This window comes from Geojedonia litorea (assembly GCF_042654525.1).
Lineage (GTDB): Bacteria > Bacteroidota > Bacteroidia > Flavobacteriales > Flavobacteriaceae > Geojedonia > Geojedonia litorea.
In genome coordinates this window covers 115,343-173,013 of sequence record NZ_JBHSGP010000005.1, presented here as the reverse complement: position 1 = coordinate 173,013, position 57,671 = coordinate 115,343, and the positions used below count along the sequence as shown (strand labels likewise).

General features: G+C 37.7%; 52 protein-coding genes (2 of these 52 running past the window's edge). 9 read left to right on the top strand and 43 right to left on the bottom strand.

Features of this window, described 5'->3' with window-relative positions; translation table 11 throughout:
* A protein-coding gene (locus ACFO5O_RS02750; RefSeq protein WP_387960729.1) for a tetratricopeptide repeat protein crosses the window boundary here: on the bottom strand, window positions 1-320 show its 5' portion. 301 nt of this gene lie to the left of the window's left edge; 320 of the gene's 621 nt are visible here — the first part of the coding sequence; its start codon is at window positions 318-320; its stop codon lies off the left edge, out of view.
* Between the two features lie 240 nt (window positions 321-560).
* Here ACFO5O_RS02750 and ACFO5O_RS02745 point away from each other — a divergent pair, with 240 nt between their 5' ends.
* Complete coding sequence (locus ACFO5O_RS02745; RefSeq protein WP_387960727.1) at window positions 561-2,597, top strand: thioredoxin domain-containing protein; 2,037 nt, start codon at window positions 561-563, stop codon at window positions 2,595-2,597.
* Here the strand turns inward: ACFO5O_RS02745 and ACFO5O_RS02740 are convergent.
* From ACFO5O_RS02740 to ACFO5O_RS02725, 4 genes are all read right to left on the bottom strand, one after another.
* The gene (locus ACFO5O_RS02740; RefSeq protein ID WP_387960725.1) at window positions 2,594-3,319 is read right to left on the bottom strand and encodes a tetratricopeptide repeat protein; all 726 of its coding nucleotides are present in this window, start codon (window positions 3,317-3,319) and stop codon (window positions 2,594-2,596) included. The genes ACFO5O_RS02745 and ACFO5O_RS02740 overlap by 4 nt on opposite strands.
* A 118-nt stretch (window positions 3,320-3,437) precedes the next feature.
* Entirely contained in the window at window positions 3,438-4,370 is a 933-nt protein-coding gene (locus ACFO5O_RS02735) for a peptidylprolyl isomerase (protein ID WP_387960723.1), read from the bottom strand.
* Window positions 4,371-4,429: 59 nt separating this feature from the next.
* On the bottom strand, window positions 4,430-5,686 hold the full coding sequence (locus ACFO5O_RS02730; RefSeq protein ID WP_387960721.1) for a carboxypeptidase-like regulatory domain-containing protein: 1,257 nt from the start codon (window positions 5,684-5,686) through the stop codon (window positions 4,430-4,432).
* 11 nt (window positions 5,687-5,697) lie between these two features.
* Window positions 5,698-7,899 (bottom strand): RecQ family ATP-dependent DNA helicase, encoded by a 2,202-nt coding sequence (locus ACFO5O_RS02725; protein ID WP_387960719.1) that lies wholly within the window; start codon window positions 7,897-7,899, stop codon window positions 5,698-5,700.
* An 87-nt stretch (window positions 7,900-7,986) separates the two neighbouring features.
* Here ACFO5O_RS02725 and ACFO5O_RS02720 point away from each other — a divergent pair, with 87 nt between their 5' ends.
* The 4 genes from ACFO5O_RS02720 to lptB all read left to right on the top strand — a co-directional run bounded on the left by ACFO5O_RS02720 (window position 7,987) and on the right by lptB (window position 10,931).
* The gene (locus ACFO5O_RS02720) at window positions 7,987-8,952 is read left to right on the top strand and encodes a KpsF/GutQ family sugar-phosphate isomerase (RefSeq protein ID WP_387960717.1); all 966 of its coding nucleotides are present in this window, start codon (window positions 7,987-7,989) and stop codon (window positions 8,950-8,952) included.
* Window positions 8,952-9,785, top strand: a complete 834-nt coding sequence (gene tatC / locus ACFO5O_RS02715) for a twin-arginine translocase subunit TatC (RefSeq protein WP_387960715.1) — start codon at window positions 8,952-8,954, stop codon at window positions 9,783-9,785. The genes ACFO5O_RS02720 and tatC overlap by 1 nt, the downstream gene beginning before the upstream one ends.
* Window positions 9,769-10,119 (top strand): carboxymuconolactone decarboxylase family protein, encoded by a 351-nt coding sequence (locus ACFO5O_RS02710; RefSeq protein WP_387960713.1) that lies wholly within the window; start codon window positions 9,769-9,771, stop codon window positions 10,117-10,119. The genes tatC and ACFO5O_RS02710 overlap by 17 nt, the downstream gene beginning before the upstream one ends.
* Before the next feature lie 71 nt (window positions 10,120-10,190).
* A complete protein-coding gene (lptB, locus tag ACFO5O_RS02705) occupies window positions 10,191-10,931 on the top strand; it encodes an LPS export ABC transporter ATP-binding protein (RefSeq protein WP_387960711.1) in 741 nt (246 codons plus the stop codon).
* A gap of 75 nt (window positions 10,932-11,006) precedes the next feature.
* Here lptB and ACFO5O_RS02700 read toward each other — a convergent pair whose 3' ends face one another.
* Complete coding sequence (locus ACFO5O_RS02700; RefSeq protein ID WP_387960709.1) at window positions 11,007-11,759, bottom strand: CDP-alcohol phosphatidyltransferase family protein; 753 nt, start codon at window positions 11,757-11,759, stop codon at window positions 11,007-11,009.
* 123 nt (window positions 11,760-11,882) lie between these two features.
* On the opposite strand from ACFO5O_RS02700, the gene ACFO5O_RS02695 reads away from it, so the two are divergent.
* Both ACFO5O_RS02695 and ACFO5O_RS02690 read left to right on the top strand, forming a co-directional pair.
* Window positions 11,883-12,950 (top strand): putative type IX sorting system protein PorV2, encoded by a 1,068-nt coding sequence (locus tag ACFO5O_RS02695; protein WP_465253848.1) that lies wholly within the window; start codon window positions 11,883-11,885, stop codon window positions 12,948-12,950.
* Window positions 12,951-12,959: 9 nt separating this feature from the next.
* Window positions 12,960-14,120, top strand: coding sequence for a lipoprotein N-acyltransferase Lnb domain-containing protein (locus tag ACFO5O_RS02690; protein WP_387960707.1), 1,161 nt, complete (start codon window positions 12,960-12,962; stop codon window positions 14,118-14,120).
* A gap of 56 nt (window positions 14,121-14,176) precedes the next feature.
* On the opposite strand, the gene ACFO5O_RS02685 is transcribed toward ACFO5O_RS02690, so the two are convergent.
* The 37 genes from ACFO5O_RS02685 to ACFO5O_RS02505 all read right to left on the bottom strand — a co-directional run bounded on the left by ACFO5O_RS02685 (window position 14,177) and on the right by ACFO5O_RS02505 (window position 54,994).
* On the bottom strand, window positions 14,177-15,571 hold the full coding sequence (locus ACFO5O_RS02685) for a sugar transferase (protein ID WP_387960705.1): 1,395 nt from the start codon (window positions 15,569-15,571) through the stop codon (window positions 14,177-14,179).
* A 58-nt stretch (window positions 15,572-15,629) separates the two neighbouring features.
* Window positions 15,630-16,640, bottom strand: coding sequence for a glycosyltransferase family 4 protein (locus ACFO5O_RS02680; RefSeq protein ID WP_387960703.1), 1,011 nt, complete (start codon window positions 16,638-16,640; stop codon window positions 15,630-15,632).
* The gene (locus ACFO5O_RS02675) at window positions 16,600-17,964 is read right to left on the bottom strand and encodes an O-antigen ligase family protein (RefSeq protein WP_387960701.1); all 1,365 of its coding nucleotides are present in this window, start codon (window positions 17,962-17,964) and stop codon (window positions 16,600-16,602) included. Before ACFO5O_RS02675 ends, ACFO5O_RS02680 begins: the two co-directional genes overlap by 41 nt.
* Entirely contained in the window at window positions 17,964-18,941 is a 978-nt protein-coding gene (locus tag ACFO5O_RS02670; RefSeq protein ID WP_387960699.1) for a glycosyltransferase, read from the bottom strand. The genes ACFO5O_RS02675 and ACFO5O_RS02670 overlap by 1 nt, the downstream gene beginning before the upstream one ends.
* Before the next feature lie 794 nt (window positions 18,942-19,735).
* On the bottom strand, window positions 19,736-20,845 hold the full coding sequence (locus ACFO5O_RS02665) for a glycosyltransferase family 4 protein (protein ID WP_387960697.1): 1,110 nt from the start codon (window positions 20,843-20,845) through the stop codon (window positions 19,736-19,738).
* Window positions 20,842-21,861, bottom strand: a complete 1,020-nt coding sequence (locus ACFO5O_RS02660; protein WP_387960695.1) for a glycosyltransferase family 2 protein — start codon at window positions 21,859-21,861, stop codon at window positions 20,842-20,844. Before ACFO5O_RS02660 ends, ACFO5O_RS02665 begins: the two co-directional genes overlap by 4 nt.
* Window positions 21,862-22,176: 315 nt before the next feature.
* Window positions 22,177-22,911, bottom strand: a complete 735-nt coding sequence (locus tag ACFO5O_RS02655) for a class I SAM-dependent methyltransferase (RefSeq protein WP_387960693.1) — start codon at window positions 22,909-22,911, stop codon at window positions 22,177-22,179.
* The gene (locus ACFO5O_RS02650) at window positions 22,908-24,101 is read right to left on the bottom strand and encodes a glycosyltransferase family 4 protein (protein ID WP_387960692.1); all 1,194 of its coding nucleotides are present in this window, start codon (window positions 24,099-24,101) and stop codon (window positions 22,908-22,910) included. The genes ACFO5O_RS02655 and ACFO5O_RS02650 overlap by 4 nt, the downstream gene beginning before the upstream one ends.
* Window positions 24,098-25,198 (bottom strand): glycosyltransferase, encoded by a 1,101-nt coding sequence (locus tag ACFO5O_RS02645; RefSeq protein WP_387960690.1) that lies wholly within the window; start codon window positions 25,196-25,198, stop codon window positions 24,098-24,100. Before ACFO5O_RS02645 ends, ACFO5O_RS02650 begins: the two co-directional genes overlap by 4 nt.
* A gap of 334 nt (window positions 25,199-25,532) precedes the next feature.
* Window positions 25,533-26,927, bottom strand: coding sequence for an asparagine synthase-related protein (locus tag ACFO5O_RS02640; protein ID WP_387960688.1), 1,395 nt, complete (start codon window positions 26,925-26,927; stop codon window positions 25,533-25,535).
* 1 nt (window position 26,928) lies between these two features.
* Window positions 26,929-28,440, bottom strand: a complete 1,512-nt coding sequence (locus ACFO5O_RS02635; RefSeq protein WP_387960686.1) for a hypothetical protein — start codon at window positions 28,438-28,440, stop codon at window positions 26,929-26,931.
* Window positions 28,441-28,473: 33 nt separating this feature from the next.
* Window positions 28,474-29,424, bottom strand: coding sequence for a glycosyltransferase (locus ACFO5O_RS02630; RefSeq protein WP_387960684.1), 951 nt, complete (start codon window positions 29,422-29,424; stop codon window positions 28,474-28,476).
* A gap of 417 nt (window positions 29,425-29,841) precedes the next feature.
* Window positions 29,842-30,873 carry an acyltransferase family protein gene (locus ACFO5O_RS02625; RefSeq protein WP_387960682.1) on the bottom strand — a complete coding sequence of 344 codons (1,032 nt, stop codon included), beginning with the start codon at window positions 30,871-30,873 and terminating at the stop codon, window positions 29,842-29,844.
* Window positions 30,874-31,076: 203 nt separating this feature from the next.
* Complete coding sequence (locus ACFO5O_RS02620) at window positions 31,077-32,255, bottom strand: glycosyltransferase family 4 protein (protein WP_387960680.1); 1,179 nt, start codon at window positions 32,253-32,255, stop codon at window positions 31,077-31,079.
* Entirely contained in the window at window positions 32,252-34,099 is a 1,848-nt protein-coding gene (gene asnB / locus ACFO5O_RS02615; RefSeq protein ID WP_387960678.1) for an asparagine synthase (glutamine-hydrolyzing), read from the bottom strand. Before asnB ends, ACFO5O_RS02620 begins: the two co-directional genes overlap by 4 nt.
* Window positions 34,099-35,217, bottom strand: coding sequence for a glycosyltransferase family 4 protein (locus ACFO5O_RS02610; RefSeq protein WP_387960677.1), 1,119 nt, complete (start codon window positions 35,215-35,217; stop codon window positions 34,099-34,101). Before ACFO5O_RS02610 ends, asnB begins: the two co-directional genes overlap by 1 nt.
* 5 nt (window positions 35,218-35,222) lie before the next feature.
* Window positions 35,223-35,963, bottom strand: a complete 741-nt coding sequence (locus tag ACFO5O_RS02605; RefSeq protein ID WP_387960675.1) for a class I SAM-dependent methyltransferase — start codon at window positions 35,961-35,963, stop codon at window positions 35,223-35,225.
* A 2-nt stretch (window positions 35,964-35,965) separates the two neighbouring features.
* Window positions 35,966-36,886 (bottom strand): glycosyltransferase family 2 protein, encoded by a 921-nt coding sequence (locus tag ACFO5O_RS02600; RefSeq protein ID WP_387960673.1) that lies wholly within the window; start codon window positions 36,884-36,886, stop codon window positions 35,966-35,968.
* 11 nt (window positions 36,887-36,897) lie between these two features.
* Complete coding sequence (locus ACFO5O_RS02595; protein WP_387960671.1) at window positions 36,898-37,827, bottom strand: glycosyltransferase family 2 protein; 930 nt, start codon at window positions 37,825-37,827, stop codon at window positions 36,898-36,900.
* A gap of 20 nt (window positions 37,828-37,847) precedes the next feature.
* Entirely contained in the window at window positions 37,848-38,591 is a 744-nt protein-coding gene (locus ACFO5O_RS02590) for a class I SAM-dependent methyltransferase (protein WP_387960669.1), read from the bottom strand.
* 81 nt (window positions 38,592-38,672) lie between these two features.
* The gene (locus tag ACFO5O_RS02585) at window positions 38,673-39,602 is read right to left on the bottom strand and encodes a hypothetical protein (RefSeq protein WP_387960667.1); all 930 of its coding nucleotides are present in this window, start codon (window positions 39,600-39,602) and stop codon (window positions 38,673-38,675) included.
* A 66-nt stretch (window positions 39,603-39,668) separates the two neighbouring features.
* Window positions 39,669-40,598: a glycosyltransferase family 2 protein gene (locus tag ACFO5O_RS02580; protein ID WP_387960665.1), complete on the bottom strand. Its 930-nt coding sequence runs from the start codon at window positions 40,596-40,598 to the stop codon at window positions 39,669-39,671.
* A complete protein-coding gene (locus ACFO5O_RS02575) occupies window positions 40,588-41,469 on the bottom strand; it encodes a glycosyltransferase family 2 protein (protein WP_387960664.1) in 882 nt (293 codons plus the stop codon). The genes ACFO5O_RS02580 and ACFO5O_RS02575 overlap by 11 nt, the downstream gene beginning before the upstream one ends.
* Window positions 41,462-42,304, bottom strand: coding sequence for a glycosyltransferase (locus tag ACFO5O_RS02570; RefSeq protein WP_387960662.1), 843 nt, complete (start codon window positions 42,302-42,304; stop codon window positions 41,462-41,464). Before ACFO5O_RS02570 ends, ACFO5O_RS02575 begins: the two co-directional genes overlap by 8 nt.
* Window positions 42,305-42,315: 11 nt before the next feature.
* Window positions 42,316-43,263 carry a glycosyltransferase family 2 protein gene (locus ACFO5O_RS02565; protein ID WP_387960660.1) on the bottom strand — a complete coding sequence of 316 codons (948 nt, stop codon included), beginning with the start codon at window positions 43,261-43,263 and terminating at the stop codon, window positions 42,316-42,318.
* A 58-nt stretch (window positions 43,264-43,321) separates the two neighbouring features.
* Window positions 43,322-44,266, bottom strand: coding sequence for a glycosyltransferase family 2 protein (locus tag ACFO5O_RS02560; RefSeq protein WP_387960658.1), 945 nt, complete (start codon window positions 44,264-44,266; stop codon window positions 43,322-43,324).
* A gap of 116 nt (window positions 44,267-44,382) precedes the next feature.
* Window positions 44,383-45,087 carry a sulfotransferase family 2 domain-containing protein gene (locus tag ACFO5O_RS02555; RefSeq protein WP_387960656.1) on the bottom strand — a complete coding sequence of 235 codons (705 nt, stop codon included), beginning with the start codon at window positions 45,085-45,087 and terminating at the stop codon, window positions 44,383-44,385.
* A gap of 93 nt (window positions 45,088-45,180) precedes the next feature.
* Window positions 45,181-46,401 (bottom strand): glycosyltransferase family 4 protein, encoded by a 1,221-nt coding sequence (locus ACFO5O_RS02550; protein ID WP_387960654.1) that lies wholly within the window; start codon window positions 46,399-46,401, stop codon window positions 45,181-45,183.
* Window positions 46,394-47,422, bottom strand: a complete 1,029-nt coding sequence (locus ACFO5O_RS02545) for a glycosyltransferase (RefSeq protein ID WP_387960652.1) — start codon at window positions 47,420-47,422, stop codon at window positions 46,394-46,396. Before ACFO5O_RS02545 ends, ACFO5O_RS02550 begins: the two co-directional genes overlap by 8 nt.
* Window positions 47,419-48,327, bottom strand: coding sequence for a glycosyltransferase family 2 protein (locus tag ACFO5O_RS02540; RefSeq protein ID WP_387960650.1), 909 nt, complete (start codon window positions 48,325-48,327; stop codon window positions 47,419-47,421). Before ACFO5O_RS02540 ends, ACFO5O_RS02545 begins: the two co-directional genes overlap by 4 nt.
* The gene (locus tag ACFO5O_RS02535; protein ID WP_387960648.1) at window positions 48,320-49,129 is read right to left on the bottom strand and encodes a sulfotransferase domain-containing protein; all 810 of its coding nucleotides are present in this window, start codon (window positions 49,127-49,129) and stop codon (window positions 48,320-48,322) included. Before ACFO5O_RS02535 ends, ACFO5O_RS02540 begins: the two co-directional genes overlap by 8 nt.
* Window positions 49,129-49,833 carry a WbqC family protein gene (locus tag ACFO5O_RS02530; protein ID WP_387960646.1) on the bottom strand — a complete coding sequence of 235 codons (705 nt, stop codon included), beginning with the start codon at window positions 49,831-49,833 and terminating at the stop codon, window positions 49,129-49,131. Before ACFO5O_RS02530 ends, ACFO5O_RS02535 begins: the two co-directional genes overlap by 1 nt.
* Complete coding sequence (locus ACFO5O_RS02525) at window positions 49,830-50,903, bottom strand: DegT/DnrJ/EryC1/StrS family aminotransferase (protein WP_387960990.1); 1,074 nt, start codon at window positions 50,901-50,903, stop codon at window positions 49,830-49,832. Before ACFO5O_RS02525 ends, ACFO5O_RS02530 begins: the two co-directional genes overlap by 4 nt.
* On the bottom strand, window positions 50,900-52,180 hold the full coding sequence (locus tag ACFO5O_RS02520) for an ABC transporter ATP-binding protein (RefSeq protein WP_387960644.1): 1,281 nt from the start codon (window positions 52,178-52,180) through the stop codon (window positions 50,900-50,902). The genes ACFO5O_RS02525 and ACFO5O_RS02520 overlap by 4 nt, the downstream gene beginning before the upstream one ends.
* A 4-nt stretch (window positions 52,181-52,184) precedes the next feature.
* Window positions 52,185-53,048: an ABC transporter permease gene (locus tag ACFO5O_RS02515; RefSeq protein WP_387960642.1), complete on the bottom strand. Its 864-nt coding sequence runs from the start codon at window positions 53,046-53,048 to the stop codon at window positions 52,185-52,187.
* Window positions 53,049-53,219: 171 nt separating this feature from the next.
* Window positions 53,220-54,224, bottom strand: a complete 1,005-nt coding sequence (locus tag ACFO5O_RS02510; RefSeq protein WP_387960640.1) for an STELLO glycosyltransferase family protein — start codon at window positions 54,222-54,224, stop codon at window positions 53,220-53,222.
* Window positions 54,225-54,262: 38 nt separating this feature from the next.
* Entirely contained in the window at window positions 54,263-54,994 is a 732-nt protein-coding gene (locus tag ACFO5O_RS02505) for a glycosyltransferase (RefSeq protein ID WP_387960638.1), read from the bottom strand.
* 304 nt (window positions 54,995-55,298) lie between these two features.
* Between ACFO5O_RS02505 and ACFO5O_RS02500 the strand changes: the two genes are divergently transcribed.
* Together ACFO5O_RS02500 and ACFO5O_RS02495 are read left to right on the top strand one after the other, a co-directional pair.
* Window positions 55,299-56,843 carry a glycosyltransferase family 39 protein gene (locus tag ACFO5O_RS02500; protein ID WP_387960636.1) on the top strand — a complete coding sequence of 515 codons (1,545 nt, stop codon included), beginning with the start codon at window positions 55,299-55,301 and terminating at the stop codon, window positions 56,841-56,843.
* A gap of 164 nt (window positions 56,844-57,007) precedes the next feature.
* A protein-coding gene (locus tag ACFO5O_RS02495) for a hypothetical protein (protein ID WP_387960634.1) crosses the window boundary here: on the top strand, window positions 57,008-57,671 show its 5' end (the start). It continues 785 nt past the right edge of the window; only the first 664 of its 1,449 coding nucleotides appear in the window; its start codon is at window positions 57,008-57,010; the stop codon falls past the right edge of the window.

Below are 57,671 nucleotides of genomic sequence, written 5' to 3'. Positions count from 1 at the left end.
TGCAGGATTAGCAACTCTGCATTGTTAGGGCTAACCGCCATGGCTTTATCCAGATGCGCCTGCGCTTTGTCCAACTGTGCTTTTAAAACTGTGGCATCCTTTTGATTCCAACTTTTTAGACTGTTGATTTGAGCTACATAATAATGAGGCAACCATTGATTGGTTTCGGCATTGGAGATGCGCTCAAATACATTTTCGGCATCATCCATTTGTTTGCTGCCCCATAATTCAAAGGCTTTTTGCATGCCTTTTTCAAAATTCGACTGTGCTTGTGTTACGGTAGCAACTAATAGCACGGCAATTAAAATTAAATGTTTCATAGGTTGTAAAGTTTAAATTTGAAACAAATATCATATGGCATCCTCGTTTTTAAAAAACTGAATGACCGAAGTGTAAAAAACCTAGGATGAACTGTAATTACCCTAAAATAAGTTTAGAAATAGTCTTGCCCTTTATATCGCATAGATATCCAAACAATTGATTAAATTTGAACTATGCGCTATTATCTTATTCTTACACTTGCCCTTTTAATGAATTGTTCTGGGCAAAACAAAAACACTATGGAACACAAATTCACAAATGATCTCATCAATGAAACCAGCCCATACTTGTTACAGCATGCGCACAACCCTGTGAATTGGATGCCATGGAACACCAAAGCATTGGAAAAAGCCAAAAACGAAAATAAATTAATTATTATCAGCGTAGGCTATTCTGCCTGTCACTGGTGCCATGTAATGGAAGAGGAAAGTTTTGAAGATGAAGAGGTGGCTAAAATCATGAATACTCATTTTGTAAACATAAAAGTAGATCGCGAGGAACGCCCTGATGTGGATCAAGTCTATATGACTGCTGTTCAACTCTTAACAGGAAGCGGTGGCTGGCCACTAAATGTGATTGCACTACCTGATAGTCGACCGGTTTGGGGTGGGACGTATTTTAAAAAGGAGCAGTGGACTAAAGCCCTCAACCAAATCGCCCAATTATATAAAGACGACCCCGAAAAACTGGAAGCCCATGCCGACCAACTGGAACAAGGCATTAAAAATGCGGATTTGGTAACCCTGAATACAGATGAAGCCTCTTTTAGCAACGCTTTCATTGAGAAAACCATAGACAAATGGTCTAGACAGTTTGATCATCGCGAAGGCGGACTCCAACGTTCCCCTAAATTTATGATGCCCAATAATTACCAGTTTTTGTTGCGCTATGCCTATCAATTGAACGATGAGAAACTTCAGGAATTCGTCAACCTCACCCTAACGCAAATGGCCTATGGTGGTGTCTATGATCATATAGGCGGTGGATTTTCAAGATATGCCACCGATGTGAATTGGCATGTCCCCCATTTTGAAAAAATGCTATATGATAACGGCCAACTGGTAAGTTTATATGCAGATGCCTATTTAATTACTAAAAACGAACTCTATAAAGAGGTCATAGTAGAAACTTTAGAATTTGTAAAGCGCGAACTGACCAATGAAGAAGGCGGATTTTATTCCTCATTAGATGCCGATAGCAAAACCCCAGAAAACGAATTAGAAGAAGGTGCCTTTTATGTTTGGAAAAAGGACGAGCTAAAAACTTTATTGGCAATCGATTTTGAGTTGTTTGCAGACTACTACAACATTAACAACTACGGACTCTGGGAGCATGGAAACTATGTTCTAATCAGAAAAACTGATGATGCCACCTTTTTAAAAAAACACAAACTCACCAGTACAGAGTTTAATGACAAAAAAAACCAATGGAAACAACTACTCTTTAAACAGCGAGAGAAACGTCAAAAACCGCGACTGGACGACAAGACTTTAACCTCTTGGAATGCCATTATGCTCAAAGGTTATGTAGATGCCTATCGTGTTTTGGGAGATTCAACCTATCTGCAAACGGCAATAAACAATGCCAATTTTATAGAAAAGCAACAATTGCGGGATGATGGAGGACTTAACCACAGCTATAAAAATGGCCAAAGCACCATTAACGGCTATCTGGAAGATTACGCGGCAACTATTGATGCGTTTTTAAATCTTTATGAAGCAACTTTAAATGACAAATGGCTCCACCTCTCACGCGATTTAACCCTCTATAGTTTTGATCATTTTTTTGATGCACAAAGCAAAATGTTCTATTTCACTTCCAATGAAGATGATCCTTTAGTGGCCAGAACCATTGAGTATCGTGACAATGTGATTCCTGCAAGCAATTCTATCATGGCGAAAAATCTATTCAAATTAGCGCATTATTTCGATAACGACCATTTTAGACAAACGGCAACAACACTTTTGAATAATGTTAAACCCGAAATGCAAGACTATGGTCCTGCCTATTCCAATTGGCTCGATTTGATGCTCAATTTCACACAACCTTATTATGAAGTCGCCATATCGGGCGAAGAAGCCCTGGTTAAAAAAGAACAATTGAACCGATCTTACATACCCAATAAACTCATTGTAGGAAGTACTTCCGAGAGTCATTTACCCTTATTAGAAAATCGCTATGTAGATGGTGAAACCTATATTTACGTGTGTGTGAATAAAGCTTGCAAGTTACCTGTCAAGAGTGTAGAGCAAGCTGTTTCGATTTTAAAAAATTAATTCGAATCTTGGTTTTTATTATAGGCATCCATATAACGTTTAGCACGCTCATTGCCCGTGTTCAACTCGTAAGCTTTAGAGTAATTGGTAAAGGCTTGTAAACTATCACCAGACCGCAAATAGGCATCGGCCAAACTATCATAAACATTGTCACTTTCTGGGTAAAACGCCACGTTCATCTTAAAAACGGCAATGGCACTCGTGTAATCTTCTTTGCGTAAATAGTTATAGCCTAAACGGTTAAACTCACGCTCATCAACTAAAGTCGTAGTTGAATCTTGTTGCTTAATATTTATAAAGCCTTCAAGAGCCTTGTCGAAGTTCTTTTCTTTAAGGTACATACTAGGCGTTTTAAAAGAGTCGGCTACTTTTAAGTAGGTATAGGTGACTTGAGATTCGTCATCCTCATTAACCACTCCCAAATAACGTTCCTTGGTTTGAGGATGCTGAACAAAACGCAACTTTTTGTACATATCGGGTACAAAAAAGGTGTGTTCATCTAAAGCAACGGGCTTCATATTATCGGCACCTCTCCATTTTAAAAACAAGGTATTGTTGTCATAATACACATCCATAACTTCATCTAAACTGTACAAATAACGTCCAGAAGTTTGGACGATATGTTCTTCTGAATAGTCTACGCGTTTGGCACAACTTAATATATGAAGTGTCACACATAGTAATAAAAGTATTGACTTGATATGGCTTCTGTGAAATGTCATGAAGAATTAGATGTGATGTGATGAATTACTCTATAAATTTAAATAAAAAAAAAGTCCCACTATTAATGAGACTTTTTTAACTATGATTTGTTACCAAATCGAATATAATATCTTGAATTTATTTAACATTCATCAATTCCACATCAAATACTAAAGTCGCATGGGGAGGAATAACACCTCCAGCACCTTGAGATCCGTAGCCCAAATCACTTGGAATAACCAATCGTGCCTTATCACCAACATGAAGCAAACAAATACCTTCATCCCAACCTGGAATAACCTGCCCTACTCCAACTTGAAAATCAAGAGGTTGGTTACGCTTATATGAAGAATCAAATACAGTACCGTCAGCCAATTGCCCTTTATAGTGAACAGACACCATTTGACCTGCTTCTGCTTTCTTACCAGATCCTTTTTGAATGATTTGGTAACGCAGTCCGCTTTTAGTTTCTTCAAACCCGGCAGACAATTTATCCATTTCTGCACGTTTTGCTTCACGTTCTGCAACAATACGCTTTTCGCGAGCGCCTTCAAAAGTTCTAAAGGCCTCAACAGCATTAAACTTCTCCGCAGCTGCACCTACTCTAATAATTTCTAAAGTATCTATTTGGTCTCCCTGTGCAATGGCATCTACCACATCCTGACCTTCAGTTACCTTACCAAAAACCGTATGTTTATTATCTAACCAAGGCGTCTCAATATGTGTAATGAAAAACTGACTTCCATTAGTTCCTGGGCCAGCATTAGCCATTGAAAGTACCCCTGGACCATCATGTTTAAGGTCGGGGTGAAACTCATCATCAAACTTATAACCTGGGTTACCTGTTCCTGTACCTTGAGGGCAACCTCCTTGAATCATAAAGTCTGGAATGACCCTATGAAATTTTAAGCCATCATAATACGGTGTGCCTTGCGATTTTACAGCATTTTCTATATTCCCTTCGGCCAAGGCCACAAAGTTACCTACCGTTCCAGGCGTTTTTTCATATTCTAAAGCTACTAAAATGTCACCTTTACTGGTGTTGAATTTGGCGTATAATCCGTCTTGCATTGTCAATTATTTTTATGAAATGCAAAGGTATTATTTTAAAAATAAAAGGAAGAATAAAATTAGTTTGTTTTCTTTTTTAGCTTCCGCATGGATCTGTTAAGTTCAAAGTCTTGGCGCGTACGCTCGTTAGACCTTACGGTCACGGTAACTTCTGGAGGTGCTAAGATTGTACGGTTGGTATACACTTTTAAGGTATAATCTCCTGGAGGTAATTCACCTATTTCGTAATTACCGTCCTGATCGATTTCACTATAACAGGAGTTTGGTGCTATAAAAAGAGTCATATCTGCTCGTTTATTCCAACGGTTAATAATAGCGTAGTCTCTAGGGATATCGTTAAACTCGAAATATTCTTTTGCTATAAAGCTTTTAGGTTTATCAAATTTTACTACATCATCAAAATTAGTTTCATCACTGAATTTTGTAACTTGATAAGCTGCAAAATCGCAACCATCTTTGGAGCTTTTGAGAACAACTGTAGCACCTTTTGGGGCTATGACCCATGAAGGTTCTATTTTTTCACAGTTATAGGTTATTGTTACAGAATCTATGGCTTTAGCTGGCGGACACAAATCACATTCACTTTTTACAAAAACAACAATATGCTGAAATTTTAGCCCCATGTTGTTTTCAACCTTACCATAAATAGAACCACAAGCAATTTTTTCTTCTTCCTCTTCCGCTTCAGTGTTTTCAGATAGGGTTTCATTATTAATAAAGGGATTAACTTTTACAATTTTTGTTTCGACATCCTTTAAGCTCACATTCAAATTAAAATTACCAGGCTTTATTCCTCTTATTCTAAAATTTTTAGACGCTTCATTTTTTTTATTCAGAGCTGGCAACTTCCAAATTTGATCTTCACCACCATCAAGAGTTATTAAATTTGGCGTTTTATTGGTAAGTTGAATTTGTATAGCGTCTTGGCTATCGTTCACACCTTCAACCTTAAGTTCCAAAACAGTTCGTGATCCTCGCTTTAAATTAGATTTTGAGAGTATTGTATTCAGTTTAAGCAGTTGTAATTGAAGAGGCACTGAAAAATTGTGTTCAGTGAGCATGCCATCTACATGGCCCAATCTGGAATTTAAAAACAAAAATGAACTTTGGGACGATGTTTCTGAAATGGCGCTGAATTTTTGACCGTCAATCTCAATAGTTGTATTTTCAGGATGTCCGTCAAAATAACCTTTTATGGTAAGCGTATCTGAAATAAATAGTTGTGTAGGGTATTCAATAACGAGCTCGGTTTCCTGTGAAAATAGCCATGCAGGAAACATGCAAATACACAATATTACTAATACTTTAGTTTTCACATAACCTCAACTTAATTAGCCACTTCACTAATAAATTTTATTCGGTATAAACGCAACTCTTCATCATCATAATCACCATCAAACTCTTCAATGGCATCATCAATTTTATCGGATTCAGAATCCATAAAATAATCATGGATTTCTTCCTGCTGGTCTTCATCCAAAATATCGTCAAGCCAATAATTTATATTCAATTTTGTACCTGAATACACAATGGCTTCCATTTCCTTGATAAAATCACTCATACTCATGCCTTTTGAAGCGGCTATATCATCTAAAGGGAGCTTGCGATCAATATTTTGAATGATAAAGAGTTTTAAGGACGAATTAGAGCCTGTGCTTTTTACCACCATATCGTCAGGTCTGGTGATCTCATTTTCTTCTACATAATTGGCGATTAGTTCTATAAAGTCTTTGCCATATTTTTTTGCTTTACCATCACCAACCCCATGTACATTGCTTAATTCTTCTAATGTGATGGGATATTTTAAAGCCATATCTTCTAACGAAGGGTCTTGAAAAATTACGAACGGCGGAACACCCAATCGCTTGGCATTTCGCTTTCTTAAGTCTTTAAGCATGCTCATTAATTGCTCATCTGCAACCGCACCACCACCTTTTGATGCTGTAATCACATTGTCGTCACCATCTTCATCGAACACATGATCTTCGGTCATCATAAACGATTGTGGTGATTCTAAATAATCGCGCCCTTCTGGGGATAGTCGGAGTACGCCATAGGTTTCAATATCCTTTTTCAGTAATCCAGCCACCAGCACCTGACGAATAAGCGCCATCCAATACCGTTTATCCTTATCATCACCAATACCAAAAAAATCTTGAGCATCAGTTTTATGAGAGGCGATCAAGGCATTTGATTTGCCAGTCAAAACATGTACGAGGTCCTTCGATTTATATTTTTCATTGGTTTTAGATACCGTATCCAAAAGAGTGATTACATCTTCTTGAGCCTCATGCCGTTTTTTAGGATGCCTCACATTATCATCCATTTCACCACCTTCACCCGTAGCGTTATCAAATTCTTCTCCAAAATAGTGAAGGATGAATTTACGTCTTGAAATAGAACTCTCGGCAAACGCCACCACTTCCTGCAGTAAGGCCTGACCAATTTCCTGCTCGGCAACGGGCTTACCCGACATGAACTTTTCTAATTTTTCAATATCCTTATAGGCGTAATAAGCCAAACAATGGCCTTCACCCCCATCGCGACCGGCACGCCCGGTTTCTTGATAATAGCTCTCGATACTTTTGGGCATATCGTGATGAATCACAAAACGCACATCGGGCTTGTCAATGCCCATACCAAAGGCAATGGTTGCCACAACAACATCGGCATCTTCCATTAAAAACATATCCTGATGTTTCACCCGTGTTTTAGGATCCAAGCCAGCATGATAAGGCACTGCATTAATACCATTCACCTGTAGCACTTGTGCGAGTTCTTCCACACGTTTGCGACTTAAACAATATACAATACCAGATTTTCCCGGATGCTGTTTGATAAATCGAATGATATCGGCGTCCACCTGCTTGGTCTTTGGACGTATTTCATAATAGAGATTGGGACGGTTAAACGAAGCTTTGAACGTCTTGGCATCTGCAATATCTAAACTTTTTAAAATATCCTCCTGCACTTTAGGCGTAGCCGTAGCAGTTAAGCCTATAATTGGTATATGATCACCAATACGCTTGATGATATGTCTTAAGTTGCGGTATTCGGGTCTAAAATCATGCCCCCATTCACTTATACAGTGCGCTTCATCCACTGCCATAAAAGAGATAGGCACCGATCTCAAAAAATCTACATACTCTTCTTTGGTTAAAGATTCAGGTGCTACATAAAGCAACTTGGTCACACCACTAACAATATCTTCTTTAACCCGCTTAACTTCCGTTTTATTCAACGATGAATTTAAAACATGGGCCACACCTTCATTGTTGGAAACACCACGTATGGCATCTACCTGATTCTTCATCAAGGCAATAAGCGGTGAAACAATAATAGCCGTCCCGTCTTTAATTAATGCCGGTAATTGGTAACATAAGGATTTACCACCTCCCGTAGGCATGATCACGAACGTATGATTCCCTGCGACTATGCTTTTAATAACTGCTTCTTGAAGACCTTTAAACTTTGAAAAACCAAAGTACTGTTTTAGTGCACCATGTAAGTCAATTTCTTTGCTACTCATTAATCCCTATTAGTATTTTATATACATTTGCATAAGACTAAAGGTAACAATTTCTTTAGCGACATCAAACCCAAAAATTAATAAATTTTGAATCGTAAACATTCAATTCTTGATACTGCCAAAAAAACCATTGATTTAGAGCGTGATGCCATAGCCAACTTAAGTAATTTACTTGACGACGATTTTTCAAATGCCGTAGAATTAATATACAATTCTAAGGGCCGTGTCATCATTACAGGTATAGGCAAAAGCGCCATTATCGCCAATAAAATTGTAGCGACACTAAATTCTACTGGCACACCAGCCATTTTTATGCATGCCGCCGACGCCATTCATGGTGATTTAGGTCTAATATTAAAGGATGATGTGGTCATCTGCATTTCTAAAAGTGGGAATACACCAGAAATAAAAGTGTTGGTGCCCTTAATTAAAAGTGCAAAAAATAAGATGATTGCCATAACCGGCAATTTGCAATCCTTTTTGGCACAGCAGGCAGATTATGTGTTGAACACTTATGTTGAGCAAGAAGCCTGCCCAAATAATTTGGCGCCAACTACTAGCACAACAGCCCAATTGGTGATGGGTGATGCGCTAGCGGTTTGTTTGCTGGAACTGCGTGGCTTTTCAAGTAAGGATTTTGCCAAATATCATCCGGGTGGCGCTTTAGGAAAGCGTTTATACTTAAGGGTTAGTGATTTATCTTCACTAAATCAAAAACCCCAGGTGAGTTTAGATACAAACTTGAAAGATGTTATAGTTGAGATTTCTGAAAAGATGCTTGGTGTAACTGCGGTTGTAAAAGAGAATAAGATCGTGGGTATAATAACCGATGGTGACTTAAGACGAATGCTGTCTAAAAGTGAAAACTTTTTAGGATTGACTGCCAAAGACATCATGAGTGCCAACCCAAAGCGCATTGATGAAGATGCCATGGCTGTTGATGCTATGGAAATGATGGAAACAAACGGAATTTCACAGCTATTGGTAGAGCATAACGGCAACTATGCAGGAGTAATTCATCTACATGATCTCATAAAAGAAGGTATTATATAATGGCTAAAAAGAATATAAATGAGATGTCGTTTTTAGACCATCTCGAAGATTTACGCTGGCATTTAATACGGGCAACGCTTGCTATTATGTTAGTGGCAACGGTGGCCTTTATTTTTAGTAGGGCCATATTTAGGGACATTATTTTTGCGCCCATTTATATGAACTTCCCTACCTATACTTTTTTATGTAAATGTGCAACATTCATTAATGTTGATACCACCTTTTGTGGTGAAGAACTGCCAATGATCATTCAAAACAGAACCATGGCCGGACAGTTTTCGGCCGATATCTGGACCTCTATTTTTGCGGGTTTTGTAATTGCATTTCCTTATGTGATATACCAATTTTGGAAATTCATCAGCCCCGGATTACATGAAAATGAGCGCAAACATTCTAGAGGATTTATAATCATTTCCTCATTACTATTCCTGTTGGGCGTTTTGTTTGGTTATTACATTGTGACACCACTATCTATAAATTTCTTAGCCAATTATAACATTTCTGACATTGTAGAAAATCAAATTGATATCAGTTCGTATATTAGTTTGGTGCGTTCGTCGGCCTTGGCGTCTGGCCTGGTATTTGAACTGCCAATCATCATCTATTTTCTAACAAAAGTAGGATTAGTAACCCCGCAATTCCTCAAAAAATATCGAAAATATGCGCTGGTTTTGGTATTGATACTGTCGGCCATTATCACGCCACCAGATATCGCCAGCCAGATTATTGTAGCTATTCCCATTTTAATTTTATACCAAGTGAGTATATATATTTCGGCTATTGTCGTTAGAAATCAAAAACGTAAAGAAAAAAAGCATGTCAGACCTAGTTAACGAATTTAATGCCTACCGTTCTAAAATGAACGAGAAGATTTTGGCAGACAATAATAAAATCATCAAACGCATCTTTAATTTAGATACGAATGCGTATGCCGAAGGCGGAGCATTAGATGTCAAAACCAAAGAACTCTTAGGTCTTGTGGCCTCTGCCGTACTGCGCTGCGATGACTGTATAAAATACCATTTGGAAACTTCTTATAAATTAGGATTGAGTAAAGAAGAAGTTACCGAAGCATTAGGTATTGCAACTTTGGTAGGTGGGACGATTGTAGTACCGCACCTACGTCGCGCCTATGAATTTTGGGAAGCTTTGGAAAGCCAAGGTTAAATTCCTATTAAAATCCCCAACTAAATTTATATTGTATATGAATTTAGTATTTTTGACGTTTTATAAGCCAAATGAAATTACGAGCCGAAAATTTAATGAAGTCCTATAGTGGACGTAAAGTGGTAAAAGATGTTTCGCTTGAAGTAAATCAAGGAGAGATCGTGGGTTTACTAGGGCCTAATGGTGCCGGTAAAACCACCTCCTTTTATATGATTGTAGGCCTCATCAAACCTAATGGCGGAACAATTTTTCTAGATAAGACCAACATCACCAAATACCCCATGTACAAACGTGCCCAAAACGGCATTGGCTATTTGGCTCAAGAAGCCTCTGTATTTCGAAAATTAAGTGTAGAGGACAATATTTTAAGCGTCTTGCAACTTACCAAATTGAGTAAAAAAGAACAGGTTGCTAAAATGGAGTCGCTGATTGAAGAATTTGGATTAGGACACATTCGCAAGAATCGCGGTGATTTATTATCGGGTGGTGAACGTCGCCGTACCGAAATTGCCCGTGCTTTAGCTACCGACCCTGATTTCATCTTATTGGACGAGCCTTTTGCTGGTGTCGATCCTGTTGCGGTTGAGGACATTCAACGAATAGTTGCCCAACTCACCAAAAAAAATATTGGCATTTTAATCACCGATCACAACGTACAAGAGACTTTGGCAATTACTGACAGGACTTATTTGATGTTTGAAGGGAGTATCCTCAAAGCCGGTATCCCTGAAGAACTGGCTGAAGATGAAATGGTACGTAAAGTCTACCTAGGTCAAAATTTCGAACTCCGTAAAAAGAAGCTTAATTTTTAATTATTCCTTAATCATTCATCATTAATCATTTATCACTAATCAATTATAGTACTCCCCCAAACCAACTCCTAACCCCTAACTCCTCAAAACATAAGAATCAACAAGTGATAGAAGAATATAAAGTAAAATCACCAGTGGAATCGCTACAAACTGCAGCGTAATTAAAAGTAGCAAACTTAAAAGGATAAAGGTATAACGCATGCTATTCGGTTTAAAACCCCAGGTCTTAAACTTCAGTGCAAAGAGCTTGATATTTGAGTTTAACAAATAACAACTCAATAAGGTCAAAGCAATTAAAAACCAAGGATTGAGAATCACTTGACTTATAAGTTCACTCTTCTGAAACTCCAAAATAACCGGCAAGGACACAATCATCAAGGTGTTGGCGGGCGTGGGCAAACCCTTAAAAAAACTCTGCTGCTCATCATCTATATTGAATTTGGCCAGTCTATAGGCCGAGGCTAATGTAATCAACAAACCAAGTAATGGTAGCAACGAATATTCCAAATGCTGAAAATCGAGCATGGTATTCCAGGCATCATCATTAGCATGCGTATTAGTAATGGTGGTCAAAGCCAATAATTTGATCATCACAATTCCTGGCACCAAACCACTTGTCACCATATCAGCTAAGGAATCCAACTGTAGCCCCAACTCACTTTGCACCTTCAACAATCGCGCAGCAAAACCGTCAAAAAAATCGAAGAAAATGCCTAAAAACACAAATAGTGCTGTAGCAGCAAACTGATTTTGAACGGCAAAGATAACGGCAATCGCTCCACAGAAAAGATTCAATAGTGTAAGGGCGTTAGGAAGATGTTTTAACATGAATTGGTAATTTTAGTAAAAATAACAAACAATTTCCGTCTAATACAACACTTGCGCAATAAGTCCATTGTTTTGAAGTTAATAAAATTAAAATATTGTGCATCTTTGTAAAAATTATTGCGATTGAGAACACCATTACTCATCATGGCGCTACTTGTTAGCGCACTAATCACTGCCCAAACCACACGTAAATACTCTAATGAGTTTATGAATATTGGTGTTGATGCAGCGGCCTTGGGTATGAGTAATTCGGTGGTGTCTCACACTGGCGACGTGAATTCAGGCTATTGGAATCCCGCCGGCTTGGTAAAAATCGAAGACAATCAATTGGCACTCATGCATTCCAGCTATTTTGCGAACATTGCCAACTACAACTATATAGGCTATGCCATGCCATTGGATGACCGCAGTGCTGTTGGTATCTCCCTTATCCGGTTTGGGGTTGATGACATTTTAGACACCACCCAGCTCATTGATGATCAAGGCAATATCAATTACGATCGCATCAGTCTCTTTTCAACAGCCGATTACGGACTAACGGTTTCTTATGCCAGAAGCCTCCCCATTGACGGCCTTAGTTATGGCGTCAATGCAAAAATTATAAGACGGATAATAGGCGATTTCGCCACCTCATGGGGTTTTGGTCTAGATCTTGGTGTTCAGTATGAAGCCAATGATTGGAAATTTGGGGTTATGGCTCGAGACATCACCACCACCTTCAATGCCTGGGCTTTTGATGACGAAAAATTAGCCACCATTAGAGATGCCGTAGAAGGTCAAAACCAAACCGTCCCTGATAAAACCGAAATCACTATTCCTAAATTACAACTTGGGCTCTCAAAAGCCTTCGAGTTTCATTACGATTATACCTTACTGGCTTCCTTTGATCTCAATATGCGTTTCGAAGAAAATAATGATATCATCTCTTCTTCGGTGGTGAGTATGAATCCAGCATTAGGTTTTGAGTTTGGCTATACCGATCTTGTGTTTTTAAGAGCGGGTGTAGGAAATTTTCAAAATGAATTACAAATAGACAACTCCGAAGACCTGAGCTTTCAACCCAGTTTTGGTCTAGGTTTTAAATATAACGGTATTCAAATTGATTATGCCTTTACCGATATCGGCGATCAAAGCGCAGCCTTATATTCCAACGTGTTTTCCTTAAAAATCGATTTTAGCATCTTTAGATAGCCACTACCCATGAAACTAAAACTACTGTTCGCTCTTTTGTTTGTATGTGTAACCTCTAGTTTTGCGCAGTTTAACTTATCCCCTAATGCAGAGATTAGTGTATTGACTATTGGTCCGGGCACTGAACTCAACGATGCCTTCGGTCATAATGCTTTCAGAATAAAAGATACTGCACAAGGTTTGGACATCACCTATGGTTATGGCGAATACGACTTTGATGCACCCAACTTTTATCTCAAGTTTGCGCAAGGTAAACTCAACTATTTAGTAAGTCGGGTCGACTTCAACAGACTTTATAATTTTTATGTGTATCAAAACAGAACGATTAGTGAGCAGGTGTTAAATCTTAGCACTATAGAACAACAAAAGCTATTCGACTTTCTTCAGGAGAATTATCAACCCGAAAACCGTGGCTATCTATACGATTTCTTTTATGACAACTGTGCCACTAAAATGCGAGATGTGCTTCTTAAAGTTGTTGAAGCACCCATCACCTTTCATACCCCTTCAAATTTAGAACCTAAATCCTTCAGGGCTTTAATTCATGAACATGTGAACAGAAATTCCTGGGGCAGTTTAGGCATTGATACCGCTTTAGGTGCAGTGATTGATGAAGAAGCCACGCCTTATGAGTACATGTTTTTACCCAAATACATTTTTCGGTTTTTTGCAGTGGCCACTAAAAATGGAGAAGAACCTTTGGTAAAAACCACAACCACACTATTTGAGGCACGTACCGTGGAACATCAGACATCTATAGTGACTAGTCCCTTATTTATAATGACGCTGCTAGCCTTGTTAATTCTTTGGATCACTTATAGAGATTACAAATCCCAGACACGTACTAAAAGTTTAGATCTCATTCTATTTGGTCTCACCGGTCTCATAGGTATGTTTGTGCTACTCCTTTGGCTCGCCACAGACCATACCGCTACAGCACAAAATTACAATCTGCTTTGGGCCTTCCCTCTAAATCTGCTAATGCTCCTCCCCCTATCAAAACCAAAATTGGGAACACGAGGACGTAAATACCTAAAATTTTTGATCATTATGCTAGTGTTGCTCACTATGCATTGGTTCATCGGGATTCAGGTGTTTGCCATTGGGTGGATTCCACTCTTAATCGCATTGGGAATACGCTATATTTACCTTCTCAAGTTCAATAGCTAAAAAGCAATCAATAGTCATTAATCAATAGTCATTAATCAATAGTCAATAATCAATTCTTACTGTCCTCTATAATACAATACCGTACTTAAGGTTTTCACAATGATATTGATATCCAAGAACAGACCGCGATGTTTGATATAATAAAGGTCGTATTGCAGCTTCATCAAACTATCATCTACTGATGCGCCATAGCGTGTATTCACCTGTGCCCAACCCGTTAAACCTGGTTTAATAATATGTCTGGTCTCATAAAACGGAATCACTCTAGACAATTCATTAACAAAAAATGGACGTTCGGGTCTGGGACCAATAATACTCATATCGCCGCGCAGCACATTAAAAAATTGGGGGATTTCATCCAAGCGGCTACGTCTCAAAAACTTACCAAAACGAGTGACCCGGGTATCGTTCTTGGTGGCCCATGTGGCGCCATACATCTCGGCATCAGCAACCATAGTCCTGAATTTAAAAATATAGAATATCTCCCCGTTTTTGCCTATTCGCTCCTGCATATACAATATAGGACCTCGATTACCTAAAGCATTTCCAATCATTATCAAGGGTGCAATTACAATCCCAAACAGTAATCCAAAAAACGAAAATAGAATATCAAATAAGCGATGAAAAAACAGATACAAGGTATTTTGATTACTACGGCTAAACGGAAAGTACTTGTAGAAATCCTTACCCACAAACTGAATAGGCACCCTACTAGTGAGTTCTTCATAAACCTGAGTATATTCCCGAATAATAAATCCATGCTCCAATAAGGCTATGAGATCATGATAAATATCACTGGTTATCGTTTCTGAATTATAACTCGCGACCAGAATTTCCGAGATTTGGTACTCGCTAATCACCTGCTTAAGTTGATTAGGACGAAACTCCTTTAAGCCCTTAAATTTAATAGGGTCCTCATGTTCTTTTTCACAATTGATAAAGCCAATAATTTTGTAATTAGGATCGGCCTGGTTAAGCGGACGAATGATATTCTCAATATTTGAAATCTCCCCTACCAACAATACCTTTTTATAAAATCGTGGTGAGGATATAAAAGTCACATAAGCAAAACGCCATAAAAATATAGCCGCAATCATGGTGACATAAAAATAAATAATCTGTAACCGATTAGGCGGTAAAAAAGGCGTTAAAATAGGCGTAAGCAAATAAAATAACACCGTAATAGAAGCGGTAAGTACCACATTTCTAAAGGTGACATCAAGCTTACTGGCTTTTTGCAAATCATAAATTTCAAAAATAGACCCAAATACCGAGAGGTACACAATAAGCACACCTATGGCGACAAAATCAGGCTGACTTATGGTAAGATAAGTATAATCAAAAAAGAGTTCCAAGATATAGATCCCTAGTAAAACAAAAAGAATATCCATTAGTCGCAACAAAATCTTGCGCTCTGATACCTCAAAGTGTATAGCGGTAGTTTTGGTCATTGCAAAGGTGTGTCAACATGTAAATATACTAAGATCTTGTTAATAAGACCTATAATTTTTAAGCGATTACCTCATGCCATAATAATCGTACCTGCTGCCAATCGTATTGTTCTACGCGTTGCCGCGCTGCTGCAATTAAGTGCTCTCGTTGTTTAGAATCCTTAAAAAGGCTAACAATAGCAGTACACATCGCTTCCACATCTTCCGGGGGAACAAGTAAGCCGTGTACCCCATGCTCAATCAAAAAAGGCATCCCCCCAACATGGGTAGATACCACCGGTAAGCCTAGGGCCATGGCTTCAATAACACTCACAGGCGTATTATCATAGTTAGTAGTATTGATAAAAACATTATAGTCTTTAGACAAGCTAATCCATTCAGCCTTCGTTAATTTTCCTGTAATGCTTACCGCGACACCCAAATGAGAAGCCAAGGCTTGTACTGCTTCTAAACTACCGTCACTATCAGGACCAACCATACATAAGTTCGCCTTATAGCCTTGGTCCTGCAGGGACTTTAAGACGCGAACCGCCAATTGTGGGTTATAGATTTTGGAAAATGACCGCACCCATAACAATTTTGGCACATCAAAAGTCCTGTCCTCAAAAGGATAGTGCTGTAAGTCTACAGTGTTCGGAATAAATTCAACATTCGTGTAGCCATGAAACTCAAAGGCATTTTTTAAATATAAAGAGGGTGCTACTGAACATTTGGCATGTTTAAAAATCAAGTTACTTAAATAGGGGTTTTGCTTTAAACGATGGGGCAGATTGCCACCATTAAGACAACAAATATAGGGTAAACCTAAAAGTCGGCATAATTGACTACTCAAGAGCGCAAAGTAAAAATTCAAGGTGCTATAGGTATCGATGAGTACCAAATCCACCTGTTTTCTGTATCTAACACAAGCCCATAGCATAGCACCTAAACGCAAGCCCTTATTAACTTTTGAAGAGCGAAAGATGACCCGATAACCTTCAGATTCAAATAAAGGCCCCAAAACATGAATGGAGGACACATTATTGCGTTTACTTTGCAGGTAATTGCCTATGTACAGCAGGGTTTTCATAAATCACATTTAATAAGCATAAAGCGTATAATAAGGCCGGTGCCGCAATGCGCATTCCGGAGTGGTTGATGGTCGCAAACCAAAAGGCAAAAAAGGCATAAAAAAACAGATTGCGTTTATTAGCCGCAAAATAACTCAAGGGTTTGATGATTAAAATCAAAATGATCAAAATCCCCAAAAACCCATGTTCAGAGAGTAAACGCCCTAATTCATTATGACTAGGTAAATGATGTCCTGATTCTTCAACGCGTTTGTTTTTCACTCGACTCGCGCCAATCCCTAAAAATGGGCTACTCAAAAATCCGTCTACCTCCTCCATAAATAAGCCTATTCGACCCGTGGTAAGGTCCTGCTTCTCACGTCCTTGAGCATCTTGATTAGCATAACGTTTATCAATTAGACCGTAGGTTTGGTTAGAACTTATAGTCCAAGTGATTGCAATGGCAATACAAAATAAAGCAAAAGAGCCTAAAATATTCCCTTTTTGATTAGTATTCGATCTCAAAAATAAAATCCATAAAAATGCCGCTATAACAAGTATGGCTGCCACAACACCTCCACGGCTAAAGGTTACAATGGCCCTAAAGGTCATGGCGCCCAAAATTCCCAAATTGAGTAATTTTAAAAACAGACTCGGCGACTTTAAAAACAAGCGTACAACAATAGCGAACATTCCTAAACCTAAAGCCGTAGACACCTGATTGGGTCCAAAGCCCCCGGAAGTTGCGGCGTTAGATGCGGTTCCGGACAAAGTGTCCTTGATACTTGGATTATATAAAAATAAATAGGTGGTCATGGCGATGCTCGGCAAGGCCAAATACTTCACCAGATCATGTAGCAATGTATGACTTACTTTCCGATCATAACAAAATAAGGCGGCAATCCCTAAACATACAGGGCCGCTCAACACAAAGGCGATATTGGTTCTAAAATTGGCGTCAAAAGTCAAGGTCATTGAGGCCACTAAAATAGAAGGCACCAAGGCAATCAAATAGAAAAAATAAGGGTAACCCTTCCCCGACAAGCCTCTAAAAAACATACCCATGAGCATAAATAAAATCACCAAGTATTTAGAAGCCTCATAGGCAATTCCTCCATCGGTCATTCTAAATAAGACCTCTGCACCCGAAATATAGGCACAGCTTATCAAAACTGCTCGCGTTTTTTCCGCCTTTGGACAGGTAATAATCCACCAAAGACTATAAATCATGAAAATCATGAAATAGAGTTTTGATAAGGGTTCAAACAGATAAAGAGTAATACCTATTCCTATATGAAACAGGACTTCTTTAACATAAGGATCATTTAAATAAGGTCTCGACACTATGCTTTAAATTGGGATAATACCTGCTCGGCAAGTTGACTCGTGTAATGTTCAAATGTAAAACGACTTACCACTGCATGTTGTAAAGTTAACATTCTTCTGTAATTTTCAGGAGATAGCTCTAGTAAATACCGAATTTGGGTGATTAAGCTTGTGGCAGTTATCGGTTCCAATAAGAGGCCTTGTTGTTGATGTTGTATATAATACCCAATGGATGAGATATTCGAGACGATAGGAATACAGCCAAAGGCCATGGCTTCGGCCAATACCTTCGGAAAGCCTTCGGAAGCCGTCGTAGGCATCACGATGGCATGTGCGTTTTTATAAATCTCAAAAACCTCTGCTCTGGATAAGGCTCCATGAAAGTTAATGGCCATGGGCAACTGCTGCGCTAGGTTTTGAAATTCCTGTAATTCTGGGCCTTCCCCCACAAAATCTATGCTCTTGATACGTTCATGTTCTGCTTCAGTCAATAATTGTAAAGCCTCTAAAATCCGGCCCACACCCTTTTCCGCCTCCAAGCGACCAACAAAACAAAGATTCAACGCCCCCTCTAGGGATTTCCTCTCTCCAATAGTCTTACCAAAAGTAACATCCTTCAAGGTTAAACAGGGGTTTTCAAAAGACAAACAATGTTTGGGCTGATCCTCCCAAACCCCATTGATAGTCACTGGGCGACTTTGGCCTTTTAACAACCAACGTTGCCAAGCATAGCCCAATGGTGCGGGATGCTGTTTCCAGTTGCCGGCATATTTATACCAGCCCGGTAAGTTAACCAACCCGCTTAAATACGGAATTAAAAACACGCCGATCCCCGTAGGTGTACGCAGTTGAAAACAATCCACCTGCTTTAAGACCTTAGATACGATACGTATAATTTTAGGCGCTTGATACAATATGGCGAGTTTATCCTTAAAATCTGTTCCGCCTACCGCCGGAATAGGCACAAATTTGATGCGATCGGAACTATAGGCCATAACACTCTTTGGCGCTTCACCCTCATAATGCATGGCCACATGATAAATACGATCAAAAATCTCTAGTAAATGGTTAATCTCGTTCACCGTGGGCGACCAACCTACCAGCGTTCCGTCAGCTAAGGTATAATGTTCGGTATGGGAAATAATGGCAAGATTCATTTAATAGCAAGGGTCGTCAATGTCAACAAATCTAATAAATTAAAACGGATAAGTTCTAGTCAATAATTGGTTTGTCACACTGAGCCTGTCGAAGTGTTGTTTATGAACACAAGGCTGTATTCAGTCTCAAATCCCAATTATCAATTATCAATTATCAATAATCAATATTCAATCCCCCTAAACTTGTCATGCTGAGCTTGTCGAAGCATCAATTATCAATTCATTAATTCGTAATTCGTAATTCGTAAATCCAAAACCACTTAACATCATTCTGTTTTTAGTGTACAATCACAGTCGCAAATCCGAAATTACAAATCCCAACAACCAATCTAAAGAAATTCCAAAAAAAGATTTCGACAAGCTCAATCTGACAGTACAAGATGATAATAAGGCTCAACTTTGTCACATTGAGCCTGCCCGCCTCGAGCGCAGTCGAGAGGTCAAGAGTTCGAAGTGCTGGAGAGGTTTAGTTGGCAGTCTTCCGTCTCAAATCACAATTATCAATTCGTTAATTCGTTAATCGTAAATCCCAAATCCCAAATCACAAATCCCAAATCACAATAATCAATTATCAATAATCAATATTCAATATTCAATCCCCCAAAACTTGTCATGCTGAGCTTGTCGAAGCATCAATTACCAATAACCTCCACATATCGCTTCACAATAATCGCCCAATCATGCTGTTTTGCCCAATCTTTAGCCCGAGCAGCATAGTCTTGTTTTTGATTAAGAATCGTTTGAATCCCTGCACAAAAAGCAGAGGTATCGTTTAAAGGAATTAACAGCCCCGAACCTTGGTGATCTATAGCATCTTCAATCCCACAGCCCAAAGCCCCTATCGCTGGAATTCCTAGGGCATTGGCTTCCAAAATCGCGATTCCAAAGCCTTCCACATCACCGCTGGCTGTAGCAGCACTCAACATCACAAATATATCACAACTATGCAGTAGTTGTTTCAACTGCTTATCCGCCACACGACCATGAAAGGTGACCTGGGATTCAACATGTAAGTGTTTGGCAAGGTCGAGAAACGCTTCCTTTTGTGTTGGAATACCTATACAATGGTACTGCAAATTCGGAAAAGTTTTGAGTAGTTCAGGAAGCTGTTGGATCACTTGGCCCTGCCCTTTTCGTTCTGTAACATTTCCTACAGTCACTAGTCTAGGCTGTCCTTGAAGTGTTATTGGTGCTTCAGAAACCTGCTGCCATTTAGAAACCTCTATTCCGTTGGGTATCACATGCACCTCTTTCAATTTAAGGTGCGCGATCAAGGATCTGGTATAGTTGGACACACAAATGACCTTATGGAAACGCTTTAAGGCAAAAGCAATAGATTGCCTCAAGACCAAAGGTTTAAAATTAACCTCCGTACCATGCACCACGGCAATATAGTTCTTATGGTGGAAGTAGCTGGAAAAAGCCACAGCCCAAAGTGAAAACTTTCCTGAAGCTAGCACCACATCAACGCTTTTTGTAAGTCGAAACAATAGCTGAAGCCGTTTTATATACATCAAAATCCTAGGCTTCCGCATGGCTATGCGGTGGACATTGATCTCTAAGGCACTATCAAACCTTGTTTCTGCCGAGCCATCTAGATCGCGCTGATCACAAAGAACCTGAACCTGCCAGCCTTGTACCTGTAGTTGTTTTGCCAAATGATAGGCATGAGTACCAATACCACCGGGCTGCGGTGGAAACTCTGAAGTGACGATAAGCAATCGTTGGGCTTTGTGTGTCATGGTAAGGGTTCTATTAATGGGCCTTCATGCAATGCTTTGCTTGAAAGTCTCCAGGATCGCAGCACTTGAATCGAGACGATAGGTAAAAGAAGTAGGCTAATCAAAACACCAATGCCTTTAAGGTAGCTATTGCCCTTAAACCGATAAGGCATGATGGACATAGGCACAGTCCGCAACAAGGCATAGCCTGCTTGCCGATTCCCGAAATAACGTCTAAAAAAATACAATACACTTGGGATAGGTCTTGGTGCCAAGAGTGATGAGGTCCTAAAGGCGTCCCAACTGCCCATCTGTCGCAGGCCTCCATGGTCGACCTTCAGATGCAAGCGTTTAGCATGCGGATTGGACACATTCAAATACCCAGCCAAAAAGGCGCGTAAGCCAAACTCGCCGTCACCCATGCGCTGCCGTTCAAATTGCCGGTCAAACATTCCTAATTCTTTAAACACCTTCTTTTTGATCATCACATTCCCGGTATCCAATTGGTCACTAACCCTAAAAAATGCATAATGGGCTGGCACCGTGTCGCCTACTTTAGAGATGGAAACGCCAGAAGATAAATCCGCATTAAAAACATCCAAACACTTTAAATGCTGCCGAATCCAATCGCTGTCCACTCTGCTATCGTCATCAAAAAACAAGAGGTAGTCGCCTTGAGCCTGTTGAATGGCCGTATTGCGCGCCAACCAAAGTGCTTTCTCTTCTTGCTGGCTTACTTTTAAATCTAATGCATACGATTTATAAAAATCCTTTTGAAAGGGTTCAGACTGATCCACCACCAGCACTTCAAAATTAGAATAGTCTTGACGCTCCAAATCCATCAAGACATCCTTGAGATAGGTATAACGGTTTAAAGTAGGGATAATGACCGACACTTTTGGCGCTTGGGCAACCAGTGGGGAATTGAAGGCATTCCAATCCGAATGCGGTATAGGTGCCTCCAAATAGCGGCTACGTCTGATGCTTCTAGTCCTATAAAACGCGCTTAAATTCTTAATAGGGTGTTTTAGACTCAACAACCGCAGTAGTAATACATACCAGACCCATACCCTACTAAAATAGGTTCTGCTAAAGGCGTATTCATCCTGCAGAGGTAGTAGGTCAAAGGTGGTAAAGGTGGGAGCATCGCCTATATAGCCTTTATGAATAGCCTGCCAGGAAAGGTCGTAGAGTCGCGCTTGTTCAGACACATAATAAACCCGAGGCTCTAATTGGTCTAATACCGCTTGGGGCAGTGCATCGGGGCGAGGAAAAACCGATTGCCCCTTTTTATTTAGGAGCGTAAAATAATGCGTGGGTTGTAAATATTTAAGAAATTGGAATAACATAGTTTATTTTGTAAAACACCAGACCACATGGTCCTCCTGAAGTCCAAATCTAACAATTGTATTTGGATCCAAGGCGCTTACGCTTAAAGTTTCTGTTTGAAATCCCGCGGCTTCAAAGCGCTGGTAATAGTCTAAACCACAGCTCCGGCAATGGTCATAATGCCCGTGAACGCGCTCAAAATCGGCATAAGCCATCGTATGATCTTCAAAAGTTGTAGGATTGCCTTGGGGGTAAATAGGCACACTGACTATCAAGGAACTGCCGGACCTCATCACGCGATACAGATGGGCAATAGCCTTGATATCCTCCTTGATATGTTCAAATACATGCCAAACAATACCTAGATCATAGTTCGTATTTAAATGTTTTGGGTTGCTGATATCATCAATGATATTAATTTGTTTTCGAACTTTAATATCCACCCGATCATGGCACACTAAATCCTTAAATCGCCCTTGAACAAATCGAAACTCATTCATATTGGGTGCCACATGCAATAGCTTCAAATTTGGGTGAATCAAATTAAAATAATCAAGAGCAAAGGCCACCAGTCGTGTTCTGGCCTGTGAATGGCAGCTTGGACAATGTTCATCAAAAAAGCGCTGCCCTTTCCAATTACAAATGGGACAATATACTTGAGTCCCACGATAGACCAAAGTTCTGTAGCGTCGTAAAACACGCTTGGTTATGCGTTGCTGATATCGGTTTAGCCGACGGTAAATAGTCCTTAACTTCATAATAGTTCAGTTAGGTTTACTGTATAGAAGTCATGAAAAGCCTTTTGTTGTTCTAAACTACTAAATCCATTAACAACGCGCAATCGGGCCTTATATCTAACTTCATCTTTCTGTTCATCAGACAATGCTAGGATGGAATTAATAGTGTCAGCTAATAAAACGGGATGTCGTTTCCTGACTAGCCATCCTGTTACTTCATGCACGATGTTTTCAGGAAGGGCGCCACCATCCGACACCACACACAAACAGCCCATGGCTTGGGCTTCTAATACGGCATTGCAAAAGCCTTCAGAATGACTGTATTGTATATAGATGTCCGTCCGTGATAGATACGCTACCACCTCTTCATGACCTACGCGACTGATGAGACTAACTTCATCCTGTAATCCTAATTGATGGATCGCATACACCAATGCTTCCCGCTCTTTACCATCCCCAATAATACGGTAATGGAACTTCAGGCCTTTAGACTTAAGCAAGTACAAAGCTTCCAAAGTATAATCCAAACCTTTAATCCATTCCAAACGAGCAATAGTCAATAATTGAACCACTGCTGTCCCATCGTAGGCTTGAGGCTCCCTGCTCTTAAAGGTATCGAGATCTATCGCCGGGGGTATAATTTGGTAAGCTTTGCTTTGGGCTAATCCCAAACCATAGGCCTTATCTAAAAGATACTGTGAGATGGAATGCACCTTATCCACCTGCCTCCACAACAAATCGTAACACTTTGGAGCTTTAAGAGGATACACATCCAAATCATAACCCCTAAAACTTACAGCCATTTTAGCTCCAATGGCTGCAGCCACATGCTCCTTTTGTAAGGCCATGGTTGCGAACCCAAAATGCAGACAGTCTAAATCGGCCCTTAAAAGATGTGAATTAGTATAAATAGTTTTAAGAATCTGCTTCCATGAACGCTGCGCCTTTCGTTCAAGAATTACAAAACGTTTTAAACGTTTAAAGTAAGGCATAAGTCTAATCCCTATTATAACAAAGTTAACACCTTGAAATAATAAATTTCTATTATAAACCTTAGGCCCACGCACTACAGGACAACCAGTAAATAAAGGGTTCTTCTTCTGAACAAAAAGTTGGACCTTATGCCCGTTAGCCAGAAGTCCTTTAATTTTGGAATTAAAAAAAGTTTCTGAATATGAAGGTGTAGTAGATAAGATGAGTCCAATTTTCATTTTACTAATGTTTTATAAAATTTGGCATATTGAACGATGAAAGCATCAATAGAGAATTCATTTTGCACATAGCTTCGCATGGAATATGCTATAGCATTTCGTTGTGTTTGCGAAAGGGCTTTAATCCTAAGGATATATTTCATTAATTCGCTATGATTGCCAGCTTCAAACAAACAATCTTGAAAAGGCAAAAGAATATCCTTAATACCGGAGATAGTTGAGCCAATTACTACACGCTCACAAGCCATGGCCTCCAATGGCGCAATAGGCAAGCCTTCTTTACGCCCTTCATCTTTAGTAGGGATCACAAACACATCGGCCAAGGCCAGATAAGGCCTCACATCCAGTTGCTTTCCCACAAAAAACACACAGGGATTCGCATAGCGCTCTTTAAGTTCAGTGCCATAGGCATTTTGGTCATCACCCACAATAAGCACCTTTATGTTTGGATCATTTAATTGCTCGACGGCCTCTAATAAAAGTTCAATCCCCTTCACCGGCACTAAATTGGCCACACTAACGATCACAAAATCAGATTTGGAAAACTGTAGCCCTTCTGGACTTTTATAGCACTTTTCTAAAGGCATAAAATAATCGGTATCAACGCCGAGTGGAATATAGCTGGTTTTATGAGCCAACTTCTTAAAGAATTGCTGCATCATATCCGTATTAATGGCAATAATATGGCTACTCAATTGACTGCGCCAGCGCCACGCCTTATTGCCCCAGCCCATAGCTTTTTTGGTATAGACAAAGGGAATGCCAGCCAGTTTGGCGGCCAAGGGTTCCGTAATATCACTGCTCCAATGCCAGGAATGGATGATATCAAAGTGTTGTCGTTTAAAAAACCTGGAAATCCTATAAATCCGTAATGGTAATGTGAGATACGGCCGATAACTCGTGTAGAATGCAAACTCATGGATTGGCACGCCAAGTGCCTTCACTTCCTTAAAAAAAGCCCCACGCGAGTGGGTACAGCAAATATGGGCCTCAAACCGTTTGGGGTCCAAACCTTTGACGAGATCATAAACCACCTTACCACTACCCGCGGTATCAAAATTTGGAATGGTAAACGCTATTTTTATCTTTTTTGTCATACAAATCTACACTTTTCATCAATCATCAATTATCAATTATCAATCTCCCAAAACTTGTCATGCTGAGCCTGTCGAAGCATCGAAGCATCTATGCCAACTGGAGCTTACTTGCCTCGTACCAGCCTGCCTTGAGCGCAGTCGAAAGGTCGAGAGAACCAAACACAAATCTACACTTTTCATCAATCATCAATTCTCAATTATCAATTATCAATTAGCAATCTCCCCAAATTTGTCATGCTGAGCCTGTCGAAGCATCGAACCAGCCTGCCTTGAGCGCAGTCGAAAGGTCGAGAGAACCAAACACAAATCTACACTTTTCATCAATCATCAATTATCAATTATCAATCTCCCTAAACTTCGCCAAAACCAACAACATATTCACCTGATGGGCTGTTTTAGGTGCTGGCTGTTTATAAAAATCAGTCAAAAGGCTATCCACCATAGTCTTAGGTATCCACTCTAAAAATGCGTTCTGATTCAAGATTGCTTTTAACTGCTGTTCATTATCGCTTCCCAAAAATTGCAACTCCCAATTGCGCTGTACATAAGGCTTTCCTCCTAGGGCATTAAATTGCCGCTTCAACTTATCAAGCACCTTATAGGTGGTGTTATATGGGAATTTATTTAATCGGTAGTTGTTTAAATTAAAAGGGCGATGATCTTGCCAGGTGATTCGCGCCAATTCGGGAGCCCTTGTTTTTATGTAAGCGATCTGTAGTTGTCTGTCCTTTAAATAGGCTTCTGGGATGGTGCAAATAAATTGACACATACGATCATCATAATAAGGTAAGCTAATAGGCTTATAGGCCTCAAACACCGCTAAATTGACCGAGGTCCAGCGTGGTGCCCAATACAGGCTTTTAAAAGCCCTAATACGAGCGTTGGCACTTTGTGGTATATCAATTTGAGCTAACAAATGTGTCACTCTGGTTCTTAAATAGTCATAAAACCCGCCATCTAAACCCCAAGTGTCCCACAGGCCTTCAGCCAGTTCCAATCCACCTTGTTTTAGGATTTTATTGAGCACGTGATCCACTTGCTGATCAAAGCCTAAAGCATCTGGCACTCTCATATCATCAAATAAGACATCACCCCAATGCCCTAGTGAAAATAGGTCTCCTCCGAGTTTTGGGAATTTATCCAGCACGGCCATTTGTCTCGGACTCGTAAAATCACTGTAACATTGATTTAAATTAGCCAAGGCATCCAGTTGATTCCATAAATAGCCTTTGGGAATTACATCCCGAGTAAATTCAAAACCACAAGTGTTAGCAAGCTGTTCTGCGATTTTAGTTTCAGGATAGCCATTCTCAAATTCATAACTATAACTCACCACCTCTGTGTCCAGATGTTTGAAGGCAGCCGCCTGGGTACGGCTGTCCAGTCCTCCAGACAAGGGCAAAATGATTGTCTTGCCTTGCGTTTGTTCCTTGATGATGCGCTCAAAAAGATCTGTAAACTCCTCCAAGGCCTGTTCAAAACTAATGTCTCTTGGACTGTAATGCCATGTAAACCAAGGTTTGGAATCTATGAGCACCCCCGATTCATCAATGGTATGCTTGGAAGCAGGCGACAGCACCACCTGGTCTTTCCAATAGCTATCCTGATCTAAAAAAAAACCCGTTGCTACAAATACGCAAATCGCTTCTAAATGCAATTCATGAGCTGCCTCACGATTTGCAAATTGGGCTTTTGAAGGAATAATAGCTGTGCTAATACTGGTACTCAAATCACTCTGATGTTAATTTATATAAATAGTAAGTATCTTCCCGGTGAACAAGTTCTAATAAGTTAGATTTTAAAGGCTGCTTCGCTAAAACATAATCTATTTTATAACTAGGTTTTCTGTCTTTTAAGAGCTCCAAATTGTTAGCCAGTTGACGTTTATACAGTTCCCGTTCATACCATTCTGGAATAGCCTTCATATCCGCCGGAATAAATTTATAAACCACAAAGCGATCCCGCTCGAGCCGTCTATTAAGTGACAAATCACTCAAAAAACTCAAAACAACAGCATCCTTTTTCGTATGCGTCTTTACATAACTACCCATGGCATTTAAGGCAAGATAGGGGTTTTGGTTAAAATAGACATATAGACCCTTCAAATTGGGTTTAGCTAATTTCACAATACATATAAATGATATTAAAATGATGAGTGTCTTCCAGACTTGCAAATATTTTGATCGCAAGCTTGAAAATATAAATATTGAAAATAGTAAGCTCACTACGAAAGTTGATATGGTAAGTATGCGAAATGGATAGTATTTAAGCAGCACACCTTCTTTATCAAAAAACGCGATGACCACAGCAATCAACACCCAACTTAAGGATAAGAGTACAAAGCCATTTAAACGTTTCAATTGTTCGCTAGTGGCAAACCTATGAAAGTACAAACTAAAGCATAGAGCAATAAACGTAGTACAAACCCCATAAAAGTGATGCGAATAAAAATAGCCCAGATCTTTAAAAATACCTAAATGATGTGGATGCCTGAAATACGAATATATCCAATCTACCGATGGCGAAAATTCAACAGCTCCCGTCACGGCCTGTCTGAGGTAAAGTACAAAAGGCACAAGCGCCAGAACATATATGAGCCCAAGTTTTAAAAATTCATAGCCTTGTTTTGGTTTTTCGAAAAATACTAGTGTACCCATAAAAAATAAAAACACATAGACACCAACCAACACATGAAAATAAGTCCCAATAATAAGAAGCACGAGCATAGTTCTATAGTGCGCTTTCATAAAATAATAAAGCGCGAATACTATAAAAACATAGGAAAACCCCTTGGGTTCTACCGATACAAATAACCAAGAGCCACCAAAAAACGACTGTTGCAATAAAAACAAAACAGGCAGATGCAATAAAATATGAAGGGCAGAAACTTTAAGTGTTTTATAAATTTTCCCTAGAGCAATCGCATATAACAAACACAACAGAAGCCGCATACTTATAAGCAGCGATTCAAAACTCATAAATTGTAATAAGAAACCCGTGATAAATTGATACAGTAACCGCGTCCCCGGAAATTCATTTAAATAGCGCGATGCGATCCAATCGGGATCCATAAATTGCTTGGCATATAAGAGGTACTGCTCCTCATTTCCATTAAGATCGAAGGACAAATAACCTAATAATAAAATACAAAAAACCAAGACGGTTCTAGGGATAGCGCGAAGCAAGGCTTCAGCATCGAATTCCCACAAATACCTACTAATCTTTCCTATAAGCTGTTCCATATTAGCTGTTTGAAAATCTGCATGGGTTTAACATTAAACATCACTGACCTTTAATATAAAACTCTTATAAAAGGTTTTTGGAGGTAGTTGCACGGTTGTCTTCTGGTTAAGCTGAAATAGTAAGATTAAAAAGCTACATAAAACAACCAGGGTTAAAATATTTATGGCACTCAAAACAAGCAACGATGACCAACTTGGTACCGAAACAGGGCTAATAACGGTCACTATTAAAAATACCAATAAGCCCACTAAAGTCAACCCAAAAAATAAAGCCGAAACCAACAAAAGTCGTATAGAAACAATATCAAGATAGATAGAAATCGAACTTAATCCATGTAACATTAAATCCTGAAAATTCATTTTAGAACGCCCTTCAAAACGCTCACCCCTATTGGTGCCCTGCGAAACATAAGGAGTTTTCGATTTAATAATACCACCCGAAAAGTGATTCCAAATCTCGGGTAACGATACCACCCGCGTCAAAAATGCATATGGAATACAGCTAAAATTTCCAAAGTCTAAAGTTTGAGACGTGAGTGCATTAAACAAAAGTTTGTATAGCTTATAAAAAAACTTAAAAACAGGACCTTCTGTACGCTTTTTACGCTTTGCAAAAACAATAGTCTGTTGAGCCTCCTGCTGTAGTCTGCCAATTAAGACCTCAATATCTTCAGGCCGATCTTCACCGTCGCAATCCATAACAATAACCGCGTCGCTACCTGACACATGGGCTTCAACATAGGAAAGACCAATAGAAATCGCACGTTGGTGCCCCATATTACTACTTAAATCCAGTATTGAAATGGGGACCTTTGCAAAAGCCTTAAGCTTAGGGGTCGGCTCTGTAGACCCGTCGTTAACTGCAATCACCCGGTCCACTCGATAAGGCGCATGTTCTGATAAACTATGAAGGGCATCGATGAGCAACTGAAAACTTTGCCAATCATTGTAGACAGGCGTAACAATGATAATTCCGGTACTCATATGAATAGCTGATTATACTTAAAAGTGGTTTTGAATAACATGTAAAGGGCTTTTTTAAATACGGTTCAAAATACAATAAAAAACTTGTAACCGAAATGGACAATTCAAAAATCGTTGATTCGTTTAATCGTTAATTCGTTTAATTGCATCATTACTACATTGATACATTGATATATTGATACATTGATACATTGATACATTGATACATTGTTAAATCGTTAGTGTCATCCTGAACTTGCCTTTGTCATGCTGAACTTGCCTGTGCTGAATTTATTTCAGTATTCAGCATCTTTTCTACCAACCGATAACTGAAGACTGCTTACCGCCTATAGCATATAGCCTACAGCTTACAGCCTAAAGCCTAAAGCCAACAACCAACAACTAACAACCAACATCCTCATACATGTCCAAAAACTGCTATTTAAAATGAACCTTTAATTTCAAAACTCGTTTCTCTATTAATTCATACGACAAAATAGCTACAATAAATGTGAATAGAATATGATACGGAAACTGCTGAAAAGATAATGTACCTCCAGGCCCTGTTCTTAAAAACAATCCCTGAAAAACATATAAGCCATATGATATCTTTCCAATATAATTTAAATACTTAAAATTTAAAATAGATACCAATACAGAATCTTGATTATGAAAAATCCACAACAAAAAAAGAGCTACTCCTAAAGATTGAATTAAATACGCGCCTAATAAAAGAGAATTTGGCAAGTACAACGGACATAAAAATAGCAGAATACTCATTGGAAACAAATAAATATTAGGCTTCAAAAAGCTCTTAAGCGATGAAAAAGAAGAATTAACTATAGCCAGCAAGCTACCTATAATTACAGGTCCAACCGCTGGGATAAACCATCGAAGTGGATTAAATCCATTCTTAATGAACTCAAATTCATTGTATACTATCAGAAATAAAGTGCATAATAGTATCACAAATAACGTAATAGCTACAATTGACTTTGTTTTAAGATAATAAATTATAAAAGGCCAGGTTAAATAAAACTGTTCTTCAACGGCTAAAGACCAGGTATGACCAAGTTCAGAGATATAAAATTCTTTAGGAACAAAATTATAGAGATAAAAGAATGAATAAGCAAAACCTGCCAATGAATAGGATATTAAATCAAACTTCATTAATAAAGCTATTATGACATAAAAGATAATGAGTGGTGGAAGTAGTCTTAAAAAACGTCGGATATAAAAATTTTTTAGACTGACTTTATGTTTGAGTTTTTCTGACAATAGAATAGATGTAATTAAAAATCCACTTAAAGTAAAAAATATTTGAACACCCGTATTTCCAGAAAACAGCATCCATGTGCGCACAGTAATAAAATCATATTCAAATAATTTAGAACCAAAACCCAAATGTGTTTGAAGCACCATCAGAATGGACAGTCCTCTCAACCCGTCAAAACCTTTTATATACTTCATATAAAATTATATCCTTTAATCTTTAACACCCAGAATTCAACACCTATCATCCTGAACTTGCTTTTGTCATGCTAAACTTGCCTGTGCTAAATTTATTTCAGTATTCAGCATCTTTTCTACCAACCGATAACTGAAGACTGCTTACCGCCTATAGCATATAGCCTACAGCTTATAGCCTAAAGCCTAAAGCCTAAAGCCAACAACTAACAACCAACATCCTCATACAAGTCCAAAAACTGCTGTATAGAATCCTCCGCACCAAAATGCTCCTTTACAAAATCATGGGCATTTTGCGTAATTCTTTGTAATTCAACTTCTGAACTTTCTGCCACCTCGACAATAGCTTTAGCTAAAGCTTCCGGATCTCTAACAGGTACCAACCAGCCGGTTTCATTAGGAATAACCACTTCAGGCATTCCCCCACAATCCGTTGAAATGACTGGTATACCCAAAGCCATAGCCTCTAAGACCACATTGGCAATACCCTCATTTAAACTAGGTAAAATAAGCACATCAAAGTCCTGCATAACCTTGAACAATGCTTGTTGTTCTAAGGCGGATAGGATCTGAACCTCATCCCTAATTCCTAATTGATCCATTTGAAACAAGGATGCTTCATCTATGGGGTTAGAATTCACAAAGGTGAAGTCATAAGAAAAACCCCGTTCCTTTAAAATAGCGCAGGCATCAAAGGCATAGCGCATGCCCTTTACCCAATGAAATCGACCCACCGCACCAATTCTAAAGGACTGATGTACTCGCTTTTGATAGGGCTTATAGACTTCAAATACTTGAGGCGATAATGGTGAATGGATGACTTCGATTTTAGAAAGCTCTGCACCATACTCCATAGCTGCGCTTGCCATAGATTTTGAAACCGCATGAAACCCATCCATGAGAGGGAATGTTGTACGATATACATCAGCAATATAAGGGGCTACAATAGGCGTATAATGCACATGGGCACCGCGCAAACTCACCACCATAGGAATCTTAAATCTGGTCTTTAAAAAGGCATAAAACTCCAAATCCCGAGTCCACTGCATATGAAACACATCAGGGCGATATAAAATAATAGGTAAAAAACGCGTCAACCACACCCACTGCTCATAACGAGTATGATAACGTCGTATTTCGTTTAACAAGGGTTTTAAATCTCCCGGGCGCTTCAACAGCAAAAGGACTAAACGATAAAGGGTATAGGCAAAATTGACCCAATGCCGCTTTGGACTTATATATTTATATATATGAGGAGACGCATAGGTTTTTGGTTGCTTTTGCACCCCAAACAAGAACACCTGATGCCGTTCACTAACACCTTCAATCAGCTGTTCGATAAAAGTAGAACTGGGTAATTCTCCAGAAAAAATTGCTATTTTCATACCAACTGCTGTTTTATAGCCCATTTTTGCCAAGCATAAATGTGCCAAACACCCCAAGCACTATCATGTTTATGGTCCAAATACTGGGAAACATAATTCCTGACCTCAATCACATCGATGTTACTCTCCCCATAAAATGGGGAATTAAAAATAACATGCAATACATCTTTTTTTAAGGCACCTCGTAACCATGTATGAATGGGAACCGTGAAGCCGCGCTTCTCATGAGCAATAAGAGGTTCGGGGTAGTAATTAGTCATCAGTTTTTTAAGCAAGCGCTTAAGGTCTTTTTTCGAGTTAAATTGTTTTGGATGAAAATTCATACTTTCATTAATCAATTGCTTATCTAAAAATGGAACCCTGACTTCTAAACTATTCGCCATACTCATCCGATCTACTTTTACTAAAACGCGTTGTAAATGACCATAAAATTCATTCCTTCGTAGATCTTGTAGTAAGCTTTTTGATGTCTTTATATCTATTGAATATAATGCCAAGATAGCATCAGAAAATGGTATTCTTGGAAAAAAGGAATCTAAAGCAGGCTTTAAAATATGGGAATGTTTTCCTAATAACCATTCATCTATGGTTTTATAATTATAGGGCGCCCAGGTATTTATAATATTGAGTTTATTCAACAACCTAATAATTGGTTTCCGTAAATTAAATGGAAGCTTAAACCAAAATTGCTTATTTACAACATCTAACATCCTTGGATACCCAAAAAATAATTCATCCGCTCCATCTCCAGACAACATTACCGTATGTTTTTGTCTCGTTTTTTTTGTGAGTAAATAAGTTGGTATGCTTGAATAATCTCCAAAGGGTTCAGATAAGTATTCAAAATGCTCATTAACAGAATTCAATAATTCATTAGTATTAACATGCTCAATATGATGTTGAATGTTTAAATGATCGGCATAGGCACTTGCCGTTTCCGATTCATCCAAAGTTTTATCGCTCACAGCTAACGTAAAGGCTTCAATCTTCGTGTTTTTCGATTTTGCTATGGCTGTAATTAAAGGACTGTCAATACCACCACTTAAAAAAGTAGCTAATGACACATCACTCACCATCTGTTGTTCAACAGCATGTTCTATTTGATTTTTGATATCTATAATAATGTCATCCTCTTCTTTCAGGTCTAATCTTTTTGTACTACACAACTCGTTTAGTTCAAGTTCTTCAATAGTAGCATTTGAAGAGATTTTTAACAACTGCCCAGGTTTAAGTTGGAAAATATGATTATAAATAGTATTAGGAGCTTGCATATATCCAAAAGCAAAATATTCCTTCATTAATTCAGGGCGTAATTGCAATTGACTTTTAAACCATGGATGTTTAAATAACTGATCAAATTGAGAGGCCATTACTACGCCTTGATCAGATACGCCATAAAACATGGGTTTTATACCCGCAAAGTCTCTAGACAGATACAAACACTGTTTGTAAGTATCAATAATGGCAATTGAAAACATACCATTAAGTTCTCCTATAGTATTGACAACCCCAATAACATCCAATAAATGAACCAAGACTTCTGTATCAGACGAAGATTTAAGGTTTTCAAGATGATAGCGTTCCTTTAACGACGTATAATTATAAATCTCACCATTAAAAACTACTAGATAGCGTTTACTAGGACTAAATTTAGGCTGATTTCCAAGTTCAGAAAGATCCAAAATTGCGAGACGGTTAAAACCTAATTGATAATAATCTGACTTAGAAGTTTCGGTAGCATCTGGTCCTCGATGCTTTGATAAAGCCAATAGTTTTAAAAAAACATCCTGTTGAGTTAATGCAACACCCGTATCAAATAAATATTCACCTAAAAACCCACACATTATACAGAAAGTTTTTGGTAAAGTGTTAATAACCGCTTTACCTCATGTTCTACTGAAAAATTAGAATGAGCATAATCAATTGCGGCTTTTGAAAATTGCAAATACAAGTTCTTATTTCGCCAAAGCTGGTCAATATATAAAGAGGCTTGTTCTGAAGCATTGGGAGCAACGCAATAACCACTATGATTAGGCACAATAGCCTCAGGTAGACCATCGCTAGTTGAAACCAGGGCTGGAATACCCATAGATTGTGCCTCAACTACCGACATACCGAATGATTCTGAATGACTCAATTGCAAAATAAAATCATAGCTCGGAAGCAAGGTTTTAAGTTGCGTATTGGAGACCTTACCCTTGATCGTAACTATATCTCCCAAACCCAGTTGATCCACTAAATAATACAGCTGTCCCAAATCAGGGCCATCCCCGTACACGTCATACTTCACAGGCAAACCCTGTTCCTTTAACAACTTAATGACCCTTAAATTGCCTTCAATATTCTTCTCCCAACACATTCGAAATATAGAGACAATTTTAATAATCTTACTGTTAGGTGCTTTTGGACTAGCTTTAAAAGCATGTCCAAACGAAATAGGAATCACATGTATCCGTTCCAGGTCAATCCCCCATTTTTTATGTAAATACTGCTTTTGGTGCTGGCTCATCACTACAAAAGCATCGACACGATTACCAAAATCCCTGTAAAAATCTTGCCATTTGGCGCTCACCCAGGGTTTCACATAGGTATCCCCGCCTCTTAAGGTAATAACGATCTTCGGCCCTTGGTCTTTAGGCATTGCTAATAAGCCTAAAACTTTAGGAAATAAATACGAATGCTGCACATGTACAAGGTCGACTTTCTTCTTTAAAGCTTGAAGCTCATTGTATTGAAGAGGTATTTTAGTATAGCCTATCAACCGCTGCCAACGCTCAACAACCCGACGTCTAAAATACCCGGGCATCACCTCTACTTTTGAAGAGGCCTTACCTTTAAAAGTTTGTATAGAGACCTCCAATTGCTTTTCAATTTCAAGCGCCTCCATAACGGGAGGCATATACGGCTGATAAAACACAGGGTAACTTTCAAAGATACAACTTATACTTATTTTACTTTTCATCTTGTTTAATATCTGAATATTACCCCATATAATTTTAATTTTAATGGAATTTTCAATGATTTAATTTCCCAAAGACACATTGATTTGTCCTTATCCAGTTCGCCTTTTTTAGTATAGTTTTCATTTATAACCGTTAAAGGTTTTGAAAAGTAAAAAGGGGAATTCATTAAATTTAGTTTTCGCCAAGCCCCTGTTTTGATATTTCTATTCTTCGAATGTTTTACAAAACTAGTTGTTAAAAGATAACGACTTTTACTCTTTTTAATATTAACCAGTGCCTTATAGATATTTTTGATGGAAAGGTGCACTAAACAATCTCTACAAAATATCAGGTCCGTTTTAGGCAACGGATCAGAGGTTAAGTCAAGGGTTTGGAATTTGATAGTTGCCTGCTCATACATCAAAATGTTATTTTTAATTAAATCTGGAACAATATCTGCACCAATGTAATTAATATCATTAAGATCTACTTTTCTCATCCAATTAAAATCCCCACAAGGAATATCAAGCATTGAATTAATATCATATTGTTTCAACAATTTATTGAGCTCTTTTATTAATGTTTGAGTATGTATTAAATCAGAACCAGCCCCAGATATACTTTCGTCACTATCCCAATAATGGGTCGTATATATTTCATTAAAAGTTTGACTAATGGTTTTGTGTTCAGATTTACGGGTTATGCTTTTATATAAATTTAGAATTGGTTTCGGAGCAATACGCTTTATAGTCGTTTTTAATCGCATGATTAATTATTAAATAATTGGAATCTTAAATATAGATAAAGAAAATTTATAATTTCTCTTGGCTGATAATTTGTGAGTCTAAAAATAAACGACACTTTATCTTTAAATTTAGGATGCCTATTGATTAACATAGTTTTATAATAATGCCATTCTTTACTTTTAACAAGATCATAATCCTTTCTTGTAAATTTGTCTTTTCCCCAATCAAGTAGGCTTTTGGTCAACTTTCTATATAATAAACTTCGTTCTATTGCCGAATTAACTCTTGTAATCGACATATTACTATCATGCAATCGCACATACCCTAATACCTCGTTGATGGCATAAAACGGATAATAGTAACTCACGCGTCTCCAAAACTCCCAATCTTCAGCAATAGTGAATGACGGATTAAAATAACCAACCTTTTCAAAAACTTCTTTTCGCACTAAAGGAATAATAGACGCAGTTCGGTTTTTTAATAGTAAATGCTCAAAAATATAACCATGATTAAATCCAGCATGTGATTTGATGTCTCCAGTTCGTTCACCTGATTGTGTAATTGTAGCCGTATCACCGGTAACAACAAAAATTTCTGGATGGGCTTCAAAGACCTTAATCTGTTTTTCAAGTTTATCCAGAACCCAAACATCATCATCATCACAAAAACCTATAAATTTACCTTTGACTTTTTGAATTCCATAATTTCTAGAATCAGGCTGTCCCGTGTTGGGTTTGTAATAATAATGGCATTTTAGGAATTTCGAGCAGATACTTTGATTTAGCTTGGATTCTTCCGCATTTGAACCATCATCAACGACTAGGATCTCAAGATAAGTATAAGTTTGGTTTTGAATACTTCTTAAAGTATGTTCTAAATATCGATTTCGATTATAAGTGGTTACAATGATGCTAACTACAGGTATATTATTTTCAATTATCATTGTACTTAATTTTAGCTCTTTCCAAGATTTGATGTTTTGAAAAACTCAAATCTTAAAAATAGATGTAATAAATGGAACGCATCTTTAAAATTAAAAATCAATATTTTAAAAAAGAATAGTAACTTTTTCCAGATACCTGAATAATTATTAGTGATAATTTTTTTATATGTTGCCCATTCATTTAAATAAATCAATATAAAATCTGTTCTAGTGAATTCTGTTTTACCCCATGACACTAATGATTTAGTCAGTTTTCTATATAATATAAATCGATTAATCGGACTATAGTTTGCATTGCTCGTCATACTGGCTTGATGGATTCTTACATATGCTAAAGTCTTTTTAATAGCATAAAAATGATAATAATAACTGACTCTTCTCCAGAATTCCCAATCTTCTGCCATAGTAAAATTTGGATTAAAATAACCTACTTTACTAAATATTTCTCTGCGTATTAATGGTGTTGGTGATGGCACCCTATTATTAATTAACAAGCTTTCAAAAACATAACCATGGTTATGACCATCATGACAAAGTACTTTTCCTAAATCTACACTTCGCGAATCAATTTTACCTACGCAACTTGTGACTAAACCATAATCTGGAAAGTTGTTCAATATTTTAACTTGTATTGCAAGCTTATTTAAAACCCAAATATCATCATCATCACAAAAAGCTAAATAACATCCTTTACTTATTTTAATACCATAATTTCTAGAATCAGGTTGCCCTGTATTATTTTTATAATAATATGTACATTTAGAGTACTTTTGACATATACTTTTATTTTTAGAAGCAATATCCTTTTCAGAACCATCATCTACCAAAATAATTTCTAATTCAGAATAGGTTTGATTGTGAATACTCTTAATTGTTTCTTCTAGATAGGTATCCCTATTATATGTGGTAATTATAACACTTACTAAAAGATTAGGTTTCATTTAATTAATACTATTAGAAATTATAAGTGTGAGATTTTATATTTACCAAACCATCTTTTTAAATATATTTTTAAAGTACTTTTAATAAATTTAAAAAGTTCTCTTTGATTTTTGATGTATTTAGGATGATAAATCTTTCTATTATAAATATCAGGATGTATTAAAGCATTTACAATTTCTGAAGGTTCAATTTCTTCTCCTTTAAAATATCCTTTTTTCGCATACAATATTGTATTTTGTTTATACCAATAAAACACATTTTCGTTATTCCAAATTTTATTTCTTATAACATCATAGGCCGAAAACCCATACTCTTTAAACTTATCATGCCAATATTCTGGCCATTGCTCATTAAGGTGAAACTGGCCGCCTTGATTTGGAATTGCAGCTGAAAATAAAATGAGATCACCATGAGTACACAAAGTTTCTATAAATATATTTGAAGCTACCTCGGGTAAATGTTCTGCAACTTCTAAACTAATTACTAAATCAAAAGTTTTATTTAAATTCAATGGTTTTGTTAAATCATGTTGAAGAAATTCATTTTCTTGTATTAACAACTCCTCCTTATCAACTTTTATGCCGTCAACTCCTTGAACTTTTGTTATGCCTAAGGATTTTGCAGCTTCTAACCAACTACCATTTCCACATCCTATATCAACAATACTTTTTGGAGATACATAATTAAAAAGTAGTGGTAATATTTCTAATGCGTCCTTTGAATTATGAACTTCTTTCGTATGTCTGTAATTAATTTTATTCATCAAAATATTTTATTGGTCAATAATATGCTACAAGAAATAATAACGAATACAGTTCAATAGTAACAGCTTTTTATTCCGGTATTAATTATTTATTTCTGATTCGTCTATTTTATTTATAAACGCTGAATTACTTATCCCTGTTGGTTTTGTATATAAATTGTATAATTTCGTGACTTTATTTTTCCTTTTTATCATTTTCCGCTTTAATTTATACAATTTAAATTTTAAGAATTTGGGAATAATTTTTTTTATTAATTTAAATTTTATTTCTTTTTTAGTCTCTTCATGAATTTTATAATCTTCTCCTTTCCAAACTACATGCTCATAATCACTCTGTTGAGGTGTTTTTTTGAATAATTCCTTTTCTTCCACCTTTTGAGCTATTACGAATAAATATGATGGGAATGAATTTACCATCGTCACCCTATGCTTTAACTCTAATGGATCTCGGATTTCATATATTGGAGATTTTTTACGATCAATAAAAAAATACATTTTAATAATCTTGAATCCATTATCTGGACTAAAGATTCTATAATATAATTCTGGACTAAATTGATAAAACCCATGCCCAAACCAATTATTTGCAGGTGTTATTCCAATATAAAAACCATCCTTAGCAACTAGCTTCATGCAATTTTCAATAGCTATGGGAAAATTGAAAATATGTTCCAATGTACCACCATCTATAACCAAAGAATATTTGGAGTCAAAATTATTTGGCAAGGGTAAGTTTAAGTCATATATATATGTTGCTCCTTCATGGTTAGAAGCATCAATTGAATCAGTAACTTTGGCACCTAATAAATTTAGAAATGACTCCGCAAAGTCAAAACGTTTAAAACTGATTTCGTCACCATCATTGACCAATTTTGCCTCTTCAATTATTTTTTTAATTTCACTACTTTCTAGGTATAGCCCTTGTCTTCCAATTGTAATCGTCTTTTCAAAATTTACGCCTAATTTTTTAGCATTTACAAGCAATCTTAAACCATTTATATCAAAGCCCATAAGCAATTGTTTTTAATTGTAACTTATTATAATCTGGTAAAAATTTCATGTATTCTGAATATAACATTATTTTTTGGGAATATAAATTTTTAAATGTTTTTGAAAACGATACGCTAAATACTTCAAAAAATAAACATCAAAATACAATAAAAAATAATAAAGACTGTAAACCACAATTCCTAACTTTGAGCGATGCCCTAACTCAATTTTTCGATGCATTTTAAGCGCCGCCTTGTAATCGTGTTTTGTTATAAGATTTGAGAATTCATCCCTAAAATCCTTAAGCAATTGTCTCGACGCCTTAAACTGCGCCCATTTGTTTTGAGTCACCGAGGCCTGATCATGACGCCTATTCATCTGCACCAACACTTTCGATAGCCCATAAACTTTAGACACCAACGCAAAGCGCAACACATAAGCCCAGTCCACATTAAAATTGCCATAGGTAGCTCTAAATTGTAGGTTGCACTGTTCATGTACCTCACGCCTAAACATCATACAGGTATTGACAACCTTAAGTTGATGGGTATATAAAAATCGGAACAGGGCCTCACCTTGAGAAAATTGTTGACCGCGCACCAAGAGTCCTGGAAACTTTACACGGTTATGTGCGCTCACAAATTCCGCGATTCCAGACACCACTCCAATCTCGGGCTGTTGCTGCAAGACTTCCAACTGCCATTGCAAGCGTTCAGTTACATACACATCATCCTGCTCGGCCATCGCAAAGAACTGACTGTTGGGGTGGGCCTGTGCAATGAGAAAATTGATATTATTGGCCAGGCCTAAATTTTCAGGGTGCTCAAAAATCTTAATACGAGTATCCTTAAAGGCTTCAGCAATCGCTTTAGAACCATCCGTACTCCCATCAATCCCAATCAGCACTTCAAAATGATTATAGCTTTGGGTCAGCAAACTTTCCAAAGTGGCCTGCAAGGTGGCATCCCCATTATAAACAGGCAGTAGAATACTAATTATTACGGAGTCATTTGGCATGGAACCATTGTTTTAAGCTTACTAACCGTTTAACTAAAGGATGGAACAATTTAAGCAATTTTAATTGGCACTTCCAATGCAAATACCAAAACAATTTTTGATAATACATGCAATACAAAAGTTCGCGGTCGGGTATGGTTTTGGCTTTATTAATCACACTGGCCTGCTGGTTATGCAATCGAAATTGCACAAGCTCGGCATCTTTAAAACCTACCTTATAATAAGGCATTAAGCGATACCAATAGGCACAATCCAGATCCTGATGTAACTGTTCATCAAAATAACCCACCTTCTCAAAACAACCTTTTCTTAACAATATGGCACTAGGTTCCCCAATTTTATTTTTAGGCGCATTTAAAAATTGTGGATCTTTCAGGTAGTTGGTTCCGGGCAATACGCCTTCTTTTACGTCTACTACTCCCCAATTGTGGTGTAAATCACCATATGCATTTACAAAGTCCAGATGTTGTTTGTTGGACACATCCAATATAAAGTCGCGCTTACAATACACCATGCCTATGTGAGTGTCCCTTTGTATAAGGTCCATAAGTTGATTAATGCAGTCTGGCAACAGCACATCATCCTGAAATAAAAACTTAATATAATCGCCTTGGGCATGTTGGACACAATGGTTCCAATTGGCACCAATTCCTGATGGATGATGATGTAGCACTTTTATCGGAAAATCGCAGCTCGATTTAAAAGAAGCGACTACCTCTAAAGTAGCATCAGAAGAGGCATCATCAGAAATAACGATCTCCAACGGTCTATAGGTCTGGGCCAGAGCTGATTGCAAGGCTTCAGCTAGGTAAGCTGCCCCGTTATAAGTAGGAATGCAGATAGAGACTAAAGGTAAAGCATTGTTACTCATCACGGTAAAGGGTTTTATGAATGCTGTTGACTAATTCTCCTTGAGCATTGATTTGCCAAGACGCGGAAGCATTGGCGGTTTTCATATAATACTCCTGTTCTTCGCTGAGCTGTTTTGGGTCAATATACCAACCACCATGCCGTGCTTGTAAGGGAAAATCGGTGCGCCATGCCTTGGTAAACCGTTTTTTGTGGTATCTATAGCCCGGGCGATACAAGGCAAAAGTGGTATCAATCTCAGCCTTATACACATTAGCCTTGAGTTTACTAGTCCAAAATTGAGATTCCCAGTTTAAAATAGCGGCCTTATTGGGATTGGTCTCAGGAATATCGTCTAATGCCAATGATAGCCCAACTTTGGTCCGATCATAGGCCTTATCCAGCAAGACTCTTAACTGTAGTAAAACATCATGAGGGCAATCGTCAACGGGTACGATATCAGCATCACTCACCACATAATACCCTTTACTATAGGTCTGGAAAACAGCTTCCGATTTCCAAAAGGCCAGATGCCCCAAATTCTCAGACAAGCGAATCAAAGTAACCCTAGGATCTAAAGTTTCAAAATAAGCTAATAAAGGTTGGTAGGTAGAATGATTATCTAAAACAACAATGCGTTTATAACCATGACGAAGTAAAAAATCAATCTGTTGTTGCAAATAATAAAGTTGGTTAAAACTAATAATGATGATGGGGATAGACTTATAATCTCGTAATTGTGCTTGCACTGTCCCATTACAAAGCCGATGATATACCAATCCTTTCCTATGCCAAAACCATTGCTTAAGTTTAGACAACCTATTAGGTAATGAATTATTAAGATGAATTAGTGTCATAACTTTTCAGTTTATAAAAGTGAGACTTTAGCTAATAATCCATCACCTTTTCTAAAAAGACTATAGGTAATACATCCTGTTATCAAATAAAAATGATCCTGCAATCTTAATGGCTTAACATGAATTAAACATAATCGCCATACATAAATGGCATGCTTAAATTGACCAGTTCGGACAAAAGACTTATAAAAAAACAAAAAATACCTATACAATATGTCTACACTTTCCGCAGAAAGTTTAGATTTAAGATCATTATACAATTGAAATCGGGCTAAAAAATAATGCCAATTCTTGTTTTTAGAATTGGTGTTAGAAATATTATTTGAGTGCTTGCGTATATAATCTAAAGGCTGTTCGACAATAGCATATTTTGTATGTTCAAATAAAATACGGGCAAAAAAATACCATTCTTGCGCAGCTTGTAGCCCTTCATCAAATCGATACTTATGAGTTTCTAAAAATGTTCTATTGAAAACTGGTGCCTGTATAGGTATAATTAGCTTTTGTTGAATAAAATCTTCAAAAGGAGTATCAGTTATAAGCTGCCTTGATTTTAATCCTAGGATATTGTCTATACTATTTTCAAAGACCAGCGATTGACATATACAAAATGAACTATTTGAATTTTCTAAAACTTGTATTTGTAATTTTAATTTATCTGGGTGCATTAAATCATCACTGTCCAACCAATTAATATAAGCGCCTTGACTCAGTTCTAATCCATAATTACGGCAAGCATTAGCTCCTTTAATTCTAGAAATAGGTCGTTTATAGTATTGAATACGCAGATCCTTTTCACAATATGACATTATTACGCTTTCGCTATCATCAGTACTGCCATCATCAATAACTAAACATTCCCAATGAGGGTAAGTTTGTGAGATAATAGAATCTAGTGCTTCACCTATAAATCTTGAGCGATTATAAGTTGGTATGATTATGGAAACCAATGGATACATCTTTATTTAAGGCATATTACATTGGCTAATATAGAAAAGACTTGATGAAAATAAGAATTTAGGGCTTTACTTTTGTTAAGAAATATTCACCTTTTTTAAACATAAGAAATGATAACAAACTCATTAAAATATAAAAATGGGATTTTAAAGAATAGTTAAAATCAAAACAAATATTTTTTCGCCATATTTTATAAGCATACGGTATTTTTTTATTCCTTAAAAACAACTTGAAACTTGTTATAAAAAACTTACGTAAATATTTTTGGGATTTCATCGACAACTCTGATTTATATAGTGTATAAATCTTATCCCTTGTCAAATAATAATTCCAATCTTTAATCAAAGATGTTTGATTGGAAATGCTGTCTGCATGCCTTCTAATATAGACTAATGGAACTTCAACAGTACAATAATATTGTTGCTTTATAAGAATTCTTGTAAAAAATTCCCATTCCTGACCAGCTTGAAGAGCTTCATCAAAACGGAAATAATGATCAAATAGAAATGATTTTCGAAACAAAGGAGCTTGGGTTAACCATATAATTTTCTTCTGTAAAAAATCATCCAGAGGATTATTAGAATAAATATGTTTCGATTTTAAACCTATAATATTAGAAACAGACTCTTCAAATTCTAACGATTGACAAACACAAAAAGGAAAATCAACACTTTCCAATGCTTTTAACTGTTGCTCCAATTTTTCGGGATGCATCAAATCATCACTATCAAACCAATTAATATAGTCACCTTGGCTCAATTCCAATCCATAATTCCTACAGGCATTGGCCCCTCTAGGCCTATTGGCAGGACGTTCATAATACCGGATACGAGCATCACGATCTGCATAATCTTGGATCACCGCAGCACTCCTATCTGAACTACCATCATCAATGACCAAACATTCCCAATGTGGGTAGGTTTGTGAGATAATCGAATCAAGAGTACAAAGGATTAAGTGTGCTCTATTATAATTAGGGATAATAATACTTACTAACGCAGGCATTCAAATCAAGTTATAGGTTGGAACTAAGATAACAAATCGTTATAATCATACTATACTCGTAGTAATATAAACACCTATCAATGCATAGATTTAGATAAGATATTAAATCCATGAGATTATTCATAATCATTAGAAACTCTCTTTTCTCTTATTTCAAGGGCTAAATTATAAATCGTATAATCTAGACTGTTTAATGCTTTTATTTTATTCAAAAATTCGGTATCGTCCAAAATAACCAGCTTTCTTTTGTCACTATTTGTGTTTTTTCGTGGAATTATATCTAAAGATGTATTTAAATAGGTTTCAGCGAAAAACATACAATCCTCGTCAAAATATTCGGAAATCCCTATAAAAGCAAATTGCTCTAATGGAAATTTATAAAAAAAATGAGCATAGCAATTTTGCATTTTAGGATTCATACAAAACGCTTCGAAAGAACTAAACCTCCTTTTTATAGTGTTCGGAAGCTGTTGTTCAGCTTCATTAAATAGTTTTTCGCGATACAAATAGTGAGAGACCAATCGCTCAATTGGATCTCTAAGCCATGTAATAAACATTGTATTTTTATTGTGGCACTCCGATCTATACTTATAGGGCAAAAAATGACCATGAATACAATCAACACCCTTTAACTGATAACAATATTTTCTATAAAATTTGTATGTTTTATGGAACTTATTGGCATCTTTAATACTTTCTTCTAAAGTCCTATTCAAAGGCCCATCAACATAATCGTCTAAAAAACCCTTTTTAAAATGGGTTTGTAAGATTGTTCTAAAACTTCGCCCTGCGGTTTTGGGAATGTGCACTGATAAAATCATAAAATATTTTAAAGCATAATTAATAGTAAATAAAGCTTAAATAGTTTATATAAAAACTTGCTCGTTTGATCTAAATTAATTTTTATTAGTATATTAACTTAAAAGTTGTTCCCCTAAGACCTTAGTATCATAATGCTTCATCACGAACTGACGTCCAGAAGCTCCCATGGCTTCACGTTCTTTTGGGTGTTCCATCAAATATTGAATATGGTCAACAAAGCCTTCCAAGTGACCTGCAGGTATGACGAACCCAGAAATATTTGGTAATACACCTTCAGGAATCCCTCCTACATCCGAAACAACGACTGGTAAGGCCATAGCCTGCGCCTCCTGTATGACCAGGCCCTGTGCTTCACACCTGCCTTCGGCATCAACAATGCCCGGAAATAAAAACACATGACTTTGAGCCATCAAAGCAACGAGTTCTTGCTGGGTCCTGTTGCCAAGTAAATGAATCTGCCCTTCTAATTGATGTTTAAAAATATAGTCTCTACAAGGTTCAAACTCAGAACCGCTACCTACCATAATAAACCTTACATCATAACCTATTTTTAGTAAATGATCTACTATTTTTATAGCAAATAGTGGCGCTTTTAAAGGGATAAACCGCCCAACAAATAAAATAGTAAAACGTTCAGGTTTGGATACAATCTTCTCTGGCTTAAAAAAGGAGGTATCAACCCCCATTGGTAAAATATGAAGTTGTTGGGCTTCAAATCCAAGCGACAGAACTTTTTGTTTGGTATACTTTGTATTAACAGTAATCTTAAGACCCTTGAGCTTTATTAAATCCTTATAAAATTCTTTAGTATAATGATGGGAATCATAGCCATGAAAGGTCACAATGACTTGTTTTTTAAACTTGCTTAAATGCTTGTACAAATGCACGGCATTATCTCCAAAATGCACATGCACCACATCAAACCCTTCAATTAGAAAATAATGCTGCCAATAGACCTTATAAAATGGAGATCCAAAAACACCTTTTTTACCATACTTAAAAATGTTTAAGCCTTTAAGCAATTCAAATCCCTCATCCTTACTAGCTTTAAAGAAGATTTCAATACCTTTAAAAAAGCGTCCCAAACCAGTTGTAGGCATCAAGTCGCGCCAACGAAACATATGCGTATGCTTTAGTAATTCATACTGTTCTAATTGGGGATGGGGCAAATAATCACTTCGTATTTCACGCGTACAAAACACCTCTACCTGATGCCCCGCTCCTTTTAAAAATCCAAGTTGATTAACAATAAAGGCTTCCGAAACTTTTGGGAACACCCCTACCACAACCGCTATTTTTAAAGGTCTAGACATCATTTTGTGTTTTGAGTGCGTTGACCATACGTCTTGTCATATGATATTGAGCCCGTTTAAATAACAGGGCATACAAACGACCCTTAAATTGTTCGTAATTCAGTAATCTTTGATCACCTTCTTTAGTGTCCAAAATTGCAAACTTAAGGGCATGATAGCTATAACGCAAAATGGTTTTTACCAATTCCTTATAATATTGAAATAGCGTGTTAGTATCCCCACGCTTATAATAAGGCTCCAACACATAATTAGACTGCCCAAAAGCAAACCATAGACGTTTTAAATACGACCATTGCATGCGCCCAGAGGGCATATAATGTCTAAATTCAAGTTGTGACGAATAATGCAATCGTCCACCAATAAGTTTTAGAGCCATAGTCAGCTCGGTATCTTCGCCAGCCACCAACGATTTCCCGTCACGCCCTTTAAGGGAACTTGTAAAACCCCGTCGATAAAGTTGGTCCAACCAAACCCGATCAAAGAGTGCTCCTGCGGTATACAAACTGCCCTTTGTTTGGCTAATATCCCCGTCATCAACACCCTGTGACCCTGTACCAAAACTGCGTTCATAGCGCTCACACATCCAATCGGGCACTTCAAATCCCGGCTCATAAGTCATAATACCCTTACCACCAAGTGCCGCTATACCTGAATCCTGTCGGATATAATAAAAGGCCGTATGGGCATTATGAGCTGATAACCAATTATCATCATCACAAAACAACAGATAACGATACTGTGCCGAGCTAATCGCCGCCTCCCGTGCATACATGGTCCCCGGTCGAGCCTCATGGACCACCTGTAAGGGATATGGACTTTTTAACTGCTGCCAAAAGGCCTTGACAAATTCGGCAGTACCGTCCGTACTGGCATTATCGATCACCAGCAATTCACAGTTAAAATCAAGTCCCTCCTGTTGTGCCAAATGCTCCAGGGTAGGACCTAATCGCGAGTTCCCGTTATAGGTGACTATGGCAATAGTAACACCCACGACATCAGTATGTGTTAAAGGAAGTCTCATATAGAGCGAAAATTTAAACAGGCAAAATAAACATGCAGTTTCCCACGGATCCACCATTTTTTAAGTTTAGGAATAGGTTGGGCATACAAGGTCTTTAAAAATTGTGCCTTCCAATGGTCTCGTTTCCCAATAAGATTGGGAACCCGACTTTCAGGAATCAGAATCAGTAACTCTTCATAATTGGAATAATTGGAAATGGCCTGCTGATAGTCGGAGCGCAAGGAATAAATACCTTGGGCATGTTTGCGATAGACCCCTCCAAAAAAATTAAGTACAGCGCCTTTACCTCTTTGTAAACAGTTTAGATATATGGAATTATCCTTAAAAAAACGAAATCGCAAAATATCCTTGTAATGAAAGGCTTCTGCGCGAAACATACACGTTAAGGTATGGGTACAATAGGGAGAACTAAAATTATCATAATGGAGCTCATAAAAAGAGTCTTCTCCAATGATAGCGTCCCAATCTGGTGCCGAAAAATGACCCGCTTCTAAAATCTCATATTTAGTCCAGCAAATACTATAATCAGGATGACCTTCCAAAAAATCAACCTGTTTTTGTAATTTCAAAGGGTCTGTCCAATAATCATCACCGTCCAAAATAGCAATATATCTACCACGGCAAGCCTTCAAATTCTGGATAAAATTAAATCGGCCTGTGGGAATCCCATTCATCTTAATGACATCTTTGCGATGTCTTAAAAACAACCGAATTTGGTCTGGATACGCATCGGCATAGGTTTGGCATATAGCACGTGTTTTATCGGTACTACAATCTTCGCCTAAAATAATTTCATAAGCATAAGTAGTGTTCTGCTGTAAAACACTATCTAAACATTGTTGGATATAAGCTTCATGTTGATAGGTTTGTATGCAAACAGATATTAAGGGCAAAACTTCAGGCATTTAAATAGAGTTCTAGACTAGTGCTTTTCAAATCGTTTTTTATAGTATCAATAATTGTACTCGGCAATTCTTTCCAATCTTCATCCGTAATCCGCTTTTTAAATACCGAATAGGCATCGCTCTGATGTATGGTTTGGCTATCCTTTATAAACTGCAATGTCTGCTCGTGCATAGTCAGATCAACAAATCTAAACAATCGATGAATCATTAGAGAGGTATTCTTAAGCAATTCTTGGTAATTTAATAAAAATACTTGATTAGGGTAGTTCGACTTTAAGTTTTGAAATAACAAAGCTGATTCTTTCCATTTTAGATAACCATTATACTCTTCAGCACGATTAAGGTTCTTTTTTGCTGCACTCAACCATTCCTCTTCTAAAAGCCAGCCTTCTTCAGCCTTAAACTCTTTGGGAGCTCTAGACCAGCTATACAAGACCGCTAAAGGGTTTCTAATTAATAAGATTAGTTTAAGATCAGCACTTTGCTTTAACATGTTCTCTAAAAGATGGTGATATCTAACTTCTTTATAACAACTGTGAGTGACTCTCGTGTCTTTTTGAAATTTGGGAACTCTACCATCTTGGATGTTTTCTAGCTGATTAATAAAGGCATCATCCGATTCTTTAATAGCATCAAAAAAACTGTCAATATCGGCGGTGGTTGAATTAAGATGTAAATAATCCTTAAACGCATAAGAAAATAAAGGCTGGTATCTAAAACTCACATTAGGATGACTGTTAAATATAGTTCCTAACCAAGTAGAACCACTTCTAGGCACACTATGTATCGCTATCTTATACATTAAATTAATTCGTAGGCATTTAACATAACATCAATATCTTCTTTCGAATTAAACATCATCACATCGATTATGGATAACCAAGGTACAAAAGATGCCCCAAACTGATCATAACTTAAAGCATTACTCTTTAAAAAATGTAAAGCTATACCATGACTTAAAAAACTTTGATGATCATAAAGAGTCTTCCCGCCTATACTGTTTAGATAAGTTCTGGCATGTAAATGTTCACAAATAGTGATCACCTTGTCCTGAAATCGTAAGTCATGGTCAATATCTAAAGTTGAGGATACCACAATTTTTGTAGAAATAGAAAGATACTCACATAGCACAATAAGGGAATGATGTACAAAATCGAATAAATTGTGATTCTTAAAATTCAAAATGCGTTCAACTAAAGGATAGACCATTTCATAATAAGGGGCTCTATGATAGGCATTTGCGATCAAGCGTAATAATTTTCCTTGAGCGATTTCAAAATCCGTACTTAAATAACGTTGATTGATAGGCAAATAATCAGAATCCTTTTTTAAGGGTAAGGTAAAGAGTCGAGGCTCATCATTGAGCAATAATCGATTTCTATGGATCCATCCCTTTTTACTAAACTCAATATTATCATAAACCACAAAAACATCAACGGATTTAATCAATTGAAAATACCCAATATAAGGCAAAAAATAGGGCTGCATAATTGCGACTCTACTCATAGCTGTGCTTTTATCAAATCACATATTTGGTCTATACTAGACCTCTTTAAGTCATGGTACAATGGCAAGCACAGCACACGAGTAGCTATAGATCGAGCAATAGGGCACGATGATCCTTCAAGATACGGTAAGGTATCCAAACTCGGATAAAAGTAACGCCTAGGGTAAATCTCCGCCGATTCTAAAGCCTGCTTTACTTTTAGTAATTGCGCCTCACTTTTAAAAATGACTGGGCAATAGCTATAATTCCACTGGGTATGAGGTCGTAACTGAAGCAATGCTACTTCTAATGAGCTTAAACGCTCTTCATATTGAATATAAGCCAAACGTCTGGCGTCTATTAATTGGGAGACCTGTGGTAAAACGGCCAAACCCATGGCGGCCTGCAATTCACTCATTTTGGCATTAATACCTAAGCCTTGAAAAGCTTCACTACCTGCATGCCCGAAATTGTGATGGTAAAACAAACGCTCATACAGTGCCGGATCTTTAAAAAACAAGGCACCGCCTTCACCCGTATGAAACAATTTGGTGGCATGAAAACTACAGGTGCTTACATCGCCGTAATTAAAAAGAGATTGGCCTTTATAGGTAACCCCAAAACAATGGGCCGCATCATAGATGACTTTTAAGTGATGTTTTTTAGCGATAAGCTCTATAGCTGCTACATCGCAAGGATTCCCATACACATGGGTTGCTAAAATAGCCGTGGTGTTTGGCGTAATGGCGGCTTCTATTTTGGTTTCATCTATAGTGAAATACTCCGGATGGATATCTACGAACACAGGTGTGCAGCCTTCCCACACAATACTACTGGTCGTAGCCACATAGCTAAATGGCGTAGTAATAATTTCCCCTCTTAAGTCCAAGGCTTTAATAGCGATTTGTAAGGGCAAAGTGCCGTTGGTCGTGGCAATGAGTTGAGGCACCTGTAAATAATGGCATAACTCCTGTTCCAGCTGTTTCACCAATGCACCTCGATTCGTAATCCAACCGGCATCCCAAGCCTGTTTTAAAATGGCCTGATACACCACTTGTGGCGGTAAAAAGGTTTTGGTGACTGGAATCATGTGGTCTGTGTCCATTTAAATTGTGGCCTGATATATCCCGGTTCTTTCCCCATATAGCTGCCGAGCTCACGCTGCGCATCCACAACGGTAAAACTTAAAATATCCTTTTCTAAAAAAATAGCCCTGCGCTTATCCTCAATCACAAAAAAGGACAAAAAGTACTGCCCCGATTGTAAAAAGGAAGCGGGTAGGCTACACTCCAAAACATTGAGCCCCTGCAGCAATACCACCTCGCTACGGGCATGAGAAAACGAGAACAGGGCATCACCCAGTTCGTTATGCAAATGGTAGGTGATATGGTAAGCTTCTGGGTTTGGAACCTTTAGTTCTATACGGGTACACACTACCAGTTCATCATCCTCAAGCATGGGGGCACTTACAGCCTTACCTTTACTGCTGACGTTCATCTCCAATAATCGAAATTGGGCATGGTCATAACTGGCATCAAATGTTTTAGCGTTTTCAAGGCTGCTGCCACCGCCCTTAAGATAAAAACTAACAGCCGCATCAGTATCGCCTTCAAACACCACCCGTCCATGCTCCAATACCACAGCCTTGGTACATAGACTTTTTACCGAGGCCATATTATGGCTTACAAACAGCACAGTGCGTCCTTCTCCTCGACTAATGTCCTGCATTTTACCTATGGCTTTTTTTTGGAATTCGGCATCACCTACGGCCAAAACCTCATCTACGACTAAAATTTCAGGCTCTAAAAAGGCCGCCACGGCAAAGGCCAACCGCACGGTCATCCCCGACGAATAACGCTTTACAGGGGTATCGATATAGCGTTCACAACCCGAAAAGGCAATAATAGCAGCTTCTTTTTCTCGGATTTCTGCCTTACTCATTCCTAAAATGGCCCCATTGAGATACAGATTTTCCCGACCTGTAAGTTCGGAGTGAAATCCAGTACCCACCTCCAGTAAGGAGGCAATACGCCCTCGGGTCTTGATGCTGCCTGTAGTAGGACTAGTAATACGCGACAATAATTTAAGCAAAGTAGATTTACCAGCCCCATTTTTACCAATAATGCCCAAAACTTCCCCTTGTTGCACTTCTAAATTAATATCTTGTAGAGCCCAGACATAGTCAGACTCACCATAGGTGCTACGATCATTGAGATCACCTACCTTCAAAAACGGGTCTTCCTTACCGCGTACGGTATACCACCAGCGCTTAAGATCATCACTCAAGGTACCCGTACCAACTAAACCCAAACGGTATTGTTTGGAAACATGTTCAATGCGTAATATGGTCTTAGTTGTTGTTTTCAAAAGTTTAAATGGTATCTATAAAATTCTTTTCGGTCTTGTTAAAAATAATAATGCCTATAAACAGGACGCTAATGGTAAACACACTTGTAAAAAGTAGTCCCTTTATGGAAAAATCTCCAGTCGTTAAGAGCATATAACGGGATGCTTCAATCACGTAAGCCATGGGGTTATACTCCACCAACCAGGCAAAGCGGGGTAATTTTTCGCGCATCAGGGCCAAAGGATACATCACCGCCGAGGTGTACATGAGCAATTGCACCCCAAAATTGAGCAGGTATTTTAAGTCACGGTATTTGGTAACCATGGACGAAATAATCATCCCTAGACCCAAGCCCAAAAGCCCCATCAAAATAACCAGCAATGGAAAAAACACCAAGGTTCCATGGACACTGATGTTGGCCCCTATACTTACATAATACACGTAAAACCCAATAAAAATTAATAGCTGTATTCCAAATTTGATAAGGTTGGAAATCACAACAGATAAGGGCGAAATCAATCTTGGAAAATACACCTTGCTAAAAATACCGGCATTACTGTTAAAGGTGCCCGAAGTAGCCGTCAAGCAACTTTTAAAATAGTTCCAGACCGAAATCCCTGCCAAATTGAATAAAAATGGAGGCACGGTTCCCGTTTCGATATTGGCGACCTTATTAAAAATCAAGGTAAAGGTCAGTGCCGTAAATAAAGGCTGAATCAAATACCACAAAGGCCCCAAAATGGTCTGCTTATACACCGTAGTAATATCACGCTTTACAAACAACACCAGTAAATCGCGATAGTGCCAAAGCTCCTTAAAATTAAAATCAATAAGCTTCCGCTTGGAAGAAATGGTATAAAGCCACTCGTCGTCCTTTAAAGTGTTCAAATTCTCGGGGTTTAAATTTAAAAGCTAATATAATAATTTAATTAGAGTGAGCTTGACCACGACAGTCATAAAACCCGGTTTCAAGTTAAAAAACAACTTCAGCAGAAAATTAAACTTATTTTAGTCGTAACTGTATTATTTTTAGAGCGATTTCAACCAATCTCAAATGAGCTACTGGGTTAACGAGTTAACATCTTGGAGCCAAAGTGCTAATAACTCAAGTTCGGCCTCACCAATAAGCTTCAAATCAATAAGGGCTTGGTAACATAGAGTCATATTAGCCGCAATATGTTCAGGGCCTTTTTTCAAATCTAAAGCCAGCAAATGCTCATAGATCTGCTGCGCATTGGTATAACCTGAAACCTCATCTTTAAAATCGGTTAACAAATTATGCTCATTTCTATCTTGTCGTACAGTGCTGTTATGAAATAATACCGACCATCCACAGGTCCATGCAATGCGCTGTGCGATATACGACCTCCAAATATCGGTCATTCTAAAACTACAGTAGGAAGGCAAATACAGCAACTGAAAGGCTTCTTTAAACCAGGTGGTATTCTGACTGTTAAATGGGCAAAAAGCATTTTGCCCTAAAGCTAGTGGTACCGCTTTTGAAAACGAAATGGGCAGTGGTTGCGTAAATCGATATATGGCGTCCACATCTGGATTCTCATCCGCCAGGCCTTGCTGTATAGGACAGAGCACTTTTGTTTGCTTATGGAGTAGAGGAAAATGATCCATGATGCGTTCAAGCGCAAAACCTCTAGGCCAGATATGGGCATTTGTAAAATGCTTATAGGCATTCACCCAACCCGTATCCTCTAGCACATGCGCCTTAACCTGCCGTTCTCTTGGCGCCCAAAAACTGTCTAGCGGAAAATTGTCATCATCGGTTTCAATAATAATGTCGGCACCCTGCTGCATAGCAATCAAATACCCTAAATTTTTCCGGGCATAATGCTTATAGGGTAACGCACTATGGAGCGCAAAACCCAATTCATGTTGCCGCGCTACCGAATAATAATCACAACCGTCTAAATGAAAGGTTTTGGGACTTTTAGTGTCGCCTATAACAATAAATCCACGCGTGCTATCAACGGAAGCCTTGGCAAATTGTTGCAGTACCGGATTGCTTTGATCTGCAATAGAAGTAATGATTAAAAAAGTACGATCCATTTATAAATTCGGTATTAAAATAATAACTATTATGCTGTTCATCTAATCACAATGCTTTTATGAAATAGGCGCTGAATAAAATAATAACTTAAAACATGTAATGAATTGTGTATGGCCTTTTTAGAGATGCTGGGCGATGGCGCTCTGTAATGAATGGGAATTTCAGCATACCGCGTTTTTCGCAGCAAATAGCGCAATTCAGTTTGATAAAAATGGGCCGTTGAACGTAAGTCATAAGCTAGAAACTTGTGAACAATGTCGGCGTGAAAACCCTGAAATCCAGAGGTCATGTCATACATGCTGGTGCCCAATAAAATATTGGAAAGTATGGTTCCTGATTTCGAAAGAAACGAACGCTTCCAAGTAGACTCAAATATGGATCCACCATTGATAAAACGGCTCCCAAAGGCACACTCATTACCTTCATTAAGCACCCTTAAAAACATAGGAAGTGCCCTAGGATCATGGGATAGGCCTGCATCCATCTCTATGATAAATTGGTGCTGGTTGTTTAAGGCTTCTCGATAACCCCGCATATAAGCATCCACCACATTCTTGTTATCTGGAGCCCAAATGGTTTTAAAGCGACTATCCTTACGTGATAAATCCTGGCATAAGTCTAAAGTAGTATCTTTTGACACCCTATCTACCACAAAGTAAACAGCTCCACTCCCTAACCTGTCCAATACAGACTTCAAAGTACTCACAAATGGCTCAAAATCTGGGGCCTCATTGGCCATGGGGATAACAACGGCAAAATCAAATGTCATATGCAATTTTGATAAGTTTATGCTTAAGTGGGTTAATTTGACTTGGGTAAATATATTATAATTAATTTACTTCAACCAAAACTAACTTTATATTTAATCCCTCAAGAATGTCTGTATTTATCACTAAAATAATTCTAAAAAAATGTATTTTAGAACCTATATTAGCCTCAATAAAAATTAATAATGCGTTTTAAAACAAGTTCAGCACAACGAGAAGCACCTACTTTAGGCGGCCTAAATCAACAACAAACGGGTAGTTATGAGTGATTATCCAACACTCAATAGGAAACCCCTTTTGCTATTAGTGCTTGGACTGGTTGTGGGCACACTGTTGCTGCTATGGCAAGCGAATGAAGTCCCTCTGGTTTCCTACGCCGATGGGGTGTCCTATATGGGCGCAACAGGAAATCAAGGATTATATGAACACAACATCCTTACTAGCCAATGGGTGGAGGCCTCCCAATGGCAGGCGTTTTGGAAGGAAGCATCTTCATTTCAATGGAATACCATTCGTCATGATATGGCGCATTATGACATTCACCCACCTTTATATTTCTGGGTACTTCATGTATGGACACATATAGTTGGTGTGCAATTAAGCACGGGGCCCTTATTAAATATAGGCTTTCACCTGCTAACAGCCTTGTTAATGGTGTTTATTTGCCTAAGGTTGCGCTCCAGGGCCTATGTCGCAGTTGCGGCGGGCTTATTTTGGTTTCTTAATAGTTCGATGGTAACCGCCGCTCAAGAAACCAGACAATATAGTCTACTAGCACTAATGGCGGTTCTCTATGTATGCTGTGTCCTGGTTTACCTTCAAAAGAAATCAAATGCGGCCTTGGGTGGAATTGCCATAGCAGCCACTTTGGGCATGCTAACCCATTACCATTTTGCCCTGTTGATAGGCGTATCAGTAATCTATCTAATCTTCTTCTTTTTGACGAAAAACGAGTGGCAACATCTACTTAAGTATGCTGTCGCTTTAAGTCTTGGGGCAGTACTTTTTATCTTGCTGCATCCCGATTTTTATGTGGCATTTGAACGACAGGCCCATCAGGCCCAAGTCTTTGCTGCTGAAAACATCCTACCCCGAACCATCATTTTTAAAAGTACACTAATTGAACTGTTTAAACCCAAGCTGCCTATCGCTTGGGTTCAAAAACTCACCTTATGGCTAGGAATAATAGTAGCACTTCTGTTGAGTTTTAACTATACCTTCAAACAAAAAAAGGGGGTGACCTCTTTTAAATCCATGTTTAAAAAACACCAAGGGCTTCCCTTGATAGTGGCTCTTGGCATTTCCATATGTATATTTACCCTCTATGTATTTCAGTTCAGTCCAAAACACGCGATGAACCCCAAATACATCATTCTGGTTACCCCATTCTATTTTATCGTTGCTGCACAATTTTGTAATCGGGTTCTGCCTAAAAAACAAATCAATTACATCATTATAGCCTTGCTGATGCTTCAAACCTTTGACACAGCATTTAATGTGAAAAGGTATGCGCAACAATCTCAAGAGATTGCACAAAACATTTCAAATACCCTGCAATCGGGCATCCCAATAATTTTAGATACGGCAGGCAGGGGTAGTTTGCCACCTGTATTGTGGCATGTAAATGAGACTACTAAAGTATATGCCTCATCTCAGGATCATTTAGTAAAGGATTTACCGGAAATTTCAAATGCGCCAACACTCCTATACATTAGTAACCTTGAATATCATGAGAATTCAATAGAAAAAAGGCAATTAGTATTACAAAAATTGAATGAAATAGGGTATGCACCTACGATAAAAGAACAAACACTGTTTGATTCTACAATATATCTTCTAAAAAAGAGATAGTTACATTAAAGAAAACTATATTTTACAAGAATAAATAAAGATTCTATGTTTAAGGAGTTCATCACATTGTTTGATTTTTATGGATCCAATATTAAAAACGCATTAAATACCTGATAAATTCTCATACAGTTAAAGTAATTTACCAAATACAACCTTAATATTAAATGAAAATAATTCTTACTAAAAATAATCTGAGAAATCCTTATTTATGGTTTTTTATTGTTGCTTTTTTAGTGACTTTATTGCAATATCAACTTGGCATAAGATTTAGCTATGATAGCAATTGGTATATTTATAATGCAAGCAAAATTGGTGAAAATTTAGATTTTACTCGACCTCCAGTTTACGCGCCACTTTATGGTTGGTCACTAGGGTTCTTAAATTTAATAGGAATAAGTACTATAGGAAGTGTTTTTATTTACTGGTGGGCTTCATACCTTTGCTTATTAATTGGATTTCATTTTTTATTAAAGAATGTTGGCTTAACGATATGTTGTCTTTGTGTCGTCTTAAGTAATTTGACAACCAACAATTTATTTAAGTTTGTTTGGACTGAACTAGGCTATAGTGCACTATTAATGTTTTCTGTATCTTCCCTTTATACATTTAAAATTTCTAATAATAAGGCTTTTAAAATACTATTTCTTATTTCAATCGCTCTTTTACCATTACAAAGATATATTGGAGCTATTTTAAGTGTTTATTTAGGATTAGTTTACCTTTTTCATAGCAAAAATAAAATCGTTCAAAGAGCGATTGAATTAGTCGTGAGCGCTATCCCCATCACTATTCTTGTTTTAAATAACTTTTTACTTTCAGGACATTTTT

Bases quoted from the DNA above. Each gene is read 5' to 3' on its own strand.
- ACFO5O_RS02745 (WP_387960727.1), top strand. From the start codon at position 561: ATGGAACACAAATTCACAAATGATCTCATCAATGAAACCAGCCCATAC.
- ACFO5O_RS02740 (WP_387960725.1), bottom strand. From the start codon at position 3,319: ATGACATTTCACAGAAGCCATATCAAGTCAATACTTTTATTACTATGT.
- ACFO5O_RS02735 (WP_387960723.1), bottom strand. From the start codon at position 4,370: ATGCAAGACGGATTATACGCCAAATTCAACACCAGTAAAGGTGACATT.
- ACFO5O_RS02725 (WP_387960719.1), bottom strand. From the start codon at position 7,899: ATGAGTAGCAAAGAAATTGACTTACATGGTGCACTAAAACAGTACTTT.
- tatC (WP_387960715.1), top strand. From the start codon at position 8,952: ATGGCTAAAAAGAATATAAATGAGATGTCGTTTTTAGACCATCTCGAA.
- ACFO5O_RS02710 (WP_387960713.1), top strand. From the start codon at position 9,769: ATGTCAGACCTAGTTAACGAATTTAATGCCTACCGTTCTAAAATGAAC.
- lptB (WP_387960711.1), top strand. From the start codon at position 10,191: ATGAAATTACGAGCCGAAAATTTAATGAAGTCCTATAGTGGACGTAAA.
- ACFO5O_RS02700 (WP_387960709.1), bottom strand. From the start codon at position 11,759: ATGTTAAAACATCTTCCTAACGCCCTTACACTATTGAATCTTTTCTGT.
- ACFO5O_RS02690 (WP_387960707.1), top strand. From the start codon at position 12,960: ATGAAACTAAAACTACTGTTCGCTCTTTTGTTTGTATGTGTAACCTCT.
- ACFO5O_RS02685 (WP_387960705.1), bottom strand. From the start codon at position 15,571: ATGACCAAAACTACCGCTATACACTTTGAGGTATCAGAGCGCAAGATT.
- ACFO5O_RS02680 (WP_387960703.1), bottom strand. From the start codon at position 16,640: ATGAAAACCCTGCTGTACATAGGCAATTACCTGCAAAGTAAACGCAAT.
- ACFO5O_RS02670 (WP_387960699.1), bottom strand. From the start codon at position 18,941: ATGGCCTATAGTTCCGATCGCATCAAATTTGTGCCTATTCCGGCGGTA.
- ACFO5O_RS02665 (WP_387960697.1), bottom strand. From the start codon at position 20,845: ATGACACACAAAGCCCAACGATTGCTTATCGTCACTTCAGAGTTTCCA.
- ACFO5O_RS02655 (WP_387960693.1), bottom strand. From the start codon at position 22,911: ATGAAGTTAAGGACTATTTACCGTCGGCTAAACCGATATCAGCAACGC.
- ACFO5O_RS02650 (WP_387960692.1), bottom strand. From the start codon at position 24,101: ATGAAAATTGGACTCATCTTATCTACTACACCTTCATATTCAGAAACT.
- ACFO5O_RS02645 (WP_387960690.1), bottom strand. From the start codon at position 25,198: ATGACAAAAAAGATAAAAATAGCGTTTACCATTCCAAATTTTGATACC.
- ACFO5O_RS02635 (WP_387960686.1), bottom strand. From the start codon at position 28,440: ATGGAACAGCTTATAGGAAAGATTAGTAGGTATTTGTGGGAATTCGAT.
- ACFO5O_RS02630 (WP_387960684.1), bottom strand. From the start codon at position 29,424: ATGAGTACCGGAATTATCATTGTTACGCCTGTCTACAATGATTGGCAA.
- ACFO5O_RS02625 (WP_387960682.1), bottom strand. From the start codon at position 30,873: ATGAAGTATATAAAAGGTTTTGACGGGTTGAGAGGACTGTCCATTCTG.
- ACFO5O_RS02620 (WP_387960680.1), bottom strand. From the start codon at position 32,255: ATGAAAATAGCAATTTTTTCTGGAGAATTACCCAGTTCTACTTTTATC.
- asnB (WP_387960678.1), bottom strand. From the start codon at position 34,099: ATGTGTGGGTTTTTAGGTGAATATTTATTTGATACGGGTGTTGCATTA.
- ACFO5O_RS02610 (WP_387960677.1), bottom strand. From the start codon at position 35,217: ATGAAAAGTAAAATAAGTATAAGTTGTATCTTTGAAAGTTACCCTGTG.
- ACFO5O_RS02605 (WP_387960675.1), bottom strand. From the start codon at position 35,963: ATGCGATTAAAAACGACTATAAAGCGTATTGCTCCGAAACCAATTCTA.
- ACFO5O_RS02600 (WP_387960673.1), bottom strand. From the start codon at position 36,886: ATGATAATTGAAAATAATATACCTGTAGTTAGCATCATTGTAACCACT.
- ACFO5O_RS02595 (WP_387960671.1), bottom strand. From the start codon at position 37,827: ATGAAACCTAATCTTTTAGTAAGTGTTATAATTACCACATATAATAGG.
- ACFO5O_RS02590 (WP_387960669.1), bottom strand. From the start codon at position 38,591: ATGAATAAAATTAATTACAGACATACGAAAGAAGTTCATAATTCAAAG.
- ACFO5O_RS02585 (WP_387960667.1), bottom strand. From the start codon at position 39,602: ATGGGCTTTGATATAAATGGTTTAAGATTGCTTGTAAATGCTAAAAAA.
- ACFO5O_RS02580 (WP_387960665.1), bottom strand. From the start codon at position 40,598: ATGCCAAATGACTCCGTAATAATTAGTATTCTACTGCCTGTTTATAAT.
- ACFO5O_RS02575 (WP_387960664.1), bottom strand. From the start codon at position 41,469: ATGAGTAACAATGCTTTACCTTTAGTCTCTATCTGCATTCCTACTTAT.
- ACFO5O_RS02570 (WP_387960662.1), bottom strand. From the start codon at position 42,304: ATGACACTAATTCATCTTAATAATTCATTACCTAATAGGTTGTCTAAA.
- ACFO5O_RS02565 (WP_387960660.1), bottom strand. From the start codon at position 43,263: ATGTATCCATTGGTTTCCATAATCATACCAACTTATAATCGCTCAAGA.
- ACFO5O_RS02560 (WP_387960658.1), bottom strand. From the start codon at position 44,266: ATGCCTGCGTTAGTAAGTATTATTATCCCTAATTATAATAGAGCACAC.
- ACFO5O_RS02555 (WP_387960656.1), bottom strand. From the start codon at position 45,087: ATGATTTTATCAGTGCACATTCCCAAAACCGCAGGGCGAAGTTTTAGA.
- ACFO5O_RS02550 (WP_387960654.1), bottom strand. From the start codon at position 46,401: ATGTCTAGACCTTTAAAAATAGCGGTTGTGGTAGGGGTGTTCCCAAAA.
- ACFO5O_RS02545 (WP_387960652.1), bottom strand. From the start codon at position 47,422: ATGAGACTTCCTTTAACACATACTGATGTCGTGGGTGTTACTATTGCC.
- ACFO5O_RS02540 (WP_387960650.1), bottom strand. From the start codon at position 48,327: ATGCCTGAAGTTTTGCCCTTAATATCTGTTTGCATACAAACCTATCAA.
- ACFO5O_RS02535 (WP_387960648.1), bottom strand. From the start codon at position 49,129: ATGTATAAGATAGCGATACATAGTGTGCCTAGAAGTGGTTCTACTTGG.
- ACFO5O_RS02530 (WP_387960646.1), bottom strand. From the start codon at position 49,833: ATGAGTAGAGTCGCAATTATGCAGCCCTATTTTTTGCCTTATATTGGG.
- ACFO5O_RS02525 (WP_387960990.1), bottom strand. From the start codon at position 50,903: ATGATTCCAGTCACCAAAACCTTTTTACCGCCACAAGTGGTGTATCAG.
- ACFO5O_RS02510 (WP_387960640.1), bottom strand. From the start codon at position 54,224: ATGGATCGTACTTTTTTAATCATTACTTCTATTGCAGATCAAAGCAAT.
- ACFO5O_RS02505 (WP_387960638.1), bottom strand. From the start codon at position 54,994: ATGACATTTGATTTTGCCGTTGTTATCCCCATGGCCAATGAGGCCCCA.